The organism is Candidatus Pelagibacter sp., from assembly GCF_052049935.1.
Classification (GTDB): Bacteria; Pseudomonadota; Alphaproteobacteria; order Pelagibacterales; family Pelagibacteraceae; genus Pelagibacter.
Genome location: NZ_JBNGZA010000007.1, coordinates 1 through 57,671, shown reverse-complemented (window position 1 = coordinate 57,671; position 57,671 = coordinate 1). Strand labels below are relative to the sequence as shown.

Below are 57,671 nucleotides of genomic sequence, written 5' to 3'. Positions count from 1 at the left end.
CCAAACTCTTCCAGGCTGTTTGACTGTGTATCTAAACTTTCATCTGATCGCTCAATATTGTTTAAAGCTTCACTTGTAAATGATGTTTCTTCATCAAGTTTTGAACTTTCTTCCACTATATTTTGAGCTTCTATATTTGAGGAAATGTTCATTTCTAGAGAATCATTTCCAGCCATAAGGCTCTTTTGATCTTCAACTATTTCATTATCAATTTTCAATGCATTAGCCCCATGTGTAACTGGATTTGAAGATTGATTAGAGAATGTAAAAGATGCTGTGCCCATATTTGAAAAATCAGAATAGCCAGGGTTTCTATTTTGAATTCTGTGCACCATATTAATAACTGATTTTGCTTCAGGTTGTTGTCCGTCTAAAGATGTTGCAACAATTGAAACTCTCATTTTACCATCTAAATCAGAGTCTGTAATTGCTCCAATAATTAGCTCTGCCTCTGGATCAACTTCTGCCCTTACTTTATTAACAGCTTCATCGACTTCAAAAAGTTTTAAGTCTTTTCCGCCTGTTATGTTAACCAATAATCCTTTTGCACCTTTTAAAGTATAATCATCTATCAATGGATTACTTATTGCCATCTCTGCAGCTTTCAGAGCTCTTCCTTCTCCCTCAGCTTCGCCTGTTCCCATCATAGCTTTACCCATTGATGCCATTACTGTCTCAACATCAGCAAAATCTAAATTTATTAGTCCAGGTCTTACCATTAAATCTGTAATACTTTGAACACCGTGCATTAAAACATTATTTGAAAGATTAAAAGACTCTTCAAAAGTAGTTTGTTCGTTAGCAATTTTAAACAAATTTTGATTTGGAATAACTATAATTGTATCAACATGTTTTCTAAGTTCTTCTAAACCTTGTTGAGCTCTTCTCATTCTTGAGGGACCTTCGTATAGGAATGGAAGAGTAACTACACCAACAGTTAAAATATTTAATTCTTTAGCAGCTCTTGCAATTACGTGTGCAGCACCAGTGCCTGTTCCTCCACCCATGCCTGCAGCAATAAAAACCATGTTTGCACCTTGTAATGTATTTACAATTTCATTCAATGACTCATCAGCAGCAGCTTGACCAATATCTAATTTTGCACCAGCTCCTAAGCCTTTTGTAAGATTAAGACCTAATTGAATTTTAGTTTTAGCTTTACTCATTTTAAGATCTTGAGCGTCTGTATTAACAGCAATAAATTCAACTCCTTGAAGATTATTATCAATCATTTCGTTTATTGCATTACCACCTGCTCCTCCAACTCCTAGAACCAAAAGCCTAGGCTGTAGCTCCTTAATTTCTGGTGTTTTAAAATTTATAGTCATCGTTATTTCCCCCGTTATTTATTTAATTGCTGCTCCCATTTAAGACTCGCTCGATTTAAATTTGATTTTTTTCTAGCTGTTGCCTTAAATTTTTCAAAAAGTGCTGGTTCCCAAATTTGGAAAGTTTTTCCTTGACCAACAAACATCATGCTTTTTTTAATTTTTGCATGTTTTAATAATTTTTCTGTTAGAGAAATTCGTCCCTCACTATCAAACTGTAAGTTAATACTTTCAGATAAAACTGAAGTAGCAAAAACATCTCTTTTTTCATCGAATGGATTTAAATTATCTATACTATTTGAAATTTTTTCAATTCTATCTTGAGGCCATGCCTCAATTGATTGATAATTAAATGAAGGAAAACAAATAACACCGTTATAGCCAAGATTAGATAAATAGGATCTAAAACTTGCAGGCACTGAAACCCTTCCTTTTTTGTCTATATTGTTTTCGTAGCTCGATAAAAACATAACTCATTTTTTTTATAAATTCCAATATTTGGGAATTTTTGGGATAATATGGGATATATAATATAGAGTCAATAGCCTGTTAATACATTAAATAATTGATTCTTAACCATAAAAAAAGTGAATCAAAACGTGAACATTTAAAATTGGAGATTTGTTGAAGTTGCCAGATAAACTATAAGCCGGGTTCTGTCATTTAAATTTACCATTTGTCTAGGCTTAAGATCACTCTTAAGCTCAAGCAACTAACCCTGATGACTAGCTAAGGACAGCTTTTAGTTTTTCAACATTGTCATCTCTACTTAGTCTTGCTCCCAGTGGGGTTTTCCAGCGTTCCTTGTTACCAAGAGAACCGGTGTGCTCTTACCACACCTTTTCACCCTTGCCATGATATGGCGGTTTATTTTCTGTGGCACTATCCCTAGGGTTGCCCCCGCCAGGCGTTACCTGGCACTGTATCCTTTCGGAGCCCGGACTTTCCTCTTTTATTAAAAATAAAAGCGGCAAATCATTTATCTGGCACTGTTAAATTAATACATTTTGAAATTTATTCAACTTAAGATTATTTGGCTTTCAAGATTTTTTTTGAAATTAAAAAACATTCATGATCAATTTTACTATTAATAATTTGGTTTCTATATTTTCTCTGAAAAGCAGCAGTTAAGATTTTATTAGATTTTTCTTCACTATATTTAGGTATTCTACAGTATCCAATCTTATATAAGTTTTTGATAAACGCTTGCTCTAATTTTTTATTTACCCTGACTTTTCTTGCTTTTTTTAATTCATTTAAATCCAAACTATGCCAATTAATTATCTTATGCTTTGCTAGAATAGACCAAGGAAATTTTTCTCCTGGATCTTTCTTTCTATCTGGTGCTATATCTGAGTGACCTAAAACATTTTCGATATTAATATTAAATTTTTTTTTTAAGTCTTTAATTAAAAACAATAAAGATTTAACTTGTTTTTGACTGAAAGATTTATAACCATGATCATGACCTGGATTATTTATTTCAATTCCAATTGAGTGTTTATTCAAAGATTTAAATTTTTTCCATTTAGATTTTCCAGCATGCCATGCTGTGTAACTGTCTGGCACCATTCTAATTACATTTCCATTATTTTTAATGAAATAATGACAGCTGACTTTTGAATTATAATCCAATAATCTTGCAATTGCCTCTGATTCTTTTTTCATTCCTGTGTAATGAATGATTATAAATTTTATTGAAATTTTAGGCCTTTTTTTAGTATCGAAATTAGGAGAATAGTTGTTATTTATTATTAAAGCCATATTTTTGGCTATTTTTACCTTATTTTGTTAATTTACATATATAATTAATATATTATATAGACGGAAGATGATTAAAAATTTAATTTATACTTCTGTAGTAGCTACAGGCTTAATTTTAAGCACCGTATCTGGGGCGAATGAAAAAATTTTAGAGAAAAATGACCCATCAACAATTAAAGATTGTCATGAGGGTATAAATAGAGCAGTTTTTGCAATTAACAAGGGTCTTGATAATGTTATCTTCGAACCAGTAGCTAGAGCATATAGAGTTTTACCAAACCCAGTTAGATCAGGAGTGAGCAATTCTCTTGAAAATTTAAGTAGTGTAGTAACAATACCAAATAACTTATTACAAGGAGAATTTAAGAAAGCAGGAATAAATACAGGAAGGTTCGCAATCAATACAACTTTGGGTATTTTGGGTTTTATTGATGTTGCTGAAAAAATTGGATTTGAAGAATATCAAAAAGAGGATTACGGGCAGTCACTAGCTGTTAATGGAGTTGGTCCAGGTTGTTATTTAGTTTTACCTGTTCTAGGACCTTCAACTTTAAGAGACACAGGTGGATCATTGATTAACCTTATAGGTGGTGATGCTTGGTATAATGTCACTGTAAAAAATGATACACAACATTTTGAAGATGGTGATTATGTAGCTTCAAGATTGGCTGCAGGTATTGATTTTAGAGCTAAGAATATTGAGTCTTTTGATAATCTTGAAAAAAATGCTGTTGATTTTTATGCATCTGTTAAAAGTTTGTACTTACAAGATAGACAGCAAAAAATCTTAAATTCTAATGGGATAATTGAAGCAATGGATGATTCCGATTGGGATGATATCGAGAACTAGAAATAATATATTTATTAAAATATGAGAGATAAACTTATAAAAATTTTAACATTATTAATTTTTACAACTTTTTTTAATCTTAATGCTCATGGATTAGAACCAGATGTATTTGTTCAATCAACAGTTAATAGAGCAGCAGATACACTAGGTGGAAATTTATCAAAAGATGAGAGGATAGTTGAATTAAAAAAAATTGCTGCTGATACAGTTGATATAAAAGGAATAGGTTTTTATTCACTGGGAAAACATAGAAAAAATTTATCAGAGGAAAAGATTAAAGAATATTCGGAAGTTTTTCATGAATATTTTATGACCAGTTTCTCTAGCAGACTAGCAGAATATTCAAATCCAATTATTGAAGTAAATTCAAAAGAAAAAATTAACGAAAATTATACAATTGTGTCGAGCACTTTAGTAGCAACAGAAAAGAGACCAGAAATTAAAATTGAATGGAGAATTTACACGAAGAATCCAGACAAACCATTAATAAGGGATCTAATAATAGAAGGACTAAGTTTAGCTAGAACCCAAAAAGAGGAATTTAATTCTATTATTCAAGGTGCAGATGGAAACATAGATGCACTTTTAAAAAATCTAAAGAACTTCTCTAATGAGTAATCTTAATTCTTTGTGTTAAGGAATAGAATTAATTCAAAAATAGCCTTTTTAGTCTCTGGTATTTATTCTTTAATTTTCGTTATTTTTTCAATTTATAAGGGCATAATCTTATATTTTGTCCAAAAAGCCATGGAAGACACTTTTGTTGGTGGAGAAACTTCTGACTTATCAATTACATTGTGGTTTTTAATCGCGGGGATAATGAGCTTTTCTACTTTTATTTTCTTTTATTTTATTAAAGTTAAGGATCTAAAAAGTCAGAAAATTATTTTAACTGGAATCTCTTTTGCTTGGTTATTTATTTGCATATTTCAAATAATAATTTTCAAAAACTATTTTTATTATGCTATTTTTACTTTAGTGCCTTTAATAACAAACTTTTTTGCTCTGAGAAATTTAAAAATTGAAATAATTAGGGAATTGAATAAAAAAGGTTTATCAGAAAAAGAAATACATTTATTACAACTCTTGGCAGGAATCAAAAAAGATAACTAATTATATGCATCTTCTTTATTGATAAATTTTAAAATTTTGTCAGTAGCTTTTTGCCATGTAAATTTTTTCGCGAATTCAATACTGCTTTTATTTTTAAAATTATCTCTACTCTTATTTTCTATTAAATGAATAATGGTATTTGACATACCGTCAATATCATAAGGATCAAAAATATGTCCTATTTCCCCAAAAACTTCTGATAATGATCCTCTATTAGACAAAATTAATGGCACACCAAATGCTGCTGCCTCTAAAGGAGGTAAGCCAAAACCCTCATAAAACGAAGGATAAAGAAAACATAACGCTGACTTATATATTTCAAAAAGATATTCATCTTCAACATAACCTGTAAATACAATTCTATCTTTTAAATTTACTGAAATTTTTTTTATTTCTGAGAAAGAATTTCCCCAACCTTTTTCGCCAACTATTACTAAATATAAATCTTTTTTTTCTAATATATTTAATGTTCGCTCAAAAACTTTAAGAGATGTCAAAAAGTTTTTACGAGGTTCAATAGTTGACAAACAAAGGACATAATTTGCATTTTTTGGGATATTAAGAAAATTAAGAGAATTATTGTTATTTAATTTGTTTTCATTAAAAATCTGATTATATAAATCATCTCTTAAACCAGGATAAAAAATTTCAATTTTATCACTAGAGATTTTTGATAAATTTAACAAATCATCTTTGGTTTTATTTGAAATACATAATCCATAAGTTTTTTCGTTTATAGAATTAATCAGTTGTTTTTCAAAATTTTTATTTTCTTTGTTTAACTCAGGACAAAAATGAAATGAAAAATCGTAAAAAATTTGAAAGATTTTTGAATTAGGGATTTGATATAAAGATTGATCAGCAGGATGAAATGGCATAAGAAAATTTATTTTTTCTTCACCAAATTTAATACTTGATTTTTCTAAACAGTTTGAGAATGGATGGTTTTTATAAAATGTTTGAAGAATTTTTTCAAAATTAGGTGCAGATATAATCTTTAAATCTACATTCTTATTAAGTAATAAGTTATTACATATATTTTCTATTACAAAATAAATTCCAGTTCTTGCTAGCCTATTTTGAATAGCCATTCCTAAAACGTTACCATCAATTAATATTTTTGTATTTTTCACGCTTTAAGAAATTTTATATATTATTTATGGTGGGCCCGCCAGGACTCGAACCTGGGACCAATACATTATGAGTGTACTGCTCTAACCAACTGAGCTACAGGCCCAAAATAGATAATGCAACTATTTATCTTAATAAACTTATTCTTACAAGTGTTTAAAATTTTTTACTTAATCCTTTATAATAAATTGTGGAGCTATATGGGGAGGAAATGTTAAATCCATGAAATCTCTATTGATCAAATATGGCAATATGTACAATTCACAATTTTGATCGATAAATCCTAAATTAAAATTTACATGCTCACATTTTTGAAATTTTGTTTTAATAATAGTGTCATCTTTAAATCTTAGGTCAATTATTTGTGTACCTTCATAAGATTTTTTATTTTTAATAACATTTTCCATTTTATAAATACCAAAACCTCCAAAAGCAGAATTAACCTTTATTGGATCTTGATTGATATCAAATGAATAGGTCTTTTTTTTTACATAATCATCTCCTACTTCATTTAAAATTTGTGGAGTTATTTGTTCGGTAGGTAAAACTTTTACACTAATATTCTGAAGTACTTCTGCCCAAAAATCATTTTTACAATATTTTTCGTCCCTTAATGTCCACATATCGTAGTAGGTACCTAATTGATTTGCAAAGATTCCAGCAATATTTTTTTTTGAATATAAAAACTCTAAAGATTTTAAAATATTTTGATTGTCGATTTTATATTCTCCCATGTCATCAAAATCTAAGATAACCAATAGATCACAATTACTCAGATTGGGTTCACTTTTAATCTTTTCAATTATCTTATTTCTGGCTTTTTCAAGTCTTTCACCTCTTGTCCTGTATTGATTTAATTCATCTTCAAACAGGTAATAACAGTTAGGAGTTTTTTGTGATTTTAATATGTCTTTAGTTTTATCTTTTGAACCATTTTCAATTATGATTTGATAACTCTTTTCAAAAAGTGAGGCATAATCATTTAAGTTATTGAGCGTTTTTTCTAAATACTTTTCACAATCTCTCGCACATCCAGCAAAAACTACTTTTTTATTTTTAAAGTTATTTTTGAGCATTATAATATTTTATTAAATTAACAAATTTTTAGATTGATTAAAAGGTTGGTGGGCCGTGTTGGTTACGCTCCAACTACCCCTGCAATGTCAATGCAGTACTCTACTATTGAGCTAACGGCCCAAATTAACTTTCTAAGAAACTTTTTAATTGTTTAGATCTGCTAGGATGTTTTAACTTTCTTAATGCTTTGGCTTCTATTTGTCTTATTCTTTCTCTTGTTACAGAAAACTGTAGCCCAACTTCTTCTAGAGTATGATCGGTATTCATTCCAACGCCAAATCTCATTCTTAAAACTCTCTCTTCTCTTGGTGTGAGAGTTGATAATATTTTTGTAGTAGCCTCTCCCAAGTTTGATTTAATTGCTTGTTCTAATGGAGCTAAAGCTTTTGTATCTTCAATAAAATCTCCAAGACTACTATCGTCTTCATCTCCAACTGGTTTTTCTAATGAAACTGGTTCTTTAGAAATTTTTAAAACTTTTCTAACTTTATCTAAAGGCATTCTTAATTTTTGTGCTAACTCTTCAGGAGTTGCTTCTCTACCAAACTCACTTAAAATTAATCTTTGAGTTCTAACTATTTTGTTTATTGTCTCAATCATATGAACCGGGATTCTAATTGTTCTTGCTTGATCAGCAATAGATCTTGTTATTGCTTGTCTAATCCACCAAGTTGCATAAGTAGAAAATTTATAACCTCTTCTGTATTCAAATTTATCAACTGCTTTCATTAGACCTATATTTCCTTCTTGTATTAAATCTAAAAATTGTAGACCTCTATTTGTATATTTTTTTGCAATTGAGATAACTAATCTTAGATTAGCTTCAACCATTTCTTTTTTGGCAATTCTAGATTCTTTTTCACCTTTTTGAACTCTGCTAACTAATTTTTTAAAATCAGTTACAGACATGCCTAATTTATAACTGATTTCTACTAATCTATCTCTTATATTTTTAAATTCATTTTTATGTTTAGAAAAGAATTTTTTCCATTCATCATTTGTGTCTAAAAAACTTTTCAAATTTGGATTAATTTCATTTCCAACATAAAACTTTATAAATTCATTTCTTGATATTTTTTGATCAATTGCCAAACGTAATAAATTACCTTCTAAAGAAATAATTTTTTTATTTTCTACATAATGTTTTTGAACAAGTTCCTCTAAAACTGAAGGAGATAATTGTAAAGTTTTTATATTTTCTAAAATATCATTTACTATTTTTTCATAAGTCTTTTCTTTTGCTGATGAAAATGAAACTGAATTTAATACACACTCTAGTTTGTCCTTCTGATACTTTATAAGTTTGGTGTATTCTTTTGTAAGTGTTTCAACTGTTTTTAAAACTTTTGGTTTAATTTCTGTTTCCATCGCAGCAAGCGTGGGGTTGAAATCATCATCTTCATTTGTCTCAGAGTTTTCATCTTCGCCAGAATTTTTTTGTTTTGCACTTTGCCCTGTGTTTTCATCTTCCATATAATTTGTATCAATATCAATTATTTCTCTAACTAAAATTTCATCTTTATTTAGTTTTTCATGCCATTCAAAAAATTGTTGGGCTGTTATGGGACTTTGAGATAGGGCAATTAACATCACATCTTTCCCCGCTTCAATTCTTTTAGCTATTGCAATTTCGCCTTCTCTAGATAGGAGTTCAACACCTCCCATTTCCCTCAAGTACATTCTTATAGGGTCATCACTTTTTTCAATGGTTTTCCCATCTTCTTTTGGAGACGACTCTTTTTTTCTTAATGATTTAAAATCTGATTTTTTTTCTACTAATGAAATATTTTCATCTAATATATGAATAAATGCTTGGGATAAATTTTCATCTGAGAGATTTCTTTTTCCAAGAGATTTACTTAGCTCTTCGTAAGTTATAAACCCTCTATGAGTTCCCCGACCCATCAGTCTAGCAAATGATTTAGTAATTATTCTTTCCACAGTAAAATATTTGAAAGACTTATATAATCTCTTAAAAGCAAAAATCCATTATTTATTTTCAAAAAATTAATTGATATTTTGTCTTTTTTTAAGCTCTTTTAGCTCATTAAAAGTATCTTCACTAAAATCTTTAGAAAATCTCGACTCCAATTCTTGGATTCTGAACTCCAAGTCATAATTATTTAAATCTCTCTTTATGTCTTCAAGAATTTCAATAACCTCAAAATCATTATCAATTTTTTTTTTAAGTATATGCTTAATTGGTGCAAATCGATTTATTCTATCAACTATTTGATTGTCTAGATCTAAATTTTCCAGATTAAACTTTTCCTCTTGTTTTAATTTCTCAAATATAGAATTAAATATTATTTTATTTTCGTCTGAAAATATTTTTACATCATCTAAAAGACTAATATTTTCCTGAAAAGTATTTGATTTATTTATCATTAAATAAAGAAGAGAAAACTCTTTTAGCTCAGCACCACTAAATTGTTTGCTTTCTTTAAAACGTTTTTTTGTTTCCTCTAAAGATTTAATTTTTTTTGTAAATCTTGTTTTTTTTTGTGATTGATGTGGTGTCAATTCTGAAATTTTCTCTAAAAAGTATTCTAATACATATTTTTTGATTAACGCGTCTTTAATGCTATTTGCAATATTTCTTAATTTTTTTTCAAATATAGCTAAAGATGAAGGATCATTGTTTGTTTGTTGCTTATAATGATTAAAAATAAATTGATGAATTGATAGTTTACTATTTTTTGAAAAATCTAAAAAACTGCTTTTTCCATTTTTATTAACATAGCTATCCGGATCTTCATTTTCAGGTAAAAATAAAAAAGAAATCTGTTTATCGGGTTGTAATTCTATAATTGAATTTTCTGCTGCTCTTAAAGCAGCTTTGTATCCACTCTCATCACCATCAAAACAAATTATAATATCATCAAAAAATTGGTTTAAAGTTAAAATTTGTCTATCAGTCAAAGATGTTCCTAAATTTGCAACTACATTTTCAATTTCATTTTTATTTAAACCAACAACATCCATATATCCTTCTACCAAAAATATATTCTCTGACTTATTGGAAAGTTTTCTAGCAACATCTAAATTATATAAATTTGATCCCTTTTTAAAAAAATTTGTTTCAGGTGAATTAATGTATTTTGCTAGGTAATCTTTCTTTTCAATTATTCTTCCACCCAAAGCAATTGGTTGTCCAGACAAATTATTTATTGGAAAAATTATTCTATTTCTAAATCTTTCCACTAACTTATTTTTTTTATCATCAATGAAAAATAATCCCGTTTCTAATAAAGCGTTCTCTTTAAATTCATCTTTAAATTTTTCAATAAAAGTAGAATTATAATCAACAAAACCAATCTTAAATTTTTTTACAATTTCTTTTCCTAAAGATCTATTTTTTAAATAATCTCTAGCATTAGAATAAGTTTCATTTTTTAATAATTCATTATGATAATAATCAACGTAACGTGAATAGATCATTGAATATTCTTTCCACTTCTTCTCTCTTTCTTCATCTTGTTTGGAAAACATATAAGGTTGCATACCTGCTATATTAGCTAAGTATCTAACGGCTTCACCAAACTTTAAATTTTGGGTTTTCATTACAAAATCAAAAATATTCCCATGTTCTGAAGTAGCAAAACAATGATAAAATTCTTTTTCATCATTTACAGTAAATGAAGGTGTTTTTTCATTTTTAAATGGAGATAAGCCAACAAATTCTTTTCCTCTTTTTTTTAGATCCACTGTTTTTGAAACAACAGTTGATACTTTTAATCTTGATTTAATCTCATCAAGGTACTCTTTGGGATATTTCATTACTTATTTAATAATTCTTTTATTAAAGAGCCTGCTTTTACAAAATCTATTTCATCAGAATGTTCTTTTTTAAGGGCACCCATCACCTTGCCCATGTCTTTAACTGAGGTGGCTCCAGTTTTTGAAATTATTTGCTCACAGATTTTTTTTGTCTCTTCTTCGCTTAATTGTTTTGGTAAAAAACTTGTTAAAATATCATGTTCATTTTGTTCAACTTCCAAAAGATCTGTTCGATTATTCTTTTTATATATTTCAATCGATTCGGCTCTTTGTTTAACCATCTTCTTTAAAACTTTTTTAATATCGTCATCATCAGTTTCTTTTTTATTCGGGCCTGATCTATTTGTGATATCTAAATCCTTAATAGAAGATAAAATTAACCTGTAAGTTGAGATTTTAGATTTATCTTTAGCTTTAAGGGCATTTTTATATTCAGTTTCGATTGTTTCTTTCAAAGACATAATTTTTTTAATCTACTTGAAAGATAAAAATGGTCAAAAGAAAAAATTGTTTTTTCACAGTTTTATAATACATATCGGTTGCGATAATAATTCAATTATTGTAATTACCTTTAACTCATGAGTTGTAATTGATAAAAAAAAGAAAAAAAATTAACTCAAAAAAAATCTCAGATTTACACACAGGCGTTTTAGTTCTTGAAAATAGAAAAATATTTAAAGGTATTGGTCTAGGTTATCAAGGAACTGCAACAGGTGAGGTTTGTTTCAATACATCTCTTACTGGATATCAAGAAATAATTTCCGACCCATCATATGCGGGTCAAATAATCAATTTTACCTTCCCACACATAGGAAATGTTGGGACTAATAAAGAAGATGTTGAGTCTGATAAAATTTGGACTAGAGGAGTAATAATTAATTCAGAGATAACTGATCCATCAAATTACAGAGCGTTATCTCATTTGGATAACTGGCTTAAAAAAAATAAAATTGTTGGGATAACAGGTTTAGATACAAGGAGTTTAACTAATTTTATTAGAGATAAAGGTGCTCCAAAAGGAACAATTTCTCATTCAAAAAAAGGTAAATTTAATCTTAATAGTTTAACTAGGAACACAATTAATTGGAGTGGATTAAAAAACTTAGATCTAGCGAAAGAAGTAAGTACTAAGAAAAATTTTATCTGGAAAGGATTTAAAACATGGAAGAAAGAAGATGGATTTAAGAAAAATAATAAAAACTCTTATCATGTTATAGCTATAGATTATGGAATAAAAAAAAACATTTTAAGATATTTTTCAGATTTTAAATGTAAAGTTACTGTTGTTCCTTGTGATACTAAAGCTGATAAAATCCTAGCTCTCAAACCTAGTGGAATATTTTTATCTAATGGTCCGGGTGATCCAGCGGCTACAGGTAAATACGCAATTCAGATAATAAAAGATTTGATTAAAAAAAATTTACCAATATTTGGTATTTGTTTAGGCCATCAAATCTTAGCTTTAACGCTTGGAGGAAAAACAAAGAAAATGAAATTGGGACATAGAGGAGCAAACCACCCAGTTAAAAATCTTATTCATGATAAAGTAGAAATCACAAGTCAAAATCATGGTTTTGAAGTTATAAAAGAAAGTTTACCCAAAAATATAGAAGTAACTCACAAATCTTTATTTGATAACTCAATTGAAGGAATAAAATTAAAAAACAAACCAATTTTTTCTGTTCAATACCATCCTGAATCTAATCCTGGTCCACAAGATAGTGTTTATCTATTTCAAGAATTTATTAACTCAATGAAAAAAAATGCCAAAAAGAAAAGATATTAAAAAAATATTAGTTGTAGGAGCAGGTCCAATTATCATTGGTCAAGCATGTGAATTTGATTATTCAGGAACTCAAGCTTGTAAAGCATTAAGAGATGAGGGTTATAAAGTAATATTAATCAACTCAAATCCAGCAACAATTATGACTGATCCAGATGTTGCTGACAAAACTTATATAGAACCGATTACTTTAGAAGTTTTAGAAAAAATTCTTAAAAAAGAAAAACCAGATGCAATTTTACCAACAATGGGAGGTCAAACAGCTCTTAATCTTGCAATGGATGCGGAAAAAAAAGGAATTCTTAAAAAATATAAAATTGAACTAATAGGAGCAAATTCAAAAGCTATTTCAAATGCTGAAGATAGAAAAAAGTTTAGAAAAAATATGTTAGATATTGGTTTGGACTTACCAAAGTCACAAATCGTAAATAACATTAAACAAGCATCAAAAGCTTTAAAACAAATTGGTTTACCTGCAATAATTAGACCCGCTTTTACTCTTGGTGGTCTTGGTGGTGGTATAGCTAGAACAAAAAAAGATTATATCAAAATTGTATCTAATGGTCTGCATGAGTCACCTGTAAGCCAAGTTTTAGTAGAAGAATGCTTACAAGGATGGAAAGAATTTGAAATGGAAGTTGTTAGAGATAGAAAAGACAACTGCATTATTATTTGTTCAATTGAAAATATTGATCCAATGGGAATTCACACAGGGGATTCTGTTACAGTTGCCCCTGCTCTGACATTGACTGATAAAGAGTATCAGGTGATGAGAAATGCTTCCATTGCATGCTTGAGAAAAATAGGAGTTGAAACAGGTGGGTCTAATGTTCAGTTTGCAATCAATCCTAAAAATGGACGAATGGTTGTAATAGAAATGAATCCTAGGGTTTCTAGATCATCTGCATTAGCCTCTAAAGCAACAGGTTTTCCAATTGCTAAAGTTGCAGCTAAACTTGCTGTTGGTTACACATTAGATGAATTAAAAAACGAAATAACGAAAGTTACACCAGCTTCATTTGAACCAAGTATTGATTATGTTGTAACTAAAATTCCAAGATTTACTTTTGAGAAATTTCAAACATCACCAGCTGAACTTGGTACATCTATGAAATCTGTTGGTGAAGCAATGGCCATTGGAAGAAACTTCAAGGAATCTTTGCAAAAAGCATTGGTATCTTTAGAGACAGGGTTTTCTGGTTTGGATAGAATTTTTGATTTAAATAAAAGCCAAATTGAGAAAAAATTAAAAGAAAATATTCCAAATAAAATACTCTTAATTGCTGAAGCAATTAGAAAAAAAATTAATCTTAAAAAAATTTACAATTTATCAAAAGTTGATCCTTGGTTTCTAGAGCAAATAAAAGAAATTGTTGATAATGAAAATAAAATTAAAAATAAAGGATTACCAAAAAATTTTGAAGAATTTAATAAAATAAAATCAATTGGATTTTCAGATAAGAAATTGTCTGAGCTTACAAATACTTCAGAAGATATAATAAGAAAAAGAAGATCGGCCCTAAAAGTATTACCGGTATACAAAAAAGTTGATACATGTGCGGCAGAATTTAAATCATTTACGCCATATATGTATTCTACTTATCAAAGAAATTTTTCTTTAAATACTGAGTGCGAAGCTGATCCATCTTCAAAGAAAAAAATTGTTATTCTTGGAGGAGGACCTAATAGAATAGGACAAGGTATCGAATTTGATTATTGCTGTTGTCAGGCAAGCTTCTCATTAAAAGACGCTGGTTTTGAAACCATAATGGTGAATTGTAATCCAGAAACTGTTTCAACAGATTATGATACTAGTGATAGATTATATTTTGAGCCTCTTAAAGAAGAGTATGTATTTAATATAATCAAAAAAGAACAAGAGAATGGTAATTTAATTGGGGTTATAGCTCAATTTGGCGGTCAGACACCGATTAAATTAGCAAAATTTTTACACGATAACAAATTACCAATTTTAGGTACACAATACTCCTCAATAGACTTAGCTGAAGATAGAGATAGATTTAGAAATCTATTAAACAAACTGGACTTAAAACAAGCTGAAAGCGGTATAGCTAAAACATATAATCAAGCAATTCAAATCGCAGAAAAAATTGGTCTTCCTTTGATGGTTAGACCTTCATATGTTTTAGGTGGAAGGGCTATGGAGATTGTTCATGACAAAAGTCAGTTAAAAAATTTTGTATTAGAAGCATTTAAAGCTGCAGAAAATAATCCAATATTAATTGATAAGTTCTTAGATCATGCAATGGAAGTTGATGTTGACGCTCTTTCAGATGGTAAAGAAGTTTATGTAGCTGGAATAATGCAACACATAGAGGAAGCAGGAATTCATTCTGGTGACTCCGCTTGCTGTTTGCCTCCTGTTTCAATTAAACCTTATTTGGTTAAAGAAATTGAAAATCAAACTAAAAAATTAGCTTTAGCGCTCAAAATAAAAGGTTTCATGAATATTCAGTTTGCAATTAAAAAAGATGAAATTTATGTAATCGAAGTTAATCCAAGAGCTAGCAGAACTGTTCCATTCGTATCAAAAGCAAAAGGATTGCCATTAGCAAAAATAGCCTCAAGAGTTATGGCTGGTGAACAATTATCTAAATTTTCATTGAAAGAAAAAACTAAAAATATGTACGCAGTTAAAGAGGCTGTTTTCCCATTTAATAAATTTCCTCAAAGCGATGTGCTTCTTGGTCCAGAAATGAAATCAACCGGTGAAGTGATGGGATTTGATAAAGACTTTGGTATCGCATATGCAAAAAGCCAAATATCAGCATACAATTCTTTACCTACAAAAGGATTGGCATTTATATCACTTAAAAACTCACACAAAGATGAAGGTATTGAACTTGCTAAGGAACTAATAAAATTAAACTTTACGTTATGCGCAACAAAAGGAACTGCAGAGTACATAAGAAAATTTGGAATGAAATGTAAAATTATCAATAAAGTTAGTAGTGGAAGACCTCATATTGTTGATGTTTTGGACTCTAAAAAAATAGCTTTAGTAATCAATACTGGAGGAGGAAACAGTGAACATAGATTAAATGATGCGATTGCACTAAGAAGAGCTACATTAAAAAATAAAGTTCCTTACTGCACAAATATGTCTACCGCAATGGCTTGTCTACAAGGAATAAAATCTCTTAAAACAAAAAAATTAGAAGTTAATTCTCTTCAAGATATTTAACTATTTACTTTCCAATCTGTTGGAAAAGTTACATAATTTACTTGAACACATCTTCTTTCTTTAACAATTTTTTTCTTTTCCATTCCATGCCAAGTATTAGGTCCACTTGTAAACATGTATCCATAATTATGTTTATACGGAACTGTTTTTACTTTTTCTAATTTTTCATTATAAAAATCTGTTCCAAGATCTTCAGACTCATTTACATTATTAACAAAAATTAATCCTGAGAGTAATTTTTCTTTGATATCACAGTGTGGTTTAAGCCAAAATCCCTCCCTATCACAAATTACTTCAACTCTAACATAAGAATTTGATAAATCTTTATTTATCATTTTTGAAATAGTTTCATGAGTTTCTTTGGACTGAAGCTCATTAATAAATTCAACTAAGTTTGGAAACTCTTTTGCATTTTCTTTAGTTATAAAACATCTAAACTTTATAGCCTTTCCTCCTGAGGCGATCCCTTCTCTAAATTCTGCTGCACCACCATCGATAGCTCTTGTTCCATCATAATTCAAATTATGCTTAGTAACATCTGGGATATCTGCTTCTACTATTTCTTTAATAGCTCCATCACTTAGAGCATTATCATACTCCCAATGATCAAACGGAAATTCATGTTTTTTTGAATGATTTTTAATTGAGTTAAGAAAAGTCATAATTAGTTAGTTGTTCTTTTATATAACTTGATATTCTATCAGTTTCACTAAGTTTATCATAACTCCAATCTTCTACAGTATTATTAAGATCTTTAATAATTTTCATTGATTTAAATAGTTCAAAGAATTTTTTAAATCTGTAATTACTTTTAATTGGTTTCATTTGAGCCACATAAATTGGTTTGCCAGTCATAGCAGACTCTGAAATCATAGAGGTAGAATCGCATGTAACAACTATATGATCGGCTAATTTTAAAGAAGATAAGTAGGCTTTCTTATCTACGGTATCTACAATTACTTGATTTTTATCAAAATAGTTTTTTGCAATCTCAACTATATTTTTTGGTGTTCTCATAGATGGTATCAATATTAATTGGTAACCATTTTGAATGAAGTTTTTTTCTATTTTTGCAAAAATATTTGCAATTTCTAATTTATCATAATTATAATATTTATTTGGTCCACCCACTATTAAAGTAACTAATTTATCTTTTTTAATTCTATCTTTTAAATAATGCTCATTTTCATCAAGTTCTTTGTGTCTTAAGTAATGAATTGCTCCTTTACTTGTTATTACATTTCTACCTATCAAACCATCATGTTCTGGTGCAATAATGTAATCGAAATTACTTAATGAAACTTTTGGATCTTGAATGTGAATATTCATTATCTTGTTTCCAAATTTTTTTTTTAAAAATATTGATGGAATCACACTTTTTCTTCCACATGAAATAACAATATTGAAATTTTGATCTATTTTATTTTTGAAAACAAAGTCCTTCACAGGAGTTAGGCTTGGTGGAATAAGCTTCCAAAAAGAACTCAATTCAATTTTCTCGTGTGTAAAATCTAAGTCTAAAGCTTTAGCAAGGCCTTCAACTTGACTTATCATTCCATGCATGCCTTCAGTTAATAATAAGCCTTTTAATTTTGTCATTTATAACTATATAGCTCTCATATGAATGAAAATCCAATTAAACACACAAAAGTATTAATTATAGGTTCTGGCCCTGCAGGATATACTGCAGCTGTATATGCGGCTAGAGCGATGTTGAAACCAATTTTAGTATATGGGGCTCAACCAGGTGGGCAATTAACAACAACTACAGACGTTGAAAACTTCCCAGGCTTTGCGGATGTAATCCAAGGTCCTTGGTTGATGGATCAAATGAAAGATCAAGCAAAAGCTGTTGGTACAGAAATGATTGAAGATCATATTTCTTCAGTAAATTTAAAATCTACTCCATTTGAAGCTATTGGTGATAGTGGTCAAAAATATACTGCAGACAGTATAATTATATCTACTGGTGCACAAGCAAGATGGCTAAACTTAGATTCAGAACAAGAGTTTAGAGGTTTTGGTGTTTCGGCTTGCGCAACATGTGATGGTTTCTTTTTTAAAGATAAAGAAGTTGCAGTTGTTGGTGGTGGTAACGCTGCTGTCGAAGAAGCAATGTTCCTAACTAAATTTGCATCAAAAGTAAAATTAATTCACAGAAGAGATACATTAAGAGCTGAAAAAATGCTCCAACAAAAATTGATGGAAAATAAAAAAATAGAAGTAATTTGGGATTCTGTTGTTGAAGATGTAATTGGTGATAATGAACCAAAAAATGTAAAAGGAATTAAAGTTAAAAACCTAAAAACGAATAATGTTGAAGAAATGAAATTAGATGGCTTATTTATCGCAATTGGCCATGACCCAGCAACACAACTATTCAAAGAGCAACTTGAAATGGATAAAGAAGGTTATTTAATTACCAAACCAGATTCTACTGAAACAAACATACCAGGAGTTTATGCTGCTGGAGATGTTAAAGACAAAACTTTCAGACAAGCTGTAACTGCGGCTGGAATGGGTTGTATGGCGGCTCTGGAAGCTGAGAAATTCTTATCTCACTAAACTATTTATTAAGGCTTTCACAAAAAGATTTAATTCTGCTCATTGCTTTTTGTAAGTTCTTCATAGATGTTGCATAAGAAATCCTAAAATAACCATCTAACCCAAATGCTGAACCTTGAACAACTGCAACATTAGATTTTTCTAGTAATTTTTGAACAAATTCAGTATCTGTTTTTAACCCTGTCTTTTTATTCAATAATCCCTTGCAACTAGGGAAAACATAAAAAGCCCCTTCAGGTGTTAAACAATTTATTCCATCAATATCATTTAAGCTTTTCACCACAAAATCTCTTCTTTCCTTAAACGCTTTTGATCTTTTTTTTATAAAACCTTGGTTACCGTTTAGTGCTTCAACAGCTGCAGCCTGGCTAATAGAAGAAGGATTTGAAGTAGATTGTGATTGAATTTTTCCAACAGCTTTAATTATATCTTTTGGACCAGCCGCATAACCTATTCTCCAACCAGTCATTGCATAAGATTTACTTACACCATTCATTGTTAAGGTTCTATCTTTTAATTGAGGAATCTGTGCAATTGTAAAAAAGTTGAAATTATCATACTTGATATGTTCATAGATATCATCACTTAAAATATGAACTTTTTTATTTTTGACTAAAACTTTTGCCAAATTTTGAATTTCTTTTTTTGTATAACCAGCACCAGTTGGATTAGAAGGTGAATTTAAAATTAACCATTTTGTTTTCTTTGTAATTGCTTTTTTAAGTTTACTAGGAGTAAGCTTAAATCCTTCTTGCTCAGTACATTTAACTATTTTTGGTTTTCCACCTGCTAATAAAACCATATCAGGATAAGAAACCCAAAAAGGTGCAGGAATAATTACTTCATCACCTTTATTAAGGGTTGCCATAAAGGCATTATATAAAACTTGTTTTCCACCAGTTCCAACAGTGATTTGATCAGTAGTATAGTTGATTTTATTTTCTCTTTTAAACTTATCTACAATAGCTTTTTTTAATGCTGGAGTTCCATCTACTGCTGTATATTTAGTGTCTCCACTTTTTATTGCCTTTATCGCTGCATTCTTAATATTGTCTGGTGTATCAAAATCAGGCTCACCTGCACCAAGACCTATCACATCTTTACCAGCCGCTCTTAATTCTCTTGCTTTCTGAGTAACAGCTATAGTTGGGGATGGTTTAATTCTTTTTAAACTGTCTGATATTATACTCATTGAAATATTAATTAATTTTACTACCTTCTTTAATATATGGAAAATACATATCAAGATTTAATTACAGATATTCAAAGTAAAAACCCGAAAATCAGTGGAAAACTTGAAGGTGGAAAAAAATTCAAAATTAAATCTGATTTTAAACCTGCGGGCGACCAACCAGAAGCAATAAAAAAACTTGTTAATGGAGCAAACAAAGAGGAATTTAATCAAGTATTGTTAGGCGTTACTGGATCTGGAAAAACCTTTACAATGGCAAAAGTAATTGAAGCTACCAATAGACCAGCATTAATTTTAGCACCTAACAAAACTTTAGCTGCCCAACTTTATGGGGAAATGAAAACTTTCTTTCCAGATAACGCTGTTGAATATTTTGTCTCTTACTATGATTACTACACACCAGAAGCATATGTGCCAAGATCAGATACTTACATTGAAAAAGAAGCCTCTATTAATGAACAGATAGATAGAATGAGACACTCAGCAACGAGATCTCTTTTGGAGAGAGATGATGTGTTAATTGTTGCAAGTGTATCTTGTATTTATGGATTAGGCTCGGTTGAAGCATATAGTAAAATGACTTTAACTCTTCAAAAGAATTACGATTACAACAGAGAACAATTAATTAAATCATTAGTTGCTCTTCAATATAAAAGGAATGATCAAAATTTTTACAGAGGGACCTTTAGAGCAAGAGGAGAGTATCTTGAAATATTCCCTTCTCACTTAGAAGATAGAGCATGGAGACTAAGTTTATTTGGAGATAAGTTAGAACAAATCGAAGAATTTGATCCATTAACTGGTGACAAAGTTAGAGATCTAAACTTAGTTAAAGTGTATGCAAATAGTCATTACATAACTCCTAAACCAACAATAGAGCAAGCTATTATAAATATTAAGAGAGAATTAGAAGTAACTTTAAAAAAACATAGATCTGAAAATAAACTTCTAGAAGCACAAAGATTAGAAGAAAGAACTAAATTTGATTTAGAAATGATTGAAGCAACAGGGTCTTGTGCAGGTATTGAAAACTACTCTAGATTTTTATCAGGTAGAAAACCAGGAGAACCACCACCTACACTTTTTGAATATTTTCCAGATAATACATTAATCTTTGTTGATGAGTGTCACGTAACAGTTCCTCAACTTAATGGTATGTACAAAGGTGATAGATCAAGAAAAAGTACATTAGCAGAATATGGTTTTAGACTTCCTTCATGTATGGATAACAGACCACTAAAATTCGAAGAATGGGATTTAATGAGAACTCAAACTGTTTTTGTGTCTGCAACACCAGGTCCTTGGGAACTTGAACAAACAAAAGGTAAATTTATTGACCAAGTGATAAGGCCAACTGGACTGATTGATCCACCTGTTGAAATAAGACCAGCAAAAAATCAAGTGGATGACTTAATGCATGAATGCAAACAAGTTATAGAAAACAATCATAGAGTTTTAGTCACCACCCTTACAAAAAAAATGGCAGAAGATTTAACTGAATACCTGCACGAAAATGGAATAAAAGTTAGGTATCTTCACTCAGATATTGATACGCTTGAAAGAATAGAAATCATGCGAGACCTAAGAATGGGGGTTTTTGATGTGCTTGTTGGTATTAATTTATTAAGAGAAGGATTAGACATACCAGAATGTGCATTAGTTGGAATATTAGATGCTGACAAAGAAGGATTTTTAAGATCTGAAACTTCTTTAATTCAAACTATTGGAAGAGCTGCAAGAAATGTTGATGGTAAGGTTGTTTTATACGCTGACAAAGAAACCAAAAGTATAAAAAAAGCTATACAAGAAACTGAGAGAAGGCGAAAAATTCAACTTGCATATAATAAAAAACATAAAATTGATGCTAAATCTGTAAAAAAAGAAATTAGTGACATATTAGAAAGTGTTTATGAAAAAGATTATGTAAAAATAAGTGAAGGCTCAAATGTTGGTGGAAACTTAAAAAAACATTTAAAAGCTCTTGATAAAAAAATGAAAGAAGCAGCATCTAATTTAGAGTTTGAAGAAGCAGCAAAAATTAGAGATGAAATTAGAAAACTAGAAAGTACAGAGCTAGAAATAACTCTTAATCCAAAAATCAGGCAATATGATGTAAAAAATAAACTTTATCCAAAAGGTAGATCAACATTAGGTATGCCTGGAACTAAAGTTACAAAAAAAAGAGATAAAAAATGGAAGCACGGAAAATAATTATTACAGGTGGCGCTACAAGAATTGGGGCAGCTATAGCAAGAACATTATCTGGTCCAAATAAAGAAATATTAATTCATTTTAATAAGTCAAAAACAAAAGCTGAAATATTAAAAAAGCAATTAGAGAAGAATAATACAAAAGTCTACTTAGTAAAAGGTGATCTGAGTAAAGAAAAAGATATTAATAAAATATTAAAGTTTGCAAAATCGAAATTAAAATACTTTGATTGTCTTATTAATAATGCTTCATTATTTGAGAATGACAAATTAGATAATTTCACAAAAAATAGTTGGGATAATCACATTAATACTAACTTAAAAGCACCTGCATTATTATCAAAAGGGTTTAGTAAAAATATTAAAAAGGGGAATAACAATATTATTAATATCATTGATCAAAGAGTATTTAAACTTACTCCATTCTTTTTTTCTTATACTTTAAGTAAAACAGGTCTTTATACTTTAACCAAAACTAGCGCTATGAGTCTTTCACCTGATGTAAGAGTAAATGGAATTGCGCCAGGGCCAACTATAAAAAATATCAGACAATCAGAAAAACACTTCAAAAAACAATATTTAGCAACACCTCTCAAAAGACAAGTAGATGTTAATGAGATTTGTAATGCTGTTGACTTTTTTATCAAAAATAGATCTATTACAGGTCAAGTATTAGCTATTGATAGTGGACAAAATATGAATTGGAAAACTCCAGATATAATCGGGACAAAAGAATGAAAAAGAATAACTTAAAATTAGTTAAAATTAATAAAACAAAAAATCTTTTCAATTATGAAAAGAAAATTTTAATTAATGAATTAATTTTAGATTTAAAATTAGGTTATTATGACTTCGAAAAAGAAAAATCTCAAAAAGTCAAATTTAGCCTTGAAATAGATTATGAGGACAAAAAACCTACAAATGATAAAGATATTAAATCAATTGTAAATTACGGCACGATTGTAAAATTAATTACAAAACTAGTTAAAAAGAAACATTACAATTTCTTAGAAACATTAGCAGAAGCAGTTTTTGATGAATTATTCAAAGATAAAAGAATTGCAAAGATAATGTTAAAAATTGAAAAATTGGAAATCCTTAAAGAATGCTCTTCAGTTGGTATTCAAATTACCAAAAAAAGAAGTCATGATAAGTTCTGATATAGGTAAGGAAGTCATTAAAAAAGAGCTTCCTTTAATTCCAAAGTTGCCTGGTGTTTACAGAATGCTAAATGATAAAGAAGAAATTCTTTATGTTGGAAAAGCAAAAAATTTACCAAATAGATTAAAAAGTTATGTTGCAGAAAAAAATCACATAATTAGAACTGAAAGAATGTTATCTCAAACGAGGAAATTGGAGATAACAACTACTTCTAATGAGAGTGAAGCCTTATTGTTAGAAGCCAACTTAATCAAAAAACATAAACCAAGATTTAATATTTTATTAAGAGACGATAAATCTTTTCCTTTTATTTATATTGGTAACAAAGAAAAATGGTCTCAAATTAAAAGACATAGAGGTAAGAAAACTAAAGAAGGATTCTATTTTGGACCTTTTGCTTCTGCTGGTTCTGCAAATTGGACTATCAAAATGATACAAAAAATATTTCATTTAAGAGTTTGTGATGACACAGTTTTTAAAAATAGAGAGAGACCATGTATATTGTATCAAATTAAAAGATGTTCTGGTCCTTGTGTTGGATATATAAAAGAAGATGACTACAAACAAACGGTCAATGATGCTATTGAGTTTGTTTCAGGAAAATCTCGAAAAATTCAAAAAAATCTTTCTGATCAAATGGAAAAGGCAAGTGAAGAACTAGATTTTGAAAAAGCAGCTATTTTAAGAGATAGAATAAAATCTCTAAATATAATTCAATCATCTCAAAGAGTTAATGAAGCAAATTTAGTCGAAGCAGATGTAATTGCTGGTTATAAAGAATCCGGTAAAACTTGTATTCAGGTATTTTTTTATAGGTCTAAACAAAATTGGGGCAATCAAGCATTTTTTCCCAAGCATGATCCAGATGAAAGTCTGAATGAAATAATTAATTCATTTGTTTCTCAATTTTACGAAAATAAAAGTGTTCCATCGTCAATTATACTGTCAGAAGAAATTAAAGAGAAAACTTTAATTGAAAAAACTTTAACGCAAAAAGAAAATAAACAAATTACGATTTCTGTGGCTAAAAAAGGTTCTAAGTTAAAAGTTATTCATCAAGCAATTAAAAATGCTAAAGATAGTTTAAATAGAAAACTATATGAAAGTCAAAATAATAAAGATCTTTTTGACTCAGTTGCTAAAAAATTTAATTTGGAAACAAATGTAAGTTTGATTGAAGTGTATGATAACAGTCATATTCAAGGCACAAACAGCGTTGGAGCTTTAATTACTTATGGAGAAGAAGGTTTTATCAAAAAAAGATATAGAAAATTCAATATTAAAACCAAAGGTAATGAACAAGATGATTATGGAATGATGAGAGAAGTATTGAATAGAAGATTTAAAAAAGCAGTGCAAGAAAAAGACAATTATTTATCATTTCCAGATCTAGTGATGGTTGATGGGGGTAAGGGCCAATATTCAGTGGCTCGAGAGACTCTGAACGAATTAGGTCTTCATGACATTCCATTAATTGCTATTGCTAAAGGTAAAATGAGAAATAGCGGAAATGAAACATTCTTTCATAATGGTAAAGAATATAAATTTACTAGAAATGACCCTACTCTTTTTTTCTTACAAAGAATTAGAGATGAGTCTCATAGATTTGCAATAAGTGCTCATAGAGCTAAAAGGAAAAAAGGGATAAGCAAGTCTCTTTTAGATCAAATTGAGGGTATTGGATCAATAAGAAAAAGAGCTTTATTAAATCACTTTGGCTCTGCAAGAGCAGTTGAATCTGCTAGTTTAGATGAAATCAAATCAGTTGAAGGAGTTGAGGAAAAAGTTGCCAAAAAGATATATAACTTTTTTCACGAATAAAAAATGTTAAAAAAAATTCCTAACATACTTACAATTGGAAGAATAATAATTGTTCCTTTTTTTGTTATTGCTTTTTTTCTACCAGGTTTTTATGGTGATATAATTGCTTTAGTCCTATTTATTGTTGCCTCTTTTACAGATTTTTTAGATGGAATGCTTGCAAGAATGATGGAGCAAGAGTCTAAACTTGGTGAATTATTAGATCCAATAGCTGATAAAATTATAGTTGCTGCAGCGCTTATTTTATTAGTGATGAATGGAACTATAAAAAACTACGAGGTAATTGCAGCAATAATAATTCTAACTAGAGAAATTCTTGTATCTGGTTTAAGAGAATTTCTTGCTAAGGGAAGAATAAAACTGCCTGTTTCAAACTTATCAAAATTAAAAACTGTACTTCAAATGGTTTCAATTGGTCTTTTATTGTCTGGTAAAACTGGAAACAAAATTATAAATTTTCAAGATTATAATGCTCAAACAATTGGGATAATTCTTTTATGGTTATCAGCCTTTTTAACTTTATATACTGGTTATGAATATCTTAGAAAAGGTATAGACCACGCTATATCGGAAGATAGCAAAAATTAAGCTGCTTTTTTCTTTCTCACCAAAGATTGATAGCTTTCATTTAAGTCAATAATAGTATCACAGACTTTAAATTTGTTGTCAGCAATACAAGAAACTGGAGTTACCTCAGCCGCAGTTCCTGTAAGAAAACAACCTACAAAATCTTTCAGTTCATTAGGGCTAATTTTTCTCTCATTTACTTTAATGTTCTTTGATCTAGCAATATCAATCACTGTTCTTCTTGTTATTCCATCTAAAAAAGAATCTGGAACTGGTGTGTGCAATTCTCCATTTTTATCTTTAAAAAAAATGTTAGCTCCTGTCGCCTCTGCAATATTACCCTCATGATCTAACATCAAAGAGTCAGTGTAACCATCTTTTTCTGCCTCATGTTTTGATAAAGTACAAATCATATATAACCCCGCAGCCTTTGTATCCCAAGGTATTGTATTTGGAGCAGGTCTTCTCCATTTAGAAATATTTAATTTTATACCCTCAACTTTTAGTTTCGGGTCAAAGTAAGATCCCCATTCCCAGGTAGCAATTGCAACATGGATTTTCGTCTGTTGTGCTGAAATTGCCATCATCTCACTTCCTCTCCAAGCCACTGGTCTAACATATCCATTTTCTACTTTTTGAGTTGCAATGATTTTTTTAGATGCCAAATTAATTTCTTCTTCACTATAAGGTATTTCAAAACCCATTCTTTTCGCAGAATAAAAAAAACGAGAAGTATGTTCTTCTAGCTTAAAGATAGAGCCATCATAAACTCTTTCTCCTTCGAAAACACAGCTCCCGTAATGTAAACCATGACTTAGAACATGAACTTTTACATCAGTCCAATCTACAAGTTCGCCATTATACCAAATTTTTCCGTCTCTTTTATCGTAGGGTATCATGTAAGAAAATTTATTTTAATTTAATTGAAAATTATCTTTGTATCTTCAATATGTCAATATAACTTACCCATAATGAAAGAATTACTTTATTTAAAAGACGATCAATTAAAAGATCTTATAGAGAAACTTTTCATTGCATACAGAGACACTTTTGCAGATCCTAAAAAGATATTGGATAAGCACTCAATTGGAATAGCTCATCATAAAGTTATACACCTGTTGTCAATGTATGAGGGTATTTCAATTTCTGAATTATTACAAAAATTAAAAGTAACAAAACAAAGCTTAAATAGAGTTCTTAAAGATCTGACAAAACTTGAAGTAATTAGATTTGAAAAAGATGAAAAAGATACCAGGGTTAAACACGTATATTTAGATGAAAAGGGAAAGAAATTATTTAAAGAAATTTTTGAAATTCAAAAAAAACGTATTTATGCCGCTTTATTGAGTTCTAAATCAGAAGAAGTAATTAACTTTGATAATGTTTTAAAGAAAATAATTAATGGATAATTTTCTAGCTCATATTTTGGTTGTTGACGATGATGACGGCATAAGGGATTTGGTCAAGAAGTATCTTAATGAAAATAACTTTTTAGTTACTACATCAAATAGTGCTGAAAATGCATCAGAAAAAATCAAAATTGTTAAATTTGATATCATTGTCTTGGATATAATGATGCCTGGAAAAAATGGCTTAGAGTTTATTGAAGAACACAAAAGTACTATTAAAACACCAATAATACTTTTGACTGCCAAAGGTGATGCAGATGAACGTGTGGCAGGTCTTGAAATTGGAGCTGATGATTATTTACCAAAACCATTTGAGCCAAGAGAATTAGTACTAAGAATTAAAAATATTTTAAATAAAACTAAAACTATTGAACAGAAAAGAATTGTAGAATTCTCAAATATCAAAATTGATTTAAATAAATTGCTAATACATAAAGAAAGTGAAGAATTCAAAATAAACAATACAGAAAAAATTATTTTAGAAAAAATGATAAATAACCCAGGAAAAACTTTTTCTAGAGAAGATATTGGAAAGTTGATCAATATAGATAAGGAAAGATCTGTAGATGTAATTATTACAAGATTAAGAAAAAAAATTGAATTAGATCCAAAAAATCCAAAATTTTTACAAACATTAAGAGGTAGTGGTTATGTTTTATGGATTGAATAAGTTTGTAAAAAATCTATTACCTAAAAGATTATTTTATAGAGCACTTTTAATTGTAGCTACTCCAGTAATCTTATTGCAGTTAGTTGTTACAATTGTATTTTTTGATAGCCTTTGGATTAAAACTAATAAGGGTCTTACAAGAGCGTTGGTTAGTGAAATTGATACATTCATTGTTGCTTATGATAATGAAGATAACGATAAAGAATATTTAATAGACCTATTTTCAATTTATTTAGATCTAAATATTAAATTTATTGAGGATGAAGAATTTGATTTCAAAATAAATGAAAGATGGTTTAGTCCTTTAGATAGATCTTTAAGACGAGAATTAAAATCAAGTATAGGAAATCAAAAATTTTGGTTCAGCACAACTGATTATTTAGAATTAATCAATGTTCGAATAAAATATAAGAATGGATATTTTGAATTTTTATTTCCCAAAGATAGAGTATCAAATTCTTCTGCAAGATTGTTTGGTTTATGGATAACAGTCCCAGCTATAGTTTTAATCGTAATAGCTATGATTTTTTTAAAAAATCAAACTAGACCTATTACAAATTTAGCAAGAGCTGCTGAAAAATTTGGTCGTGGTGAAGACGTTGATGAGTACAGACCATCAGGTTCTTTAGAAATTCGACAAGCTGGATATGAATTTGAAAAAATGAGAAAAAGAATTCAAAGACATCTCAACCAAAGATCAGAAATGCTCTCAGGTATAAGTCATGATTTAAGAACACCATTAACAAGAATGAAATTGCAACTTGCATTCATTAAGGATCAAGAAATTTCATCAAAACTTAGTGAAGATATAAATGAGATGGAAAAAATGCTTAATGAGTATTTACAATTTACAAGCTCAAATTTTTCAGAAAAAAATGAGATATTTAATATTTCCTTACTAATGGATGAGATTATTCATAAATACGAAAATAAAAATATTTCAAAAGATATAATTGGTGAAATTTATATAAATGGAAGAAAAAATTTATTAAGAAGATGTTTCAATAATATTATAGATAATGCTATTAAATATGGATCAAAAGTAGATGTTTCATTATCTAAAAAAAGTAAAAATCTGTTTATAATTATTGGAGATGATGGTCCAGGTATACCAGAGGCAGAGTACAATAATGTATTTAAACCATTTTATAAAATTGATAAAGGAAGAGCGGAAGCAAAATCTAGTGTTGGCTTAGGCTTATCAATTGCCTCTGATATAATAAGATCTCATGGGGGCTATATTAGATTGAACAAATCTAAATTAAATGGGCTAGAAGTTAAGATTTTTTTACCCGTTTAATTTTTTTTTTAACAACAGTTTTAGTCTTAGTTTGTTTTAATTTTGCTATCTTATTTTCTAGGTTTTCAACCCTTTTTGCTAAAACTTCAAATTCATCTTTGCTAGTTAATTTCATTTTGAAAACAATCTCATCTCTTTTAGATCTAAGTATATTGAAAATCTCATTGCCTAAATCTTTAGAGGTTATTAAGCCTTTTTCAAAAACTTCGGATAATTTATCAAAAACAAATTTTGAATTTTTCATAATTTTATTTAATATTAAAAATAACTTATAATCATTTAACTAAATGTTCATTAATAATTTTGACCCAGTTGCATTTACAATCCTGTCTTTAGAAATAAGATGGTATTCCTTAGCTTATATTTTTGGAATTTTAATTGGATGGTATCTTGGTAAGAAATTCTTTATTGATAATGACAAAATAAAGGAAGCTTTTGATGATTATATCACTTATGTAATCGTTGGAATTATTCTTGGAGGAAGATTGGGTTACGTTTTTTTCTATGACTTTAGTTATTTTTTCAATAATCCACTAGAGATTTTTCAAATATGGAATGGGGGAATGTCATTTCATGGGGGTCTACTTGGTGTAATACTTGCGTCAATATTATTTTCAAAATCAAAAAATTTAGATGTTTTTGAATTTCTTGATGTGATAGCAATTGTGACACCGGTTGGATTATTTTTAGGAAGAATTGCTAATTTTATAAATTCAGAACTTTATGGAAAAGCTGCAGAAGTAATTTGGTCTGTTAAGTTTTTAAAAGTAGATGAAATTTATAGACACCCCTCCCAATTGTACGAAGCATTTCTTGAAGGAATAGTATTATTTGTAATTTTAATATTTGTTAAAAAAAGATCAAAAAATTTAAATCCAGGGTATATTTCTGGAATATTTTTAATCTTTTATTCTATATTTAGATTTATTTGTGAATTTTATAGAGTACCTGATGAACAAATTGGATATCTGCTCTTAAATCTAACCTTGGGTCAAATTATTAGTATAATTTTCTTAGCAATTGGAATTACAATTTTTTCTTTAAAAAATGAAAAAAAATAAAAGCAAAGTATTATCTTTAGATAATTTTATTGATTATGCTCTTTATGACAAAAAGAAAGGATATTACATAAAAAAAAACCCATTTGGAAAAAATGGAGATTTTATAACTGCTCCAAATATTTCTATTCTATTTTCTGAAATGATTTCTATTTGGTTAGTTTCATATTGGAATCATCTAAATCAGCCGAAAAAAATTGATATAATTGAATTAGGTGCTGGTAATGGGGCACTCATGAAAGGAATAATAAATACATTAAAAAATTTTCCTAATTTTTATAATTCTTGTAATTTTTTAATATATGAAAAAAGCAAAACTTTGATTGATATTCAAAAAAAAAATATTTCTTCACAAAAAATCTCTTGGAAAAAGAAATTAGAATTTAAAAAAAAAAATCCTATAATATTTATCGCTAATGAATTTTTTGATGCTTTACCGATAAAACATCTAACTAAAATCAAAACTGATTGGTATGAGAAATATGTAGAAATTTTACAAAATAAAGGGGAAATTAGACAAAAAAAAATAGACATTAAAAAGTACAAAAAAGACTTGTTTTCTGAAATCATAAAAAAACAAAAGTTTATTGAGTATTCTCCTCTCTCCTTAAAATATTTAAGAGATATAGGAAAAATTATTAATAAAAATGATGGTGGTTTATTGTTATTTGATTATGGATATTCAGAAAATAAATTTAAAGATACTCTTCAAGCTATTCAAAATCATAAATATGCCAACATTTTAGATAATATTGGCAATAGAGATATCACTTATAATTTGAACTTTTACTTTCTTAAAAAATTTATACGAAGTTTAAAAAAACTAAAAAGTATTTACATCAATCAGAGAAACTTTCTTTTAAATATGGGAATAATGCAAAGAGCTGAAATTATTTCTAAAAAACTTCAATTTTCAAAGAAAGCAGATTTATTTTATAGAGTTGGTAGACTAATTGATGAAGATAAAATGGGTTCTTTGTTTAAAGTAATGTTTGTAACAAAAAAAAATAATTCATTTAAGGTAGGTTTTTAAATTGATTAAGTCAAAAAAATTATCTTCACATAATATCAAACATGGATTTTTTAACAAAAAAGGCGGGGTGTCTAAAGGTATTTATCAAAGTCTAAATTGTGGTCCAGGATCTAATGACAATAAAAGAGCTATAAATAAAAATTTAGATATTGTTAGGAAAAAAATAAATAAAAACACTAATGAAATTTATCTAGTTAAACAAATTCATAGTTGTAAGTTTGTGTTTATTGATAAAAATCAAAATAAAAAAACTAAAAAAGTTGAAGCAGATGCAATTATCACAAACAAAAATAATCTTCCTATTGGAGTTTTAACAGCTGACTGTGTTCCAATTTTAATATCAGATAAAAAAAACTCTATTATTGCAGCAATCCATGCGGGCTGGAAAGGTGCCTATAAAGATATAATACGAAAAGTTATAAAATTCATTGTGAATAAAGGATATAAACCAAACGATTTGATTGCTGCTATAGGACCATGTATTTCTCAAAATAATTATGAAGTCAAATATGATTTCAAAAAAAAATTCTTAAAGAAAAACAATAAAAATAAAATATTTTTCAAAATTACAAAAAATAGGATTTATTTTAATTTAAGAAATTTTGTTAAGAACTCCATAAAGCATAGTGGAGTTAATAGAATAGATGTGCTAAATAAAGATACGTTTGATATAAAAAACAATTTTTTTAGTGCTAGAAGATCAATTCATCTTAAAGAGAATGATTATGGTAGAAATATTTCGTTAATTATGATTAATTCTAAAAATTCATGAAATTATTAACTGGCAATAGCAATCAACCTTTAAGTAAAAAGATTTCTCAATTTTTAAAAACAAAACTTGTAAATTCCAGTATCAAGAAATTTGCTGATGGAGAAATCTATATTGAAATTAATGAAAATATAAGAGGTAATAGTATTTTTATTATTCAATCGGTTTCCTCTCCCGCAAATGACAACTTAATGGAATTATTGCTATGTATAGATGCACTAAAAAGATCATCAGCAAAAAATATTACTGCGGTCATTCCATATTTTGGTTATGCAAGACAGGATAGAAAAGTTGTGCCAAGAACATCTATATCAGCAAAATTAGTATCTAATCTTATCACAAAAGCAGGAGCTGATAGAGTTGTGACAGTTGATTTACATTCAGGACAAATTCAAGGATTTTTTGATATTCCTGTAGATAACTTATTTGCAACTCCAATATTTGCTCGACATGTTAAAAAGAAAATAAAAGAAAAAAATCTTATATGTGTTGCACCAGATGTAGGAGGAACTCAAAGAGCAAGAGCGCTTGGCAATCTTCTTAATGTTGGACTTGCTATTGTAGATAAAAGAAGACCAAAACCAGGTCAATCTCAAGTAATGAATGTAATTGGTAATGTTAAAGATAAAACTTGTATAATTGTAGATGACTTAATTGATTCTGGAGGAACAATAGTTAATGCGGCTAAAGCTCTTAAAGATAGAGGAGCAAAAAATGTTTATGTCTATATCACACATGGCGTATTGAGTGGAGAGGCAGTCAAAAAGATACAAAAGTCAGTTATTAAAAACTTAGTTATTACCGATACAATAGATAATAGCGACAAATTGAAAAAAGCTAAAAATATTGAAGTTTTATCTATTTCTGGACTGATGGGAGAAGCAATAAAAAGAATCTCTAATTCGACTTCTGTATCTGATTTATTTAAATAATTACCTTGTTTTATTAAAGAAGTTGGGCTAAAAGACCCCAGTTTTATGAATTCACTAGACGCTACTATAAGAAATAACAAGACTAAGGGTGAGCTTAGCATTATTAGAAAAGAAGGAAATGTTCCAGCTATAGTTTATGGCGGTAAGGATAATAACGAGAACATATCTATTTCAAAAAAAACTTTAAAATCTTTAGTTGAGAAAGATAATTTCTACTCAAATATAATCAGCTTAAATATTAATGGGAAAACTCAAAACGTATTACCTAGAGAAGTAATTTATCATATAATATCTGACGAGCCTATTCATGTTGATTTTCAAAGAGTTGTACCAGGAGTAAAAATTAGAATAGATGTTCCAGTTCAGTTTATTAACCAAGAAAAATCACCAGGCCTTAAAAAAGGTGGTGTATTAAACATTGTAAGAAGAAAAGTTGAATTAAGATGTCCAAGTGAAAAAATTCCAGAGAGTTTAGTTATTGATCTAGATGGAGTTGATATTGGTGAAAGTTTTAAAATTTCATCAATTAAACTTGAACAAGATGTAGTTCCTACCATTCAAGGAAGAGACTTTGTTATCGCAACATTAGCTGCTCCGACAGTTATGAAAGAACCTGAAAAACCTGCTGAAGCTGAAGCTGCAGAAGGTGCAGAGGGTGCAGCTGCAGAAGGTGGAGATAAACCGGCTGAGGATGGTGATAAACCAGCTGAGGGTGATAAAAAGGAAGCTGCTCCAGCAGAAAAAAAGTAGTCTAATAATTGATCTTTAAAAATTAAAATAAATTTATGCTTTTATTTGTAGGTTTAGGTAACCCAACACCAAATAGTGAAAATAATAGACATAACATAGGCTTTAAAATTATAGATGCCATAAATAAAAAATTTGGTTTATCAAAACAAAAACCAAAATTTAAAGGTTTACTAACCACTGGTGAAATTGAAGGCGAAAAAGTTTATGCAATAAAACCTTTAACATTCATGAATAATTCTGGAATATGTATAAGAGAATTATTGGAATATTTTAAAATTGATGCAGAAGACGTGATTGTTTTTCATGATGATCTTGACGTTGAATTTGGAAAAATTAAAGCTAAATTTGGTGGGTCAAGTGCAGGTCATAACGGTATTGCATCTATAGATAAATTTATTAGTAAAGAGTATTCTAGAATTAGAGTTGGAATTGGAAAACCAAAAGCTAACATCGAAGTTGGTGATTTTGTTTTACAAAACTTTGATGATGATGAAATGACTGAGCTAGAGAAAATCACAACAAATATAACTGAGTCCCTAGATATTCTTGTTAAAAAAAAATTAGACCTATTTTCAAGTACAGTAAACAATAAATAATGAGTTTTAAATGTGGAATTGTTGGTTTACCTAATGTAGGTAAATCTACTTTATTTAATGCTTTAACAAATTCAAATAAAGCTCAGGCAGCAAATTTTCCCTTTTGTACAATTGATCCAAATGTGGGTGTTGTTGCTGTTCCCGATATAAGATTGGACAACTTAGCCAAAATTTCAAAATCAAAAAAAATAATTAATACAACAATATCTTTTGTAGATATAGCAGGGTTAGTTAAAGGTGCATCAAAAGGAGAAGGTCTTGGTAATAAATTTCTATCTCACATAAGAGAGGTTGATGCTATAATTCATATGATACGATGCTTTGAGTCAGATGATATCCAAAATGTAAATCCTGATGTTGATCCTGTAAGAGATCTAGAAATTATCGAAACAGAAATGATGCTAGCTGATTTAGAGTCTATTCAAAAAAGACTTGAAAAAAATAATAAAAAAAATGTTGAACCTGAACAATTAAAATTATTAGAAATTGCTTTAGATTGTATAAATAACGATAAAAGTTTAGACTGTTTGAAAGAAGAATTCACATCTAAACAGTTGAAACAAAGTGGGTTGCTTTCAATAAAACCCAAAATATTTGTTTGCAATGTTGATGAACAAAGCGTTCAAAAAGGAAATAATCATACTGAAAATTTTATAAATAAATATGGGAGTGAAAATACATTAATTGTTTCTGCTGATATAGAAAATCAAATAAATGAACTTGAAGATAGTGAGAGAAAAAATTACATGGATATGATTGGTTTGAAAGACACAGGTTTATCAATGTTAATTCAAAAAGGTTATGCAATATTAGAATTAGATACCTTTTTTACTTCTGGACCAGAAGAAACTCGAGCTTGGACAATTCAAAAAAATTGTCTAGCTCCTAAAGCGGCTGGTGAAATTCATACAGACTTTGAAAAAGGATTTATTAGAGCAGAGACTATCTCATATGAAGATTTTGTATCAAACGATGGGTGGGTAAATTCTAAAACGAATGGTAAAATGAGATTAGAAGGTAAAGATTATATTGTTAAAGATGGTGATGTTTTAAACTTCAGATTCAACACGTGACCAAATTCTTTTCATACTAAAATAAACTAAAATTGTTAAAATAATCAAATATACAATAACTTTGAAACCCATTTGGTGCCTAGACTCCAAATGAGGCTCTGCAGACCACATTAAAAATGTTGTTACATCTTTAGCCATTTGTGCTTCAGAAGCGACTGTTCCATCCGAATATTCAACTAGACCATCTGATAATGGTTTAGACATTTTAATCTTATTACCATACATGTATTTATTGTAATGCACTCCTTCATCTAGTTTCATTCCACTTGGTGCATCCTCATAACCTAAAAGCAGTGAATAAATATAATCTACCCCACCTCCTCTTGCTTTAACAAGAACAGACATGTCTGGTGGATAAGCACCCCCATTAGCTGCTTGAGCTGCTTTTACATTTTCGTAAGGTTTTACAAACTTATCTGATAATTTAGCTGGTCTAGTAAACATTTCTCCATCTTCATTCGGTCCATCAGTAACCTCAAAAGATGCTGCAATTGCTTTAGCTTCTGCTTCTGAAAACTCTGGTCCTCCTTTTTCAGATAAATTTCTATAACTTAAATATTTCATCGAATGACAAGAAGAACAAACTTCTGTATATACTTGATAGCCTCTTTGAAGAGAGCCTCGATCAAATTTTCCAAACAAACCTTTAAAAGACCAATCAGTTTTTAAATATTCAACCTTCTCCGCTGAATTAGCTTGAAAAGTAAAAATAAAAACTAAAACAAGGAATTTTAATAAAATTTTCACTTTTAGCTTAATGACCTTTCCTCTTTTTTCTTGGCCATTGCTAGGTTGGGCGATCCACCTAATACAGGTTCTGTTATGCTCAATGGAACCGGTAAGGTTTTCTCTTTCATTCCTAAAACTGGTAAAATTACTAAGAAATGTAAAAAATAATATGCTGTAGCAACTCTAGCTATTAATAAATAAAGACCTTCCGCAGGCATTGCTCCGACATAACCAAGTATCAAAACATCAGCAACTAATATCCAATAGAATTGTTTATAAAGTGGTCTGAAAACGGATGATCTAATTTTTGATGTATCAAGCCATGGTAGTGCTGCTAAAATTAAAATTGCTGATAACATAGCAACAACACCTAATAATTTATCGGGTACAGATCTTAAAATTGCATAGAAAGGTAATAAATACCATTCCGGAACAATATGAGCTGGAGTAACCATTGGGTTCGCTTCAATATAATTGTCGGCATGTCCTAAAATATTTGGTGTATAGAAAACAAAAAAAGCAAAAACGATCATAAACATAAGTAAAGCGAAACCATCTTTTATGACAATATATGGATGGAACGGTACTGTGTCCTTTGAAGGTTTTTTAATATCAATTCCAACTGGATTATTATTTCCTGGAACATGTAAAGCCCATATGTGAAGCACAACTAATCCTAAAATTAAAAATGGAATTAGATAATGTAATGTAAAAAATCTTGTAAGAGTCGGATTATCAACTGAATACCCTCCCCACAACCATGTAACTATTCCTTCGCCTACTAATGGGATAGCACTAAATAAATTTGTGATAACTGTTGCGCCCCAAAAACTCATTTGACCCCAAGGCAAAACATAACCCATAAAAGCTGCAGCCATCATTAAAAGATAAATGATAATACCAATGATCCATATAATTTCTCTTGGTGCTTTGTATGAGCCATAAAATAAAGATCTAAATATATGAATATATACAGCTAGGAAAAACATTGATGCACCGTTTGCATGAATATATCTTATTAACCATCCATAGTTTACATCACGCATGATATGTTCAACACTTTCAAATGCCATATCAGCATGTGCTATATAGTGCATAGCTAAAGTCAAACCGGTTACGATTTGTGTAATTAAACAAAAAGTTAAAATACCACCAAATGTCCACCAGTAGTTTAAATTTTTTGGCGTTGGATAATCTGTTAAGTGGTTTGCTAAAGTTAGCAAAGGCAATCTATCGTTAAACCATTTACCTACTTTTGAATTTGGTGTGTAATCGTGATCACTCATTTTTTATTTATCCAATCTTAATTGTGTTTGCATTTACGAATTCATATTTGGGAACTTCCATATTCCAAGGAGCAGGACCTTTTCTTATTCTTCCAGAAGTATCATAATGAGATCCATGACAAGGACAGAACCATCCATTGTAATCACCTTTATCATTCAATGGAACACAGCCTAAGTGAGTACAAACCCCTAACATCACTAACCACTCTGGGTTTTTGGCTCTATCTTCATCTTTTTCAGGGTGTATCAATTCTTCCATTTTGACTGCTCTAGCTTCATCAATTTCTTCCTGAGTTCTTCTTCTTATAAAAACAGGTTTACCTCTCCATAAAACTGTAATTGTATTTCCTGGTTGAACTGAGCTAACATCAACTTCAGTACTAGCCAACGCTTTGACTGATGCATCAGGGTTCATTTGATCAATCATTGGCCAGACAACAGCTGCGGCCCCTACTGCTCCAACAGCATATGTAGCAGTAAATAAAAAATCTCTTCTTTCTGGTTTTTTCTTAGAATCAGACATATATAAAATGTAACTAAAATTATTTAATACATGATTTTCTATAAGAAAATACTTTTTTTTCTATGGATAGAATGACACATAAAAGAATAACTGATGCCCAAAATTGCATTATACGAACCTGATATACCTCAAAATACTGCAGCAATTATTAGAACTTGTGCATGCCTTGGAGCGGATCTAGAAATTATTGAACCATGTGGATTTCTACTAAGTGATAAGAGATTTAAAAGGGTAGTTATGGATTATTTCAATGAAGATGAAATCAAATTTTATCAAAATTCTGAACATTTTTTTGATGAAAAGAAAAATGAAAGAGTTGTATTAATGACCACAAAAGCATCTGTAGCCTACACTGATTTTAAATTTGATAAAAATGATACGCTACTATTTGGTAGAGAAAGTTCAGGTGTTCCAGATTTTGTGCATAAAAAAGTTTCAAATAGACTTAAAATACCAATGGCCCAGAATAAAAGATCTTTAAATTTAGCCACATCTGTTGCTATAATTTTAGCTGAAAATATAAGACAAATAAATTTATCTTAATGGAATTAGAATTAAAAAAAGATTTGGCAAGTAATTGGTTTAAACTATTACAAAACTCCTTTTGTAATGACATAGAAAAATTTGAGAAAAATAAATTAAAATTTAAATCCACTTCTTGGAAAAGAAGTCAAAAATTAGATGAAGGTGGAGGTGAATTTAGAATTCTTAAAGGTGGTAAGGTTTTTGAAAAAGTTGGAGTTAATTTCTCAAAAGTTTACGGAAAATTTCCTGAGAAATTCCAAAAAAATATACCAGGTGCATCTAAAGATCCAAGATTTTGGGCTTCAGGAATTTCAGTTGTAATGCATATGAACAATCCTCATATACCTGCAATGCATTTTAATACCAGATTTATAAGCACAACTTTTGAATGGTTTGGGGGCGGAATGGATGTAACACCTGCAATTAATGATTTAAATGAAAAAAAAAATTTTCATAATAATTTAAAAAAGATGTGTGACAGGCATAATAAAAGTTATTACAAAAAATATAAAAAATGGTGTGATGAATATTTTTTTCTTCCTCATAGAAAAGAGCTAAGAGGGATAGGTGGTATATTTTTCGATTATAAAAAAGAAAATTTTCATAATGATTTCAAATTTGTTAGAGATGTGGGAGTTACATTCCAATCAATATTTAATTCGATAATAAATAAAAAGATTAATAAAAAATGGTCATCAAAAGAGAAAGAGGCTCAGTATATAAAAAGAGGTAGATATGCTGAGTTTAATCTATTATATGATAGAGGAACAAAATTTGGATTGCAAACTGGTGGTAATGTAGAAGGTATCTTAATGTCATTACCTCCATTAGCAAAATGGAAATAAAATGGATAAAGAGCCAATAACATTAAATGGTCTTAATAAACTAAAAGAAGAACTTGTTTATTTAAAAGAAAAAAAAAGACCAGAAATCGTTGCTGCAATAGCAGAAGCTAGATCTCATGGTGATCTAAAAGAAAACGCTGAATATCATGCAGCAAAAGAAGAGCAATCACATAACGAGGGAAGAATTGATGAAATAAATGATATCATCGCTAGAGCAAACGTTATTGATGTCACAAAAATAAATAATGATGGAAAAGTAATTTTTGGCTCAACTGTTTTTCTTGAAAATTTAGATACTGGTGAAAAAATTAATTATAAAATTGTTGGTAAAGATGAGGCAGATTTAAAACAAAAACTTATTTACTTTCAGTCACCAATTGGAAAAGGTTTAATTGGAAAAAATAAAGATGATCTTGTTGAGGTTAAAACACCAGCAGGTATCAAAAATTTTGAAATTAAAGACGTAAAATATATTTAATTTCTTATAATTCTATTAATTTGATCTTTAGAAATATTGAATTCATTATTCACCCAAAATTCCTCTAGTAATTTCAATTTTTTTCCTAATGTTTTGCCCTCAACTAAATCATACTCTTGCATCAGATTTTTAGTTTCAATTGGAAATTTTGGTAAATCTTTATTTTCAAGCATATTTTTTAAATCAATTATTTTTTGATCTATTTTTTTGTTTGTGAGGATCTTAAAATTCAAAATATCCAAGACAGACTCTTTGCCATCAAAATAAAGTTTTTTTACTAAATTTTTTTCCGTAAAAGTATTTTTATTAACTTTAGATTTATAAAAATTATCTAAATATTTTATTCGTTTTTGATCTTTTTTTGAAATGTTAAACTTATACATAAAATAATCAGCATTATCAGTTTTGTCTATAATCATAACTGCCAATAAAAAAGGAAAGTCTGCCTCTAGATAAATTTTCTTAGAAATTTCATTTAATTTTTCAAATGAATTCATTTTTAAAATTTGAGGAAAAATAAGCCTTAGAAGTTCTCCGCTTTCTTTATCTTTTGAAATATGTTCTAAACCATTAGATCTAATAATCTTTCTAAGCTCATCTAACAATCTTTCAGAAGATAAATTTTTGATGCCCTCTAAGTTAATTTTAATTTTTTTTAAAATCCTTGGGTCATGTTTATTCTTTGAATATTTAAGAAAAAATCTCACATATCTTACTATTCTTAAATAATCTTCTTTTATTCTTCTTTCTGCATCACCAATAAATTTTATTTTACCTGCTAATATATCTTTTCTACCTTCATAAGGATCAAATAAATTTCCTTCTTTGTCTGAGTATATTGAATTTATTGAAAAATCTCTTCTAGACGCATCTTCCTTCCAGTCTTTTGAAAATTCAACTTTTGCATGCCTTCCATCGGTAACAACATCTTTTCTAAGTGAGGTAATCTCGAATTTCTGATTATTGATAACTGCTGTAATTGTGCCATGCTCAATTCCCGTTTCATAAAAATTGATGTTGTTTTTTTTCAATGCTTGAGACACATCAACGGGCGTTAAATTTGTGGCTAAATCAATATCATCAATTTTTTCTTTATTAATTATTTTTCTTATGCAACCACCAACATATCTTAACTCACTTTCATCAGAATATGAGTTGATAGCATTAAATAATTTATCGACTTCAGTATCTATTGAAATTTTTTTAATATTTTGTGTTACGTAATCTAAATTACTTGTTCTTGAGAAAAATTTATCTATCAAGCTTTCCATATTTGGCTGGGGCGCTAGGATTCGAACCTAGGATGCAGGTACCAAAAACCCGTGCCTTACCGCTTGGCTACGCCCCAATATCGTTTTCATATAACACAAAAAAATTAATTTATATAGTTTTTGCAACAATACACCAATAATTTCTAAATTTTTTATTTATATACTTTTTTGCTAATTCGCTGTCCTTTTTGGTCAAATAGTATCCAACAATCACTGAACCAGATCCTGTCATTCTGACAAATTTTGATTTTGTGTAATTTTCTAAGTGAGACTTAATTTGTTTCAATTTTGAATATTTTCTTAATGCTATTGGCTCTAAATCATTTTTAAGATTACTCAATTTATCTAAATTAAATACACCAGCTTTTGATTTATTAAAGATGGCTCTAGAGTATTTTTTTACGTTGGAGTAAATTGCTTTTGTGGAACATCCTAATTTTGGTTTTACCAGAACAATATTAAAATTTTTTTTAGTCTTGAAAGCTGAGATTTTTCCTTTTGAATTTAAAATTAAATTAATTTTATAAATCCCAAGAATTACATCCGATCCAATTAAATCACATATTTCTCTAATTTTTTTTGAACTTATTTTAAAAAAATTCTTTTTTATAAATAAAGATAGTAAACTTGCAGCATTAATCGAGCCTCCACCAAGGCCAGCTCTTTGAGGAATATTCTTTGTAATTTTAATTTGAAATTTTTTTTTCTTTAATAAATTTCTATCATCAAGAATATTTAGCAACTTTGTTATGGTATTATCTCTTTTAATATTTTTGGAAAATTTTCCATTAAATATTATTTGATGTTTTTTATGCCTTATTTCTTTTACTTTAATCAAATCATATAAATTTACGAAAGAAACAATGCTTTCAATTTTATGAAGTGACCCTTTTTTTCCAACTACATTTAAAGCTAAATTTATTTTGGCAGGTGAATATAAAGTTCTTATGTTCATTTTAAGTATTTTGAGGACCAGAGATTAATTTAATATTTATTTTCTCTTTCATTTCTTCTTCGGTGTCCTCAAAACTTAATACATTACTCCAAAAATATCTTGCTTGGATTTTACGATCTAATTTCCATAAAATATCACCATAGTGATCATTAACAATTGGATCATCGGGCATAAGTTCAACTGCTCTTTTTAAAAATTTTTCAGCTTTAACATAATCGTCAATTAAATAGTAAGCCCAACCAATTGAATCTATTATATAAGGATCATTACTTTTAATAGCATAAGCTTTCTCTAACATAGAGATTGCTTCATCAATTTTATAATCTCTCTCTAACCATGAGTATGCCAAATAATTTAAAACATAAGCATCATCAGGATCAATTTCTAAAGAGGCAAGTAAATCTTTGTCTGAATTTTCAAAATCTTTTATTCTCTCGTAACTTCCTCCCCTTCTATATAAAATATCTGAGCTTAGTTCTGAATTTGAATCAATAGAAGATAAGACTGTTGAATAAAATGATATCGCTTTTTTATATTTTTTTGCACTTTTATGAAAATTTCCTACATCTAAAATCATTTTCAAATTTGGGTTATTGAACTTTGAAAATTCTTTAACTAAATAATTTAATGCTTTTATATCATCAGATTCTTTTCCAATAATCTGGGCTTCTTTTTTAATTCTAAACCAATAGTAAAATAAAGTTTCTTTATTAAAAACTTTCAAAGTTTCTTTGGCTTTTTCATAATTTTGATTCAAATAATAATTATCTGCTACCAAAGCTAAATTGAATACAAATTTAGGATTTAAAAAATTTGCTATGTTTAAATAAAAATTAGATTTTTCAAATTGATCTTGAGAAGAATAAAGATTTGATATCAAAAATAAAAATTCGCTGATTAAATCTTTATGATTTTTACATGAAAATATTTTTTTGAAATTTTCATATTTTTTATTTTCAATCCAATTTTTTCCCTGAGATAATAATATAGGATTATTGATATATTCTATTTTGTTTGTAAGTTGTATTGCCTCATCTATCCTATTATTTTCAATCAAATAAGAGAGATAAAAAAATAAATATCTTGAATAATCAAATTTATTATTTTCATCAATGAGTTTTAAAAAAAAATCCTCAGTATTAATATCTCCTAAATAACATCTTTTAAATGTATTAGTAATTAGAGTTAAATTTCCAAAATTTTGATCATTAAAGGAAATTCTTTTTTCTTTAAATACATAAATATATTGTCTTAAAGTTTCATAAATAATGAGATTAAATCTGTTTTGTTCTGTCAAAAAAGACAATTTAACTAAATATTTTTCTGCTCGGTCAAAATTATCTTTCTTAATACTATCTACAACCAACAAAACATAGCTTTCGAAAAAATCAGTATTCTCTTTCCTTAAATTCTGTTTAATTAGATTTATTGCACCAGTGATTTTATTTTCTTGTACTAAAGAAAAAATGTATCTTTTAAGATAAGGGTCATGCTTATCAATGAGTATTTTTGAAGACCTAAAAAAATCTAGAGAATTTGAATTATCTTTATTCTCGTATGCAACTATCCCTGAGAAATAACTGGATAAATATCTAGAGTCAAATTTTTCAAAACTAGCACTTTTAGTATCAGTAGGTGTCTGATAAACTAAACTAATTAGAACAACTAATTTTATATATTTTAAAATCTTAAATTTTAAATGATTAAAAACAAATCTGATCATAGCCTGGTATATACTGATGAATTCATAAATACAATTGAGCAAGATTTTGTATTTAGTAACAAGCCAATAAATAGATTTAAAGTTAAGTTAGAAACTACAAAAAACCAGAATGCCGAAAAAAAGACGCTTCTGGAGGAATTAAAAAAAAATATAAATTCAATTGAAAATTGTAATTTAAAATCAAATTCTAACCATCTCATTTTAGGTGATGGGAAACCTGATAGTCCAATCATGCTTATAGGTGAAGCACCATCGGCTAATGAAGACGAATCTGGCAAAACCTTTCAGGGTGAAGTGGGTACTTTGCTTGATAAAATGTTGCTGGCTATAGAAATTAAAAGAGACTCAATATATTTGAGTTATGCAATAAATTTCAGACCTCCAGAAGACAGGAAGCCTACTTCTCAAGAAATTAAAAGATATTCAATTTTCTTAAAAAAACACATCTCTATAATTGACCCTAAATTAATAATTTTAATGGGCAGTTCTGCGATGGAGGCTTTAACTGGCTCAGGTAACAAGATTTCAAAAGAACGTGGAAATTGGAAAGAAATTATACTCGATAATAAAACTTATCCAATGATGATAAGCTTTAACCCATCTTACCTAATAAGATTTCCCGAGAATAAAAAATACTCTTGGGAAGATTTAAAAAAAATAAGAGACAAAATTAAAGAATTAAAAATTAAATTGTGATGCAAGTTATTGCTGGTGTTGACGAAGTTGGCAGAGGAAGTTTAATGGGACCAGTTTTTGCTGCTGCAGTAATATTGGATAAAAAAATAAATAAAAAATTATTAAAAGATTCAAAAACTCTAAATAAAAATGAACGTGAGAAAATTGCAAAATATATTAAACAAAACTCTACGTGGAGCCTTGGAAAAGCGTCAGTAAAAGAGATCGAAAAATTAAACATTTTAAATGCAACTCTTCTCGCAATGAAAAGAGCAATATTGAAGCTTAAGAAAAAACCTAAATTAATTCTTGTGGACGGTAACAAAACTCCAGAAATTAGAAATTATAATTTAAAATCAGTAGTTAAGGGCGATAAAAAAATACCTAGTATCTCTGCGGCTTCAATTATTGCCAAAGTATCTAGAGATAGACTAGTTAAAAATTTATCAAAAAAGTTTAATAAATATTATTGGGAAACAAACTGTGGCTATGGCACTAAAAAACATTTAGTTGCTATAAAAAAACATGGAATAACTATTCATCATCGAAAAACTTTTGCACCAATCTCTAAATTAAAATAAGTTTCACGTAGAAACACAATATATTGTTGTCATAAAAATTTAGACACAATTAAGCTTAAATTAATTCAATCCCAGGTTGACCACAGAATCTTTTTGGAGTCTACTTTCACTTATACAAAATGAATTTTGAAGCAAAAAGTAAAATTGTAAATGGTGATAGTTTAAAGGAATTAAAAAAAATTCCTGACGAAACTTTTGATTTAGTTTTTGCTGACCCTCCTTACAATTTACAACTTAAAAATGAACTAAGCAGACCTGATCAATCGAAAGTTAGTGCAGTTAATGACAAATGGGACCAATTTGAAAATTTCAGAAAATATGATGAATTTACATTTGAATGGTTGAGTGAATGCAAAAGAGTTCTAAAAAAAAATGGAGCTATTTGGGTAATCGGGAGTTATCACAATATTTTTAGAGTTGGATATACAATTCAAAACCTCGGATTTTGGATACTTAATGATGTAATTTGGAACAAAAATAATCCAATGCCAAACTTTAGAGGCACAAGATTTACTAATGCTCATGAAACATTAATTTGGGCATCAAAATCAGAAAAATCAAAATACACATTTAATTATCAGTCTCTTAAATGTTTAAATGATGATCTTCAAATGAGATCAAATTGGAACCTGCCAATTTGTAGTGGTACAGAAAGATTAAAAAAAAATGGTAAGAAAATACATTCAACTCAAAAGCCAGAGGCTTTACTTCATAGAATATTATTAGCCACTACAAACAAAAATGATTTGGTTTTAGATCCCTTTTTAGGATCAGGCACAACAGCTGCGGTTGCCAAAAAATTAGGTAGAAAATATTATGGTATAGAAAAAGAAAAAACTTATTTCAAAGCTGTTGAACAAAGACTTAAGGATATAAAACCGATAGAAGATGATTTCTTAGATACATTAAAAAACAACAGATCAAAACCAAGAATTCCATTTGGCTCATTAGTTGAACTTGGAATAATAAAACCGGGTACGATAATATTTGATAATAAAAAGAAAATTAATGCAAAAATTATGGCTGATGGAAGTATCAAACATCAACAAGCTGAAGGATCAATCCATAAAGTAGCAGCAACTATTTTAGGAGCTGAAAGCTGTAATGGGTGGACTTATTGGCATTATAATATGAATGGTAATATTGTACCCTTAGATCATTTAAGACAAAGATTAATTCCTAAAAATTAATTATCATAAATTTTACCTAAGTAACTTTCTAAAAATTTTTCATTTTTTACTAGTCTTTTCATAATTAAGTTTCTTGTTAAAATAAATAGCGGATTTGATAGATGGAAAGCAAATTGGTTAAATTTTGAACGCTTATTTACCATTTTTGTTTTTTGTAGCCTTCTAGGAAAATATTTTTCTGTTTCATTTATTGAAAAGTTTTGAAAAAGTTCATGAGACCCTTCAATTGATTGAGAAGCGCCTTGAGCAAAAGATGGAGGGAAAGCAAAAAAAGCATCTCCTACAGTAAAAATATTTTTGTTATTTAGATGTAAAATTTCATCAGTAATAAATACTGGAAAACATTTTAAATTATCTAATTTATGAATTATCTGATTGTATGTTGGAGGAATTTCAGAAACTATTTCATCAACAAAATCTGAGGAATTGAATTGTTGATAGTTTTTTAATCGATCTTTGTTTAAATTTTTTCTTAAAATACCAATAAAGTTTAAATCTTCATTTTCTGATGTTGGATAAATTACGTAGTGAAAATTAGCGCCAAGGAATAAAGAGATATTTTGAAAATTTATTTTTTCAATTTTATCTCTATTTATAGTTCCTCTTATAGCTACTGAATTATTAAATTTTAAAGAGTTTTTTGAATTTGAAATTAATGAAGAACTTTTTGAAAATACACCATCAGCAATAATTAAGTAATCAAATTTTTCTGAATATTCATTTGAAAATGAAAGCTCTATTTTATCTTCTTTCAAATCAATTTTTGAAATATCATGACCATAAAAAATATCATCTTTTAAAATTTTGCTAATTAAAAACTTAATTAATGATGATCTTTTTATTGTTGTATATTTATTATTAGCAGAATTAAATTTTGAAATATTTAGATCACAAATCTTATCAGGATTATCTATTGAGTAAAAATCTAGATTATCTGGAAAAAATTTTTGACTATTATCTAATTGATCAAATCCAATATAATTTAATAATTTAACACTATTATTAGATAGCTGTATCCCATAACCATCATCCAAATTTATTTCTTCATTTTTTTCAAACAATAAAACCTTAAAGTCAGAGTTTTGTTTAAAAATATTTGCTAAATACAATCCAGATATTCCAGCTCCAATAATTGCAATTTTCTTCATATTGTTTCCAATTCTTTCAATATTCTTTTTGTAAAAGATGGAAGAACAATTTCTTCAATTTTTTTTGGATCAATCCAGTAATGAACAGGAGAATTTTGTTTTTTCTCTGTTTTTTTAATTTGAATAGCCATATCCATATTTGATAATTTAATGTTTAAATGTTTTTTAAATCTTTTATCATATCGCACTTCCTTCATTGGAAATATCTTTAAATTTCTCAAAAAATTAAATGTATTATTTTTTATTAGAAAATATTTATTATTTTTTTTATGAACATTAACTACGAAAAATTTTTTTTTATTTTTTTTTAGGATTTTTTTCAAAGTAAAATCTTTTTTTATCAACGCTTTACAATTATGGTTTATAGGGCACATATCACATACAGGGTTAAAAGGTTTGCAAATTGTTGCTCCTAATTCCATCAGTGCTTGTGCGTAATCACTTGAACGTCTTGTTGTTCCAAATATTGATTTTGTCCTATTTAAGTACTCTTTGGTGATTTGATTTTCTTTTTTTAATAAAAGATATCTTTTAAGTACTCTCTCTATGTTTCCATCTAAAGGAATATAAGGTTTATTAAAACCAATAGATAAAATTGCGCTTGCAGTATAATTACCAATACCTGGTAAAGAGAGAAGATCTTCGAAATTGTTTGGAATTTTTTTATTATATTTTTTTACAATAACTTGTGCTGTTTTTTTTAGATTCCTAGCTCTTGAATAGTAACCTAGCCCCTCCCACAATTTAAATAATTTTGAATTATCAACTTTTGATAATTTTTCAATCGTTGGTAATATTTTGATAAATCTATTAAAATATGGGATCACAGTTGCAACTTGTGTTTGTTGCAACATAAATTCACTTATAAGTGTGTAATATTCTTTTTTTGATTTGGAACACTTTTTTCGCCACGGCAAATCTCTTTTATTTAAATCATACCATTTCAGAATTTTTTTTGATATCATCGACTCTATCATATGCAATACAATAAAAACTTTAAGCAGAGAAATTCTTCCATTCAAGGTTTAAGATCTTTTAGAGACACTTTGCCAAAAAAAATTAAAAAAATAATTGATAAAAAAGGTCATATTTATTCTGAAACATTAAATAATTGGAAATACATAGTTGGAGATGAGTTGTTTAAATATTGCTATCCAAAATCATTTAAAAATTCAAACAGGTTTGGAGTTAGCACATTAGTCATCATGGTAAAAAGGGGTCATGAGGTAGATGTTGAATACTCAAAACAGGAAATAATGGATAAGATGAATAATTTTTTTGGATATTCTGTGGTCGAAAAACTAAAATTCACAAGTTTTAATGATGAAACTGAAATTTCAAATGTAGAAACTCAAACAATAAATGTGACAAATAATAAATTTAAAGAAAAAATCAAAGATGTTAAAAATGACAAATTAAAAAAATCTTTAGCAGAATTAACCAGAGTATTTAGAGAAAAATGAAAAAAATTATCCAATCAATATTCTTCATAGCAATAACATTTATAATCAATAGCGTTTCTGCAAGTGAAATAAACAGAATTAAAGTTGGTAATGAAGATGCTAAGATAACTATAATAGCTTATGAGTCACTAACTTGTAGTCATTGTGCAAACTTTCATAAAAATGTTTACCCACAATTAAAGAAAGAATTTATTGATACCGGTTTAGTAAAAATTGAATTCAGACATTTTCCTTTGGATATTATAGCCTTCAACGCTTCTAAAATTGCGCAATGTAGAAATGATGGAAACTCAGAAATTTTAGAAACTTTATATGCCAATCAACAAAAATGGGTAAAAGGAAATAACGCTAGTGAGGCAAATGATAACTTAAAGAAATTTATTGAAGAACAAGGAATAAACATAGACTTTAAAAGATGTATTACAGATAAACGAATTGAAGACTTTGTTCTAAATGATCGAATCGAAGGATCTAAAGAATTTAAAGTAAATGCTACTCCCACGATTATTATCAACAACGAAAAGTTTGAAAAATCTCTTAATTATAAAAATTTAAAAAAATCATTAGAAAAAATGATATAAGTTAGCTCATGGAGTTTAAAAAAATCCAATTAAATGGATTTAAATCATTTGCTGATAAGACAAACTTTTTAATCGAGGAAGGTTTGACTGGAATAGTTGGACCAAATGGATGTGGAAAATCAAACATTGTAGAGTCGTTAAGATGGGTAATGGGAGAAACTTCTGCAAAAAGTATGCGTGGCTCCGGAATGGAAGATGTAATTTTTTCAGGAACATCAAATAAACCATCAAAAAATATTGCTGAAGTTTCAATCACAGTAAATAATGAAAAAAATGAAGGGCCAATTCAATATAGAGAGCTGAGTGAGATTCACATAAGAAGAAAAATTGAAAAAGATAAAGGATCAAAATTTTATATTAATGATAAAGAAGTGAGAGCAAGGGATGCTCAAATGTTTTTTGCAGACCTTTCTACTGGAGCGCACTCGCCTTCTATGATCAGCCAAGGAAGAATTGGAGCTCTGGTAACAGCAAAACCTACTGATAGAAGAGCAATACTTGAGGAGGCAGCCGGCATTTCAGGACTGCATGTAAGAAGACATGAAGCTGAATTAAGACTTGGTGCGGCTGAAAATAATTTGAAAAGAGCTGATGAATTGAGAAGACAACAGGAAAAACAATTAGCAAACTTGCAAAAGCAAGCAGAAGAAGCAACAAAATATAAATTAATTTCTGAGGAAATAAAAAAAATTGAGGCAGGCTTATATTATTTGAAACTTTTAGATATAGAAAAAGAAATAAGAGTTGAGAATGAAATCAACACTGAAGCTGAAAGTGAAGTTGATGGATTTAATAAAAAAATTAATGAATTAGAAATTCAGATAAAGACTGAAACTGATAAGGTAAATCCACTAAGAGAAAAAAATATTGAAAATTTGTCAAAAATACAAAGACTTAATTTAGAACTTCAAAGTTTAGATGAAGAAAATTTAAGAATTCAGGAAGAAATAGGTTCAATTAAAAAATCTCTTCAAATAATTGATGAAGATATAATAAGAGAAAAAGGAATTGTTGTAGATGCAAATTCTAATGAAAAAAGACTTAAAGAAGAAAAAAATGAATTAATAGAAATAGACTCAAAATATTTTGAAACAGAAAAACTGTCTAATGAGGAATTAGAAAAAGCAAAAACTGAATTAGATGAGGAACAAAAGCAAGCAAATGAAATAATTAAAACATTTGCAGATGGAAATATAAATATAAATGTAAACCAGGTTAAAAGTGTTGAAGAAAATATTGATAAAATTAAATCTTTGATAAATGAAAATGAACTCAATCAAGCACTAACCTTATTAGATAGATGCAAAATTGAACTGAATGATTTTTTAAAAAATCTAGGTGATGAAGAAAGCAAAAAAAGACTGTCTGTGCTAAATAACAAAAATGAGCAAATAAAAATTCTTCAAGGTAAGTACACTGATAGCTTTAGTAAAAATCAATCAATCAAGAAAGAGTCTTTAAAAAGAAATGAAAGAATTAAGACAATTGAAACTGAAATAGAAAGCTGGATTAACTTATTAACTAATTCTAATAAAATGATTAGTGAGCTAACTGAAAGAAAAAGTAAATTATCAAATCAGTTAAATGAATTAGATAATCAACCTGAAATTCAAGCAGAAAAAAAAGGTCAGATAAATGAAAGTTTAAGAATTTCAGAAAAAGAAAAGCAAGATAATGAAAAAATTATCAGTGATACTGACGAAAAAATTGAAAATTTAAGATCTGAACTTAATAAGATTCAAGAAGACTCAATTCAAATTAGGGAGAGAAAGGCAAGCTCAGGTGCAACAATTGAAGGATTAAAAAAAAGAAAAAATGATCTTTTAGATAGAGTTAATTCTGAGTTAAGCTTGAGTGAAGATAATATTCTAGAAAATTCAAACTTATTTGGTGTTGAAGAATTACCTGATCCTGTAGTGCAAGAAGATTTGCTTGATAAAAAGAAGCAAGAAAGAGAAAAATTTGGATCTGTTAATTTAAAAGCTGACGAGGAAACAAGTAAATATGAAACAGAAATTAAAAAAATGGAGCAAGACAGAGCTGATCTTGTGACAGCAATAATCAAGCTAAAAGAGAGTATTAATGAACTTAATCAAAAAGGAAGAGAAAGATTGTTGGAGGCTTTTGAAAAAGTAAATAGAAAATTTAATGAAGTTTATACAAAACTTTTCAATGGAGGTAATGCAAAACTTGAATTGGTTGATAGCGATGATCCTCTTGAAGCAGGCTTAGAAATGTTAGTTAGTCCTCCAGGTAAAAGATTACAGTCGATTACACTTTTGTCTGGTGGAGAACAAGCCTTAACAGCTCTTTCATTAATATTTGCAGTTTTTCTTACAAATCCATCTCCAATATGTGTTTTAGATGAAGTTGATGCGCCCCTAGATGATGCGAACGTTACAAGATTTTGTGGTTTGTTAGAGGAGCTAATTAATATTACAAATACAAAATTTATAATTGTAACACACCACGCTCTAACAATGTCTAAAATGAACAGACTATATGGTGTGACTATGCCAGAAAAAGGGATTAGCCAACTTGTTGCTGTGGATCTACAAAAAGCTGAAAGTATGGTTGCTTAGATAGAATGGCAGAGGACCCTCTCAAAACTCGCCTTGAAATTGCAAAATCAAAGTTTTTAAAGAAAAATAAGTCCGAAAAAGAGGGAAAAACATCACCCATTGGTACTGCGTTTAAATTAAGTACCGAACTTGTATCTGCAGTAGCTGTTGGGACAATTATTGGGTTTATTTTAGACAAGACCTTTGGTACTAAGCCCTGGTTAATAATAATATTTTTTTTTGTGGGTGTCATTGCAGGCATAACTAATGTAATAAGATCCGCAAAAAACATGCAAAAATAAAGTTTTAGACAATGGCAGCAAATCCAATGTCTCAATTCGAAGTTTATAGAATTGGGCCCGAAATAAAAATAGGAAGTTTTGATATCTCATTTACAAACGCAAGTTTGTTTATGATAATCAGCACGTTAGCAATATTAGTTGTCTTTAATCTCGGATCAAAAAAGAATTCTCTGATACCTAATAAAATACAGTTACTAGCTGAGCTAAGTTATACATTTGTATCTAAAATGATTAGCGATACAGCTGGATCCAAAGGAAAACCATATTTTGCATTTATTTTTTCACTATTTATGTTTGTCTTGTTCTGCAACATGTTTGGAATGATCCCTTACACTTTTACAGTAACAAGTCATATCATTGTTACATTTTTATTAGCAGCTTTTATATTTGTGGGAGTTACGGTTATTGGATTTATTAAGCATGGTCTTGGTTATTTGAAGTTATTTGTACCTAGTGGTGTGCCAGCTGTACTCTTGCCATTGATTGTTGTTATTGAAATTATTTCTTATTTAAGTCGACCAATAAGTTTGTCTGTTAGATTATTTGCTAACATGATGGCTGGTCATACTATGATGAAAGTTTTCGGTGGCTTTGTAATAAGTCTCGGAGTTGTTGGTGGATGGCTTCCACTAAGTTTTTCGGTTGCATTAACTGGTTTGGAGATCTTAGTTGCTTTTCTTCAAGCATATGTTTTTGCAATCTTAACCTGCATCTATTTAAATGATGCATTAAATTTACACCATTAAAACAAGGAGGATATAATGGAATTAGAAGCAGCAAAAATGATCGGAGCAGGACTTGCAGCAATAGCTTTAGCAGGTGCTGGTGTAGGTATTGGTATAATTTTTGGAAATTATTTATCAGGTGCAATGAGAAATCCATCTGCAGCTCAAAAACAGTTTCCTAATCTACTTTTAGGTTTCGCATTAGCGGAAGCAACAGGATTATTTGGATTAGTAGTTGCGTTAATCATCTTATTTGCATTTTAAATTTGATGGTAAAAAAAATATTTCTTAACTTAATATTTTTAAGCTTCCTAACTGTGGAAGCTTACGCAGCTGAGAGTGGAGGTATGCCTCAGCTGAATCCAGAATTTTGGGTTTCACAAATTTTTTGGTTAATACTTACATTTGGAACACTCTTGATTGTGTTGTCAAAATTGATACTTCCAAAAATAAGTGCAAACTTAGAATCTCGAAAATCACAAATTCTGGAAAATATTGAGTCTGCTGATAAGCAAAGAAAAGAAAGTGAACTTAAGATTAAAGAATTTGATGATCTAGTAGCTAAAAGTAAAATAGAGGCAAAAAATATTTTGGCCCAAGCTAGAGAAAAAGTTCAAAAAGATATTACATCTAAAAGAGAAACTTTGGATAAGCAGTTAGACGAAGAAATAAAAAAAGCTGAAGATGAAATAAGTGCTTTAAGAAAAAACGCACCTGAAAAAATAAACAAAATTGCAATAAATACTTCATCAGAATTAGTTAAAAAATTAATTGGTGCCGATGTAAACGCAAGTAGTATCTCAGCAATTGTTGATGATTTATCTAAAAGAAATGGAGATAAATATTATGGCAATTGATGCAACGTTTTGGGTAGCAGTATCATTCGTTATCTTTTTTGCAGGATTATTCTATTTAAAAGTTCCTCAAAAAATTAATGAAGTGCTAAATAATTTGATATCAGAAATTAGAAACGAAATTGATGAAAGTGAAAAACTTAGAACAGAAGCTAAAACCCTATTAGATAACGCGCAAAAAAAACTTGATACAGCGCAAAATGTTAGCAATGAAATTATTGAGCAAGCAAAGAAAGAGAGTGATAAATTAATCATTGATTTAAATGATAAATTTCACAGATCTTCAGAAATTAAAAAAAACTTGGCTGAAAATAAAATAGATCAGATGAAAAAAGCTGCACTAAAAGAAATAAGAGATGCATCTGTCAAAATAGCTGTCGATTCTGTTAAGAAAATCATTACTACATCAGTTGACTCTTCAAAATTAGATACTTTGTTTCAAAAAAACCTAGATGAAACTAAAGAAGAATTAAAAAAAATTAATTCATAATCGCTTACAATTTAAAAAAAAAACTATAGATTGCTGATATGAACTCAGTAGTAATTGGATCTGGATTTGGCGGAATTGCAACAGCCCTCAGACTAAAGGCTAAAAATCATAATGTTATTTTAATTGAAAAACATGAAGATTTAGGCGGCAGAGCTCGTGTATTCAAAAAAAATGGATTTACATATGATGCTGGACCAACTGTAATTACAGCACCTTATTTAATAAATGAATTATTTGAAATCTTTAATAAGAAACCCGAAGATTATATAAAAATTACTCCTCTTAAAACTTGGTATCAATTCATATTTGAGGATGACACAAAGTTTAATTATTCAGGAAATGAAGAGGATATGAAAAATCAAATTGAAAAATTAAATCCTCAAGATGTTGGTGGTTATGAAAAATTAGTAGAATTTACTAAAAAAATTTTTAACAAAGGCTTCCTTGAATTGGCCGATGTTCCTTTTGAAAAACCAATCTTTATGATGAAGCAATTACCTGCTTTATTAAATCTTAAAAGCTATAAATCAGTTTACTCGCTAGTCTCGTCATATATCAAAAATGAAAAGTTAAGACGAATGCTAAGTATGCACCCTCTTTTGGTTGGCGGCAATCCATTTACAACAACTTCTATATATGGACTGATACTCTACTTAGAAAAAAAATGGGGAATTCATTATTCTATTGGGGGTACTGGAAATATCATTAAAGGTTTTGAAAAACTAATGAATGAGGTTGGAATAAAAATTATTAAAGGTCATGAAGTAAGTGAGATAAAATCTCAGGGAAAAAATATCCAAGGTGTAATTTTAGATGATGGAACAAATATTGATTGTCAAAATGTAATTTGTAATGCTGATCCACCTGCAGTTTATGAGAAACTTTTGAATAAAAAAAATTTTACAAATTTTTTTAAATGGAAAAAAAACAGGATGGAATATTCTATGGGTCTATTTGTTTATTATTTTGGAACAAAAAAAATATATGACAATGTTGAACATCATACGATTAAATTTGGAAATAAATACAAAGAACATCTTGATGATATATTTAATCGAAAGAAGTTAAATAATGACATTAGCTATTACTTACATAGACCTACAGCAACAGATAAATCTATGGCTCCAGAGGGATATGATTGTTTTTACGTATTAGTGCCAGTTCCAAATAATCAATCAAATATTGATTGGAATATTGAAGGTGAAAAAATGAAAAATTTGGTAATTGAAAAAATGGAAAAACAATTAATGCCTAATTTAAAAAATAATATTATTGAAGATTTTTATTTAACACCTGATTATTTTGAAAAAGAACTAAATACTAAATACGGTTCAGGTTTTTCAATTCAGCCAAAATTTACTCAATCAGCCTACTTCAGATTTCATAATAAATCTGAAATTTTTAATGGATTATATTTTGTGGGTGCTGGAACGCATCCTGGAGCAGGCGTCCCTGGTGTATTATCATCTGCTAAAGTTCTTGATAAAATTTTATAATGAATAAAAATTATTTATCTATTTATGCCAAATCATTTAATTGGGCAGGTTTCTTTTTACCAAAAAACACTTATTTAGATTGCTCAAAATTATATGATTTTTGCAGAACGGCTGACAATATTGCAGATGATCAAAATTCTTTAGAATTAAAAAATAAAATTTTTTATGAATTCAAGGAAGCTTTTAATAAAAAAGATCAAAACAATTCCATAATTAAAAATATGTGGGGTTTAATTGAAAAATTTAACATTTCTCCAAAAATAATTGATGATCTTTTTGATGGAATTCATTCAGATATTAAAGAAGAAGTTAAATTAAATTCAAAAAAAGAATTGTTAATCTATTCTTATAGAGTTGCTGGAACTGTGGGATTAATGATGGCAAAAATTCTTAAAGTAGAGGACAAAAATTCTTTAAGATCAGCAATTAACTTAGGTATAGCCATGCAGTTAACAAATATATCAAGAGATGTTATAGAAGATGAAATTAACAATAGAAGTTATATTAATGCTAATTTAGAAACAATTAAATCTACAATTTTTTTTGCTGATAAATTTTATGATAATTCTTTCTACGCAATGAAAAAAATTCCATTGTCTCTCAGGTTTTCAATAATTGTTGCAAGACGTATTTATCGAAAAATAGGCCACAAAATAATAAAGATTAAAACCTTTGAGGAATATAAAAATTCAGGAAAAATTTTCGTTAATAATTATGAAAAAATTCTAGAAACACTCCTTTCTATTTTTGATCTGGTTAAATTAACAACATTAAATAATGATATAATTGATCATAATCATGATTTAATTGAAGAAGAGATAAATATTAATGAAAGAATTTGATTACGTAATAAAAGGTGCTGGTTGTGCAGGTTTATCATTAGCCTATGAATTAAATCAAAATCAAAAACTCGAGAAAAAAACACTAGCAATTGTAGAGCCTAGGCAAATTTACGATAGAGACAAAAATTGGTCATTTTGGAAAACTATCAATCATAATTTTGATGACTGTGTAATAAAAAATTGGTCCAATTTTACAGTAAACATTAAAGGAAAAATGCATCATCTAAAATGTGATGATACCCCTTATCAAACTGTAAATAGTGAAATTTTTTATAAGAAAATAATTTCTAATTTAAAATCAAACTCAAATATTTCATTCTTTAAAGATATAAATGAAATTAATACCGAACGAAGTTTAATATTTAATAGCGTGCCTAATAAAGGTGAATTCAAAGATAGATTGTGGCAACATTTTTTTGGTGTTGAAATAGAAACACCCAAAGATACTTTTGATGATAAAATTTTTAATCTCATGGATTTTGATTGTGATCAGCGCAATAGTGTTCACTTCTACTACACTTTGCCTTTTTCCAAAAATAAAGCCCTAATAGAAACTACATGGTTATCTAGTTTGAATAATGAAAACATAATGGATTACGAAAATCAAATTAAAGAATATCTAGAAAAAAAATTGAAAATTAAAGACTACAAAATCATATTTAAAGAGAAAGGTGCTATTCCTTTATTTAAACAAATAAATTCTACTAAAAATAATGAAATCAATATAGGAACTGCTGGCGGCATGACTAGATTAAGCACAGGATATACTTTTCTTAATATTCAAGAGCATTCAAAATATATTCGAGAAAATCTTGAAAAAATAAAAAATAAAAAAAAATATACTATTGGAAAGAAATATCATTTCTTAGATGAAATTTTTATTCGTGTATTAAAAGATAATCCAAAATTAATGCCAGAGATATTTTTTAAATTGTTTGAAGTAGAATCGAAAAAAGTAATAAATTTTTTATCAAACAAGAGTAATCTTCTAGAGGATATATCTGTTATTTTAAAAATGCCGAAAATAATATTTATTAAAGCTTTATTTAAATAAAATGAATAATAAAATTAGTAAAATTAATCTAAATCATTCTTTATTATTTTTTTTAATAATTAATTTATTAACTTTCGTATGCTTCTACCTACAAGTAAAAAACATATCCCCTATTATTTGTTTATCCTTTATCCTAACATTGGGCATTTCACATGGAGCATTAGATAATTATAAAGGGAAAAAATTATTTAAAATATTTAATATTGATAAATTTATATTTTTTTATCCGTCATATAT

59 protein-coding genes, 3 tRNA genes and 1 other RNA gene (1 of these 63 running past the window's edge) are annotated in these 57,671 nt (G+C 28.5%); 38 read left to right on the top strand and 25 right to left on the bottom strand.

The annotated features are described in order from the left end of the window. The 4 genes from ftsZ to ACTT90_RS04535 all read right to left on the bottom strand — a co-directional run. A protein-coding gene (ftsZ, locus tag ACTT90_RS04550; protein WP_440937642.1) for a cell division protein FtsZ crosses the window boundary here: on the bottom strand, positions 1-1,328 show its 5' portion. It extends 133 nt beyond the left edge of the window; 1,328 of the gene's 1,461 nt are visible here — the first part of the coding sequence; the start codon lies at positions 1,326-1,328; its stop codon lies beyond the left edge, outside the window. Between the two features lie 14 nt (positions 1,329-1,342). Further along, on the bottom strand, positions 1,343-1,798 hold the full coding sequence (gene mraZ, locus ACTT90_RS04545) for a division/cell wall cluster transcriptional repressor MraZ (protein WP_440937641.1): 456 nt from the start codon (positions 1,796-1,798) through the stop codon (positions 1,343-1,345). 159 nt (positions 1,799-1,957) lie between these two features. Then, positions 1,958-2,315, bottom strand: an RNA gene (gene rnpB, locus ACTT90_RS04540) — RNase P RNA component class A. Between the two features lie 42 nt (positions 2,316-2,357). Next, positions 2,358-3,092, bottom strand: a complete 735-nt coding sequence (locus ACTT90_RS04535; protein WP_440937640.1) for an N-acetylmuramoyl-L-alanine amidase — start codon at positions 3,090-3,092, stop codon at positions 2,358-2,360. Positions 3,093-3,159: 67 nt separating this feature from the next. Between ACTT90_RS04535 and ACTT90_RS04530 the strand changes: the two genes are divergently transcribed. The 3 genes from ACTT90_RS04530 to ACTT90_RS04520 all read left to right on the top strand — a co-directional run bounded on the left by ACTT90_RS04530 (position 3,160) and on the right by ACTT90_RS04520 (position 5,055). Further along, entirely contained in the window at positions 3,160-3,942 is a 783-nt protein-coding gene (locus ACTT90_RS04530) for an MlaA family lipoprotein (RefSeq protein WP_440937639.1), read from the top strand. A 21-nt stretch (positions 3,943-3,963) separates the two neighbouring features. Next, entirely contained in the window at positions 3,964-4,560 is a 597-nt protein-coding gene (locus ACTT90_RS04525) for an MlaC/ttg2D family ABC transporter substrate-binding protein (RefSeq protein WP_440937638.1), read from the top strand. A gap of 129 nt (positions 4,561-4,689) precedes the next feature. After that, complete coding sequence (locus ACTT90_RS04520) at positions 4,690-5,055, top strand: hypothetical protein (protein WP_440937637.1); 366 nt, start codon at positions 4,690-4,692, stop codon at positions 5,053-5,055. Here the strand turns inward: ACTT90_RS04520 and ACTT90_RS04515 are convergent. The 7 genes from ACTT90_RS04515 to ACTT90_RS04485 form a co-directional block, all read right to left on the bottom strand. Then, positions 5,052-6,188, bottom strand: coding sequence for a glycosyltransferase family 4 protein (locus tag ACTT90_RS04515; RefSeq protein WP_440937636.1), 1,137 nt, complete (start codon positions 6,186-6,188; stop codon positions 5,052-5,054). The genes ACTT90_RS04520 and ACTT90_RS04515 overlap by 4 nt on opposite strands. A gap of 27 nt (positions 6,189-6,215) precedes the next feature. After that, positions 6,216-6,292: transfer RNA gene (locus ACTT90_RS04510), tRNA-Ile, on the bottom strand. Between the two features lie 64 nt (positions 6,293-6,356). Further along, the gene (locus ACTT90_RS04505) at positions 6,357-7,262 is read right to left on the bottom strand and encodes a hypothetical protein (RefSeq protein ID WP_440937635.1); all 906 of its coding nucleotides are present in this window, start codon (positions 7,260-7,262) and stop codon (positions 6,357-6,359) included. A gap of 46 nt (positions 7,263-7,308) precedes the next feature. After that, positions 7,309-7,383, bottom strand: a tRNA-Val gene (locus tag ACTT90_RS04500). Positions 7,384-7,386: 3 nt separating this feature from the next. Further along, positions 7,387-9,204 carry an RNA polymerase sigma factor RpoD gene (rpoD, locus tag ACTT90_RS04495; protein ID WP_440937634.1) on the bottom strand — a complete coding sequence of 606 codons (1,818 nt, stop codon included), beginning with the start codon at positions 9,202-9,204 and terminating at the stop codon, positions 7,387-7,389. A 66-nt stretch (positions 9,205-9,270) separates the two neighbouring features. After that, positions 9,271-11,043, bottom strand: a complete 1,773-nt coding sequence (dnaG, locus tag ACTT90_RS04490) for a DNA primase (protein WP_440937633.1) — start codon at positions 11,041-11,043, stop codon at positions 9,271-9,273. Further along, positions 11,043-11,504, bottom strand: a complete 462-nt coding sequence (locus ACTT90_RS04485; RefSeq protein ID WP_440937632.1) for a GatB/YqeY domain-containing protein — start codon at positions 11,502-11,504, stop codon at positions 11,043-11,045. Before ACTT90_RS04485 ends, dnaG begins: the two co-directional genes overlap by 1 nt. Before the next feature lie 128 nt (positions 11,505-11,632). On the opposite strand from ACTT90_RS04485, the gene carA reads away from it, so the two are divergent. Both carA and carB read left to right on the top strand, forming a co-directional pair. Next, complete coding sequence (gene carA, locus ACTT90_RS04480; protein WP_440937631.1) at positions 11,633-12,829, top strand: glutamine-hydrolyzing carbamoyl-phosphate synthase small subunit; 1,197 nt, start codon at positions 11,633-11,635, stop codon at positions 12,827-12,829. Next, positions 12,807-16,031, top strand: a complete 3,225-nt coding sequence (carB, locus tag ACTT90_RS04475; protein WP_440937630.1) for a carbamoyl-phosphate synthase large subunit — start codon at positions 12,807-12,809, stop codon at positions 16,029-16,031. The genes carA and carB overlap by 23 nt, the downstream gene beginning before the upstream one ends. Here carB and ACTT90_RS04470 read toward each other — a convergent pair. Further along, positions 16,028-16,693: a hypothetical protein gene (locus tag ACTT90_RS04470; protein ID WP_440937629.1), complete on the bottom strand. Its 666-nt coding sequence runs from the start codon at positions 16,691-16,693 to the stop codon at positions 16,028-16,030. The two genes, carB and ACTT90_RS04470, sit on opposite strands and share 4 nt — an antisense overlap. Next, positions 16,680-17,630, bottom strand: a complete 951-nt coding sequence (locus tag ACTT90_RS04465) for a mitochondrial fission ELM1 family protein (RefSeq protein WP_440937628.1) — start codon at positions 17,628-17,630, stop codon at positions 16,680-16,682. The genes ACTT90_RS04470 and ACTT90_RS04465 overlap by 14 nt, the downstream gene beginning before the upstream one ends. Positions 17,631-17,651: 21 nt before the next feature. Between ACTT90_RS04465 and trxB the strand changes: the two genes are divergently transcribed. Then, the gene (gene trxB, locus ACTT90_RS04460; RefSeq protein WP_440937627.1) at positions 17,652-18,596 is read left to right on the top strand and encodes a thioredoxin-disulfide reductase; all 945 of its coding nucleotides are present in this window, start codon (positions 17,652-17,654) and stop codon (positions 18,594-18,596) included. 1 nt (position 18,597) lies between these two features. On the opposite strand, the gene ACTT90_RS04455 is transcribed toward trxB, so the two are convergent. Then, positions 18,598-19,788: a pyridoxal phosphate-dependent aminotransferase gene (locus ACTT90_RS04455; protein ID WP_440937626.1), complete on the bottom strand. Its 1,191-nt coding sequence runs from the start codon at positions 19,786-19,788 to the stop codon at positions 18,598-18,600. Between the two features lie 36 nt (positions 19,789-19,824). Between ACTT90_RS04455 and uvrB the strand changes: the two genes are divergently transcribed. The 5 genes from uvrB to pgsA are packed head-to-tail and all read left to right on the top strand — an operon-like array spanning position 19,825 to position 25,568. Then, positions 19,825-21,999, top strand: a complete 2,175-nt coding sequence (uvrB, locus tag ACTT90_RS04450; RefSeq protein ID WP_440937625.1) for an excinuclease ABC subunit UvrB — start codon at positions 19,825-19,827, stop codon at positions 21,997-21,999. Further along, the gene (locus tag ACTT90_RS04445) at positions 21,981-22,736 is read left to right on the top strand and encodes an SDR family oxidoreductase (RefSeq protein WP_440937624.1); all 756 of its coding nucleotides are present in this window, start codon (positions 21,981-21,983) and stop codon (positions 22,734-22,736) included. Before uvrB ends, ACTT90_RS04445 begins: the two co-directional genes overlap by 19 nt. Next, entirely contained in the window at positions 22,733-23,158 is a 426-nt protein-coding gene (locus tag ACTT90_RS04440) for a dihydroneopterin aldolase (RefSeq protein ID WP_440937623.1), read from the top strand. The genes ACTT90_RS04445 and ACTT90_RS04440 overlap by 4 nt, the downstream gene beginning before the upstream one ends. Next, positions 23,145-24,980 (top strand): excinuclease ABC subunit UvrC, encoded by a 1,836-nt coding sequence (gene uvrC, locus ACTT90_RS04435; protein WP_440937656.1) that lies wholly within the window; start codon positions 23,145-23,147, stop codon positions 24,978-24,980. Before ACTT90_RS04440 ends, uvrC begins: the two co-directional genes overlap by 14 nt. Before the next feature lie 3 nt (positions 24,981-24,983). After that, entirely contained in the window at positions 24,984-25,568 is a 585-nt protein-coding gene (gene pgsA / locus ACTT90_RS04430; protein ID WP_440937622.1) for a CDP-diacylglycerol--glycerol-3-phosphate 3-phosphatidyltransferase, read from the top strand. Here pgsA and ACTT90_RS04425 read toward each other — a convergent pair. Then, positions 25,565-26,446, bottom strand: coding sequence for a branched-chain amino acid aminotransferase (locus ACTT90_RS04425; RefSeq protein ID WP_014952771.1), 882 nt, complete (start codon positions 26,444-26,446; stop codon positions 25,565-25,567). The two genes, pgsA and ACTT90_RS04425, sit on opposite strands and share 4 nt — an antisense overlap. 72 nt (positions 26,447-26,518) lie before the next feature. Between ACTT90_RS04425 and ACTT90_RS04420 the strand changes: the two genes are divergently transcribed. Genes ACTT90_RS04420 through ACTT90_RS04410 form a run of 3 tightly spaced genes read left to right on the top strand, consistent with a single transcriptional unit; the run spans position 26,519 to position 28,926 of the window. After that, positions 26,519-26,956 carry a MarR family winged helix-turn-helix transcriptional regulator gene (locus ACTT90_RS04420; protein WP_014952770.1) on the top strand — a complete coding sequence of 146 codons (438 nt, stop codon included), beginning with the start codon at positions 26,519-26,521 and terminating at the stop codon, positions 26,954-26,956. Further along, positions 26,949-27,626, top strand: a complete 678-nt coding sequence (locus ACTT90_RS04415) for a response regulator (protein ID WP_440937621.1) — start codon at positions 26,949-26,951, stop codon at positions 27,624-27,626. Before ACTT90_RS04420 ends, ACTT90_RS04415 begins: the two co-directional genes overlap by 8 nt. Then, on the top strand, positions 27,607-28,926 hold the full coding sequence (locus ACTT90_RS04410; protein WP_440937620.1) for an ATP-binding protein: 1,320 nt from the start codon (positions 27,607-27,609) through the stop codon (positions 28,924-28,926). Before ACTT90_RS04415 ends, ACTT90_RS04410 begins: the two co-directional genes overlap by 20 nt. Here the strand turns inward: ACTT90_RS04410 and ACTT90_RS04405 are convergent. Next, positions 28,904-29,170 (bottom strand): hypothetical protein, encoded by a 267-nt coding sequence (locus ACTT90_RS04405; RefSeq protein ID WP_440930781.1) that lies wholly within the window; start codon positions 29,168-29,170, stop codon positions 28,904-28,906. The two genes, ACTT90_RS04410 and ACTT90_RS04405, sit on opposite strands and share 23 nt — an antisense overlap. A gap of 43 nt (positions 29,171-29,213) precedes the next feature. Here ACTT90_RS04405 and lgt point away from each other — a divergent pair, with 43 nt between their 5' ends. From lgt to ychF, 7 genes are read left to right on the top strand one after another with little or no spacing between them, the layout of a single operon-like run. Next, positions 29,214-29,987, top strand: a complete 774-nt coding sequence (lgt, locus tag ACTT90_RS04400) for a prolipoprotein diacylglyceryl transferase (protein WP_440937619.1) — start codon at positions 29,214-29,216, stop codon at positions 29,985-29,987. Beyond that, positions 29,974-31,017, top strand: coding sequence for an SAM-dependent methyltransferase (locus ACTT90_RS04395; protein ID WP_440937618.1), 1,044 nt, complete (start codon positions 29,974-29,976; stop codon positions 31,015-31,017). Before lgt ends, ACTT90_RS04395 begins: the two co-directional genes overlap by 14 nt. A gap of 1 nt (position 31,018) precedes the next feature. Next, the gene (gene pgeF, locus ACTT90_RS04390) at positions 31,019-31,789 is read left to right on the top strand and encodes a peptidoglycan editing factor PgeF (protein WP_440937617.1); all 771 of its coding nucleotides are present in this window, start codon (positions 31,019-31,021) and stop codon (positions 31,787-31,789) included. Next, a complete protein-coding gene (locus ACTT90_RS04385; protein WP_440937616.1) occupies positions 31,786-32,718 on the top strand; it encodes a ribose-phosphate pyrophosphokinase in 933 nt (310 codons plus the stop codon). Before pgeF ends, ACTT90_RS04385 begins: the two co-directional genes overlap by 4 nt. A 45-nt stretch (positions 32,719-32,763) precedes the next feature. After that, positions 32,764-33,468, top strand: coding sequence for a 50S ribosomal protein L25/general stress protein Ctc (locus ACTT90_RS04380; RefSeq protein ID WP_440937615.1), 705 nt, complete (start codon positions 32,764-32,766; stop codon positions 33,466-33,468). A 35-nt stretch (positions 33,469-33,503) separates the two neighbouring features. Continuing rightward, entirely contained in the window at positions 33,504-34,064 is a 561-nt protein-coding gene (gene pth / locus ACTT90_RS04375) for an aminoacyl-tRNA hydrolase (protein WP_440937614.1), read from the top strand. After that, positions 34,064-35,137 carry a redox-regulated ATPase YchF gene (ychF, locus tag ACTT90_RS04370; RefSeq protein WP_440930787.1) on the top strand — a complete coding sequence of 358 codons (1,074 nt, stop codon included), beginning with the start codon at positions 34,064-34,066 and terminating at the stop codon, positions 35,135-35,137. Before pth ends, ychF begins: the two co-directional genes overlap by 1 nt. Here the strand turns inward: ychF and ACTT90_RS04365 are convergent. Genes ACTT90_RS04365 through petA form a run of 3 tightly spaced genes read right to left on the bottom strand, consistent with a single transcriptional unit; the run spans position 35,114 to position 37,675 of the window. After that, entirely contained in the window at positions 35,114-35,884 is a 771-nt protein-coding gene (locus ACTT90_RS04365; RefSeq protein ID WP_440937613.1) for a cytochrome c1, read from the bottom strand. The two genes, ychF and ACTT90_RS04365, sit on opposite strands and share 24 nt — an antisense overlap. A 2-nt stretch (positions 35,885-35,886) precedes the next feature. Next, on the bottom strand, positions 35,887-37,152 hold the full coding sequence (locus tag ACTT90_RS04360) for a cytochrome b (protein ID WP_440937612.1): 1,266 nt from the start codon (positions 37,150-37,152) through the stop codon (positions 35,887-35,889). A gap of 7 nt (positions 37,153-37,159) precedes the next feature. After that, complete coding sequence (gene petA, locus ACTT90_RS04355) at positions 37,160-37,675, bottom strand: ubiquinol-cytochrome c reductase iron-sulfur subunit (protein WP_014952756.1); 516 nt, start codon at positions 37,673-37,675, stop codon at positions 37,160-37,162. A 93-nt stretch (positions 37,676-37,768) separates the two neighbouring features. Here petA and ACTT90_RS04350 point away from each other — a divergent pair, with 93 nt between their 5' ends. The 3 genes from ACTT90_RS04350 to greA are packed head-to-tail and all read left to right on the top strand — an operon-like array spanning position 37,769 to position 39,523. Further along, positions 37,769-38,218 (top strand): tRNA (cytidine(34)-2'-O)-methyltransferase, encoded by a 450-nt coding sequence (locus ACTT90_RS04350; protein WP_440937611.1) that lies wholly within the window; start codon positions 37,769-37,771, stop codon positions 38,216-38,218. After that, the gene (gene hemF / locus ACTT90_RS04345) at positions 38,218-39,045 is read left to right on the top strand and encodes an oxygen-dependent coproporphyrinogen oxidase (RefSeq protein WP_440937610.1); all 828 of its coding nucleotides are present in this window, start codon (positions 38,218-38,220) and stop codon (positions 39,043-39,045) included. Before ACTT90_RS04350 ends, hemF begins: the two co-directional genes overlap by 1 nt. A 1-nt stretch (position 39,046) precedes the next feature. After that, positions 39,047-39,523: a transcription elongation factor GreA gene (greA, locus tag ACTT90_RS04340; RefSeq protein ID WP_014952753.1), complete on the top strand. Its 477-nt coding sequence runs from the start codon at positions 39,047-39,049 to the stop codon at positions 39,521-39,523. On the opposite strand, the gene ACTT90_RS04335 is transcribed toward greA, so the two are convergent. The 4 genes from ACTT90_RS04335 to ACTT90_RS04320 form a co-directional block, all read right to left on the bottom strand. Continuing rightward, positions 39,520-40,794 carry a CCA tRNA nucleotidyltransferase gene (locus ACTT90_RS04335; protein WP_440937609.1) on the bottom strand — a complete coding sequence of 425 codons (1,275 nt, stop codon included), beginning with the start codon at positions 40,792-40,794 and terminating at the stop codon, positions 39,520-39,522. The two genes, greA and ACTT90_RS04335, sit on opposite strands and share 4 nt — an antisense overlap. A 3-nt stretch (positions 40,795-40,797) precedes the next feature. Further along, positions 40,798-40,871: transfer RNA gene (locus ACTT90_RS04330), tRNA-Gln, on the bottom strand. Positions 40,872-40,903: 32 nt separating this feature from the next. Continuing rightward, on the bottom strand, positions 40,904-41,749 hold the full coding sequence (locus ACTT90_RS04325) for a 4-(cytidine 5'-diphospho)-2-C-methyl-D-erythritol kinase (RefSeq protein WP_440937608.1): 846 nt from the start codon (positions 41,747-41,749) through the stop codon (positions 40,904-40,906). 1 nt (position 41,750) lies between these two features. Then, positions 41,751-43,472, bottom strand: coding sequence for a tetratricopeptide repeat protein (locus ACTT90_RS04320; RefSeq protein ID WP_440937607.1), 1,722 nt, complete (start codon positions 43,470-43,472; stop codon positions 41,751-41,753). Between ACTT90_RS04320 and ACTT90_RS04315 the strand changes: the two genes are divergently transcribed. The 3 genes from ACTT90_RS04315 to ACTT90_RS04305 all read left to right on the top strand — a co-directional run bounded on the left by ACTT90_RS04315 (position 43,449) and on the right by ACTT90_RS04305 (position 45,918). Next, entirely contained in the window at positions 43,449-44,168 is a 720-nt protein-coding gene (locus ACTT90_RS04315) for a uracil-DNA glycosylase (RefSeq protein WP_440937606.1), read from the top strand. The genes ACTT90_RS04320 and ACTT90_RS04315 overlap by 24 nt on opposite strands. Next, complete coding sequence (locus ACTT90_RS04310; protein WP_014952748.1) at positions 44,168-44,728, top strand: ribonuclease HII; 561 nt, start codon at positions 44,168-44,170, stop codon at positions 44,726-44,728. The genes ACTT90_RS04315 and ACTT90_RS04310 overlap by 1 nt, the downstream gene beginning before the upstream one ends. A 119-nt stretch (positions 44,729-44,847) precedes the next feature. Further along, entirely contained in the window at positions 44,848-45,918 is a 1,071-nt protein-coding gene (locus tag ACTT90_RS04305; protein ID WP_440937605.1) for a site-specific DNA-methyltransferase, read from the top strand. On the opposite strand, the gene ACTT90_RS04300 is transcribed toward ACTT90_RS04305, so the two are convergent. Together ACTT90_RS04300 and ACTT90_RS04295 are read right to left on the bottom strand one after the other, a co-directional pair. Then, positions 45,915-47,066, bottom strand: a complete 1,152-nt coding sequence (locus ACTT90_RS04300; protein WP_440937604.1) for an NAD(P)-binding protein — start codon at positions 47,064-47,066, stop codon at positions 45,915-45,917. The two genes, ACTT90_RS04305 and ACTT90_RS04300, sit on opposite strands and share 4 nt — an antisense overlap. Then, complete coding sequence (locus tag ACTT90_RS04295; RefSeq protein WP_440937603.1) at positions 47,063-48,031, bottom strand: A/G-specific adenine glycosylase; 969 nt, start codon at positions 48,029-48,031, stop codon at positions 47,063-47,065. The genes ACTT90_RS04300 and ACTT90_RS04295 overlap by 4 nt, the downstream gene beginning before the upstream one ends. 12 nt (positions 48,032-48,043) lie before the next feature. On the opposite strand from ACTT90_RS04295, the gene ACTT90_RS04290 reads away from it, so the two are divergent. Genes ACTT90_RS04290 through ACTT90_RS04240 form a run of 11 tightly spaced genes read left to right on the top strand, consistent with a single transcriptional unit; the run spans position 48,044 to position 57,434 of the window. Next, positions 48,044-48,529 carry a DUF721 domain-containing protein gene (locus tag ACTT90_RS04290; protein ID WP_440937602.1) on the top strand — a complete coding sequence of 162 codons (486 nt, stop codon included), beginning with the start codon at positions 48,044-48,046 and terminating at the stop codon, positions 48,527-48,529. Beyond that, the gene (locus ACTT90_RS04285; protein WP_014952743.1) at positions 48,526-49,110 is read left to right on the top strand and encodes a thioredoxin domain-containing protein; all 585 of its coding nucleotides are present in this window, start codon (positions 48,526-48,528) and stop codon (positions 49,108-49,110) included. The genes ACTT90_RS04290 and ACTT90_RS04285 overlap by 4 nt, the downstream gene beginning before the upstream one ends. An 8-nt stretch (positions 49,111-49,118) precedes the next feature. Then, on the top strand, positions 49,119-51,692 hold the full coding sequence (locus ACTT90_RS04280) for a chromosome segregation SMC family protein (protein WP_440937601.1): 2,574 nt from the start codon (positions 49,119-49,121) through the stop codon (positions 51,690-51,692). Positions 51,693-51,697: 5 nt separating this feature from the next. Next, positions 51,698-51,973 carry an AtpZ/AtpI family protein gene (locus ACTT90_RS04275; protein WP_440937600.1) on the top strand — a complete coding sequence of 92 codons (276 nt, stop codon included), beginning with the start codon at positions 51,698-51,700 and terminating at the stop codon, positions 51,971-51,973. Between the two features lie 11 nt (positions 51,974-51,984). Continuing rightward, positions 51,985-52,719 carry a F0F1 ATP synthase subunit A gene (locus ACTT90_RS04270; RefSeq protein WP_440937599.1) on the top strand — a complete coding sequence of 245 codons (735 nt, stop codon included), beginning with the start codon at positions 51,985-51,987 and terminating at the stop codon, positions 52,717-52,719. 15 nt (positions 52,720-52,734) lie between these two features. Continuing rightward, positions 52,735-52,962, top strand: coding sequence for a F0F1 ATP synthase subunit C (locus tag ACTT90_RS04265; protein ID WP_006997791.1), 228 nt, complete (start codon positions 52,735-52,737; stop codon positions 52,960-52,962). Between the two features lie 5 nt (positions 52,963-52,967). Then, complete coding sequence (locus ACTT90_RS04260; protein WP_440937598.1) at positions 52,968-53,555, top strand: F0F1 ATP synthase subunit B family protein; 588 nt, start codon at positions 52,968-52,970, stop codon at positions 53,553-53,555. Beyond that, positions 53,545-54,042, top strand: coding sequence for a F0F1 ATP synthase subunit B family protein (locus ACTT90_RS04255; RefSeq protein WP_014952738.1), 498 nt, complete (start codon positions 53,545-53,547; stop codon positions 54,040-54,042). Before ACTT90_RS04260 ends, ACTT90_RS04255 begins: the two co-directional genes overlap by 11 nt. Before the next feature lie 38 nt (positions 54,043-54,080). Beyond that, positions 54,081-55,538: a phytoene desaturase family protein gene (gene crtI / locus ACTT90_RS04250; RefSeq protein WP_440937597.1), complete on the top strand. Its 1,458-nt coding sequence runs from the start codon at positions 54,081-54,083 to the stop codon at positions 55,536-55,538. Continuing rightward, on the top strand, positions 55,538-56,380 hold the full coding sequence (locus ACTT90_RS04245; protein WP_440937596.1) for a phytoene/squalene synthase family protein: 843 nt from the start codon (positions 55,538-55,540) through the stop codon (positions 56,378-56,380). Before crtI ends, ACTT90_RS04245 begins: the two co-directional genes overlap by 1 nt. Beyond that, a complete protein-coding gene (locus ACTT90_RS04240; RefSeq protein ID WP_440937595.1) occupies positions 56,367-57,434 on the top strand; it encodes a lycopene cyclase family protein in 1,068 nt (355 codons plus the stop codon). The genes ACTT90_RS04245 and ACTT90_RS04240 overlap by 14 nt, the downstream gene beginning before the upstream one ends. The last annotated feature ends 237 nt before the right edge of the window (positions 57,435-57,671 follow it).

Coding starts and splice junctions, on each gene's coding strand:
- mraZ (WP_440937641.1), bottom strand. CDS start 1,798: ATGTTTTTATCGAGCTACGAAAACAATATAGACAAAAAAGGAAGGGTT.
- ACTT90_RS04535 (WP_440937640.1), bottom strand. CDS start 3,092: ATGGCTTTAATAATAAATAACAACTATTCTCCTAATTTCGATACTAAA.
- ACTT90_RS04530 (WP_440937639.1), top strand. CDS start 3,160: ATGATTAAAAATTTAATTTATACTTCTGTAGTAGCTACAGGCTTAATT.
- ACTT90_RS04525 (WP_440937638.1), top strand. CDS start 3,964: ATGAGAGATAAACTTATAAAAATTTTAACATTATTAATTTTTACAACT.
- ACTT90_RS04520 (WP_440937637.1), top strand. CDS start 4,690: ATGGAAGACACTTTTGTTGGTGGAGAAACTTCTGACTTATCAATTACA.
- ACTT90_RS04505 (WP_440937635.1), bottom strand. CDS start 7,262: ATGCTCAAAAATAACTTTAAAAATAAAAAAGTAGTTTTTGCTGGATGT.
- dnaG (WP_440937633.1), bottom strand. CDS start 11,043: ATGAAATATCCCAAAGAGTACCTTGATGAGATTAAATCAAGATTAAAA.
- ACTT90_RS04485 (WP_440937632.1), bottom strand. CDS start 11,504: ATGTCTTTGAAAGAAACAATCGAAACTGAATATAAAAATGCCCTTAAA.
- carB (WP_440937630.1), top strand. CDS start 12,807: ATGCCAAAAAGAAAAGATATTAAAAAAATATTAGTTGTAGGAGCAGGT.
- ACTT90_RS04470 (WP_440937629.1), bottom strand. CDS start 16,693: ATGACTTTTCTTAACTCAATTAAAAATCATTCAAAAAAACATGAATTT.
- ACTT90_RS04465 (WP_440937628.1), bottom strand. CDS start 17,630: ATGACAAAATTAAAAGGCTTATTATTAACTGAAGGCATGCATGGAATG.
- trxB (WP_440937627.1), top strand. CDS start 17,652: ATGAATGAAAATCCAATTAAACACACAAAAGTATTAATTATAGGTTCT.
- ACTT90_RS04455 (WP_440937626.1), bottom strand. CDS start 19,788: ATGAGTATAATATCAGACAGTTTAAAAAGAATTAAACCATCCCCAACT.
- uvrB (WP_440937625.1), top strand. CDS start 19,825: ATGGAAAATACATATCAAGATTTAATTACAGATATTCAAAGTAAAAAC.
- ACTT90_RS04445 (WP_440937624.1), top strand. CDS start 21,981: ATGGAAGCACGGAAAATAATTATTACAGGTGGCGCTACAAGAATTGGG.
- ACTT90_RS04440 (WP_440937623.1), top strand. CDS start 22,733: ATGAAAAAGAATAACTTAAAATTAGTTAAAATTAATAAAACAAAAAAT.
- uvrC (WP_440937656.1), top strand. CDS start 23,145: ATGATAAGTTCTGATATAGGTAAGGAAGTCATTAAAAAAGAGCTTCCT.
- pgsA (WP_440937622.1), top strand. CDS start 24,984: ATGTTAAAAAAAATTCCTAACATACTTACAATTGGAAGAATAATAATT.
- ACTT90_RS04425 (WP_014952771.1), bottom strand. CDS start 26,446: ATGATACCCTACGATAAAAGAGACGGAAAAATTTGGTATAATGGCGAA.
- ACTT90_RS04420 (WP_014952770.1), top strand. CDS start 26,519: ATGAAAGAATTACTTTATTTAAAAGACGATCAATTAAAAGATCTTATA.
- ACTT90_RS04415 (WP_440937621.1), top strand. CDS start 26,949: ATGGATAATTTTCTAGCTCATATTTTGGTTGTTGACGATGATGACGGC.
- ACTT90_RS04410 (WP_440937620.1), top strand. CDS start 27,607: ATGTTTTATGGATTGAATAAGTTTGTAAAAAATCTATTACCTAAAAGA.
- ACTT90_RS04405 (WP_440930781.1), bottom strand. CDS start 29,170: ATGAAAAATTCAAAATTTGTTTTTGATAAATTATCCGAAGTTTTTGAA.
- lgt (WP_440937619.1), top strand. CDS start 29,214: ATGTTCATTAATAATTTTGACCCAGTTGCATTTACAATCCTGTCTTTA.
- ACTT90_RS04395 (WP_440937618.1), top strand. CDS start 29,974: ATGAAAAAAAATAAAAGCAAAGTATTATCTTTAGATAATTTTATTGAT.
- ACTT90_RS04385 (WP_440937616.1), top strand. CDS start 31,786: ATGAAATTATTAACTGGCAATAGCAATCAACCTTTAAGTAAAAAGATT.
- ACTT90_RS04380 (WP_440937615.1), top strand. CDS start 32,764: ATGAATTCACTAGACGCTACTATAAGAAATAACAAGACTAAGGGTGAG.
- pth (WP_440937614.1), top strand. CDS start 33,504: ATGCTTTTATTTGTAGGTTTAGGTAACCCAACACCAAATAGTGAAAAT.
- ychF (WP_440930787.1), top strand. CDS start 34,064: ATGAGTTTTAAATGTGGAATTGTTGGTTTACCTAATGTAGGTAAATCT.
- ACTT90_RS04360 (WP_440937612.1), bottom strand. CDS start 37,152: ATGAGTGATCACGATTACACACCAAATTCAAAAGTAGGTAAATGGTTT.
- petA (WP_014952756.1), bottom strand. CDS start 37,675: ATGTCTGATTCTAAGAAAAAACCAGAAAGAAGAGATTTTTTATTTACT.
- ACTT90_RS04350 (WP_440937611.1), top strand. CDS start 37,769: ATGCCCAAAATTGCATTATACGAACCTGATATACCTCAAAATACTGCA.
- hemF (WP_440937610.1), top strand. CDS start 38,218: ATGGAATTAGAATTAAAAAAAGATTTGGCAAGTAATTGGTTTAAACTA.
- greA (WP_014952753.1), top strand. CDS start 39,047: ATGGATAAAGAGCCAATAACATTAAATGGTCTTAATAAACTAAAAGAA.
- ACTT90_RS04335 (WP_440937609.1), bottom strand. CDS start 40,794: ATGGAAAGCTTGATAGATAAATTTTTCTCAAGAACAAGTAATTTAGAT.
- ACTT90_RS04325 (WP_440937608.1), bottom strand. CDS start 41,749: ATGAACATAAGAACTTTATATTCACCTGCCAAAATAAATTTAGCTTTA.
- ACTT90_RS04315 (WP_440937606.1), top strand. CDS start 43,449: ATGATTAAAAACAAATCTGATCATAGCCTGGTATATACTGATGAATTC.
- ACTT90_RS04320 (WP_440937607.1), bottom strand. CDS start 43,472: ATGATCAGATTTGTTTTTAATCATTTAAAATTTAAGATTTTAAAATAT.
- ACTT90_RS04310 (WP_014952748.1), top strand. CDS start 44,168: ATGCAAGTTATTGCTGGTGTTGACGAAGTTGGCAGAGGAAGTTTAATG.
- ACTT90_RS04305 (WP_440937605.1), top strand. CDS start 44,848: ATGAATTTTGAAGCAAAAAGTAAAATTGTAAATGGTGATAGTTTAAAG.
- ACTT90_RS04300 (WP_440937604.1), bottom strand. CDS start 47,066: ATGAAGAAAATTGCAATTATTGGAGCTGGAATATCTGGATTGTATTTA.
- ACTT90_RS04295 (WP_440937603.1), bottom strand. CDS start 48,031: ATGATATCAAAAAAAATTCTGAAATGGTATGATTTAAATAAAAGAGAT.
- ACTT90_RS04290 (WP_440937602.1), top strand. CDS start 48,044: ATGCAATACAATAAAAACTTTAAGCAGAGAAATTCTTCCATTCAAGGT.
- ACTT90_RS04285 (WP_014952743.1), top strand. CDS start 48,526: ATGAAAAAAATTATCCAATCAATATTCTTCATAGCAATAACATTTATA.
- ACTT90_RS04280 (WP_440937601.1), top strand. CDS start 49,119: ATGGAGTTTAAAAAAATCCAATTAAATGGATTTAAATCATTTGCTGAT.
- ACTT90_RS04275 (WP_440937600.1), top strand. CDS start 51,698: ATGGCAGAGGACCCTCTCAAAACTCGCCTTGAAATTGCAAAATCAAAG.
- ACTT90_RS04270 (WP_440937599.1), top strand. CDS start 51,985: ATGGCAGCAAATCCAATGTCTCAATTCGAAGTTTATAGAATTGGGCCC.
- ACTT90_RS04265 (WP_006997791.1), top strand. CDS start 52,735: ATGGAATTAGAAGCAGCAAAAATGATCGGAGCAGGACTTGCAGCAATA.
- ACTT90_RS04260 (WP_440937598.1), top strand. CDS start 52,968: ATGGTAAAAAAAATATTTCTTAACTTAATATTTTTAAGCTTCCTAACT.
- ACTT90_RS04255 (WP_014952738.1), top strand. CDS start 53,545: ATGGCAATTGATGCAACGTTTTGGGTAGCAGTATCATTCGTTATCTTT.
- crtI (WP_440937597.1), top strand. CDS start 54,081: ATGAACTCAGTAGTAATTGGATCTGGATTTGGCGGAATTGCAACAGCC.
- ACTT90_RS04245 (WP_440937596.1), top strand. CDS start 55,538: ATGAATAAAAATTATTTATCTATTTATGCCAAATCATTTAATTGGGCA.
- ACTT90_RS04240 (WP_440937595.1), top strand. CDS start 56,367: ATGAAAGAATTTGATTACGTAATAAAAGGTGCTGGTTGTGCAGGTTTA.